This is a genomic window from Virgisporangium ochraceum (assembly GCF_016863655.1).
Lineage (GTDB): Bacteria > Actinomycetota > Actinomycetes > Mycobacteriales > Micromonosporaceae > Virgisporangium > Virgisporangium ochraceum.
In genome coordinates, this window is sequence record NZ_BOPH01000050.1 from 1 (window position 1) to 57,671 (window position 57,671).

The window sequence follows — 57,671 nt, forward strand, 5'->3', positions numbered from 1 at the left end:
GGCGGACCGGGGGCGGGCGCGGCGGGGGGCGGCGGCGGGGGACGGCCTAGCCGAGTTGGCCTTCCGCCGTGGGGAACACCGGCGCACGGGTCGGGACGGCCGGCTGTTCCCGCTCGGCCGCGCGCAGCAGGTCGGCCGCGTGGGCGGCGAACGCCGGGTGCGCGCCCTGGATCACCAGGAACAGCTGGCTGTCGGGCACCGACGCCCGGGCCAGCCGCGACGGCGACGTGCGGGCGAGCAGCACCCACGACGTCAGCAGCCCCACGCCCAGGGCGCCCGACACGACGTTCTGCACCGGCTTCTCGGGCAGCACGCCCTCGGCGGACAGGATCACCCCGGCGACCAGCAGGACGAACGGCACCACGGCGCAGGCGACGGCCACCGCCCGCAGGACCCGCCGCGTCTTCATGCAGCGGGGGCAGAACGGCCAGTCGCGGACCGTTCCGCTGGCCACCGGCCACAGGGACGTGGCCGGCTCGCCGTGCCGCACACACAGTTTCGGGGTGTAGTAGCCGGTCGCGAGCAGTGCCATCGGCAGCGTGACGACGTTCACCGCGCGACCGTAGTGCCCGCCGCCCGAGTCGCACAATCGGTCAGCGCAACGGGAACGTGCTCGGCGCGCGCGCCGCTCCCCGGAGCCACGCCCAGCCCGCGTCCCACAGCCCTTCGGCACCGGCCCGGAACGCGCCGAAGTGACCGAGCGCGCGGTGCCGGGTGCCGAGCGTGCGCACCTCGCTGCTCGCCCGCGGGTACAGGCTCGGCAGCCACGCGACCCCCTGCGCGGTGGCGAACGGGTCGTCGGGGACGCCCACCGCCAGCAGCTGACCGGCGAACCTCCGCTCCGGTGGCAGCGCCCCCGCCCCGTCCACGAAATCCCTGCGCCGGCCCCAGCGCGCCCACTCCTTCGCGACGCCGCCGGGCAGGGTCTCGCCGCCGAAGTAGCGGCCCGGCAGCACGCCGGTGAGCCCGGCCACGGCGGGCACGGCCGCGTGCCACTGCACGTAGCGCGCGGCGCGGGCCCGGCCGGTCCAGTGCCGCCAGTAGCCGCTCTGGCTGCCGACGGTGAGCACCGCCGACACGAGCTGGGCGTTGGGCGCCAGCGAGAGCAGCCAGCCGCCGGCGCTGTGACCGACCACGGCGACCGGCCGGTCGGGGTCGCGGTCGACGAGGTGGCCGATCGCCTCGTTGAGGTCGAGCCGGCCCCAGTCGCTCATGGTCGCGGCGTCGCGGCGCGGTCCGCCGGCGTGGCGCGACCCGCCGACGCCGCGGTAGTCGACGGTGAGCACGGTGGCGCCGCGCCCGGCGAGGTGGGTGGCGAAGCGTCGGTAGAAGCGTTGCGGCACGCCGGTGGCGCCGGCGACGGCCGGGCCGTCCTCCCTCCGCGGTTCGTACAGGGCCGCGGCCAGGGCGCGGCCGTCTGAAGCCATCAGGGTGACGTCCATGAGCGCGCCTCTCACTATGACAAGTGTCCGAGTCTCAGCGCGAGGATAGTATGACGGGTGTCCTAGTCTCTAGCCTGGAGTGACCCGTGCCACGCACCAACGACAGCCGGGCCCGCACCGTACGGGCGGCCGCCACCCTCATCAGCGAGCGCGGCGTCGCCGCAACCGGGCTGCGTGACGTGGTCGCGGCGGCCGGCACCCCGCGCGGCTCGCTCTCCCACCATTTCCCCGGCGGCAAGGACGAACTCGTCGTCGAGGCGGTGACCTGGAGCGCGCTGAAGCTGCGCGAGAAGCTCGACGCGCTCGCCTCCGCCGACCCGCCGGCCACGGTCGCCGAAGTGCTTCAGGCGACGGTCCGGTGGTGGGAGCGCGGGATGCGCGCCACCGACTTCAACGGCGGCTGCGTGGTGGCCGCCTCGGTGGTCGACGGCACCGGCGCCGACGTGCTGGCGGCGGCACAGGACGCGTTCGAGTCGTGGCTGGACCCGTTGACCCGCATCGCCTCCGCGGACGGCATGGCGCACCCCCGACAGTTCGCGGTCACGGTGATCGCGGCTGTCGAGGGTGCGCTTCTGTTGTGCCGGTCGGGCCGGACGCTGCAACCGCTGCACGACGTGGAGCGGTCTCTCACAGCGTTGGCCGCCGTTTCCTAGCTCGGTGCTTACCGGAGGGCGTCGGGCTCGGCGTACAGGAAGTCGTCCATCACGACGAGGTCGCGCTTCTTGTCGTCCTTGACGTTCTTGCCCAGCGCGGCGTTGCCGGTGGTGATGCGCACCTCGTAGACGTCGGCGTTGGTCTGCACGCCCACGAACGACAGGCCCTTGTCGGCCGTGGTGGCCTTCGGCGCGTAGGCGACGAACAGGCGCTTGCCGTGGCGGTCGAGCAGTTCCAGCTTCGTCACGTTCGATCGGTCGACGTCGGTGAACACGGCGCCGAAGCCCTTCACCGTCGCCGGCCTGTTCGTGCCGGGCACGAAGAACCGCACGCCCATCACGTTGGTGCCGACGGGCGTGAACAGCCGCTGCGGGCTGAACGTGGCGAAGATGTCGTCGTACTGCGGGTTGACCTCGGCGAACCGCGGCGGCGTGTTCGTCGGGTTGTCGTCGTCGGCGCTCACCGAGAACTTGTTGTTCTTCGAGACGAACACCGCACCGCGCGGCACCGTCGTGTTGAAGAAGTCCGGCGGCAGCAGGTTCGGCGCCGACTGGGCGTCGGGCGTGCCGTCCCAGTTGATCTCCCGACGACCGTCCTTCGCGGGCGGGTTGCTGGCGTTGTTCGGCTCACCGAGCAGTCCCTGGAACGCCTTGACCGTCGGGGTCAGCCCCGCGGCGTCACCAGCGGCGCCCTGGATCTGGGTGAACGAAAACGCGTTCGACGCCGCCGACGCGGGCGAGCCGAGCGGCAGGACGGTCGCCGAGACCGCGGCGGCAAGGGCCGTCACGGCGACGGCGGGCCGGCGGATGGCACGGAAAAAGGACATGGCAAAGCCTTTCTCTATCAAGGGAATCGGGCCGTTGTGCGCCCTGTAACCGAACTGAACGGAGCCGTCGCCTCACCGGTTCGGAGATATCAACTTGCTGACGCAAGCTTGTAAAGTGACGCCCGTGACTGAGGAGCGCGAGGAACTCAGCTGGGAAGCGTTCGGCGCCGCCGGCCGGCAGTTGGCCGAGCAGGTCGCCGCGAGCGGGTTCACGCCCGACGTCATCATGGCCATCGCGCGCGGCGGGCTGTTCATCGCCGGAACGCTCGGCTACGACCTCGACGTGAAGAACCTCCACGTGGTGAACGTCGAGTTCTACACGGGCATCGACGAGCGGCTCGACATGCCCGTGATGCTGCCGCCGGTGCCGGCGGCCGTCGACCTCGCCGGCGCGCGGGTGCTCATCGCCGACGACGTCGCCGACACCGGCGAGACGCTCAAGCTCGTGCGCGACTTCTGCCAGGAGCACGTCGCCGAGGCGCGGATCGCGGTCATCTACGAGAAGCCGCGCTCGATCGTCAAGTGCGACTACGTGTGGCGGCGCACCGACAAGTGGATCAACTTTCCGTGGTCGGCGCTGCCGCCGGTGTCTCGCCCCGCACCGGACGCTTAAACCCGCGGTAAGCCCTGGATAGCGTGACGAGGCTTACCTTGACCCTGCTCTAGCTGGGCATAGGCTGGAAAGCGATGTCCTCATCGCACCAACCCGAGAAACCACCGGTTCCGGGTCGGCTCCGTCTGTTGCTGATCCTCGGCGGCATCACCGCCATCGGTCCCGTGTCCATCGACGCCTACCTACCGGCGTTCCCGCAGATCGCCGACGACCTCCACGCGTCGGAGTCGGCCGTCCAGCTGACCCTGGCGACGTTCCTGGTCTTCATGGCGGTCGGGCAGCTCACGCTCGGCCCGCTCAGCGACAGCTGGGGACGGCGCCGCCCCGTGCTCATCGGGCTGTCCGTCTACGCCCTCGCGTCGCTCGCGTGTGCCGCGGCGCCGTCGGTGGAGACGCTCATGGCGCTGCGGGCGGTGCAGGGCCTCGCCGGCGCGGCCGGCGTGGTCATCGCCCGCGCGGTGGTCCGTGACCTGTTCAGCGGCAGCGACCTCACCCGGTTCTTCGCCCGGCTGACGCTCGTGTTCGGGCTCGGCCCGATCGTCGCGCCCACGCTCGGCAGCCTCCTGCTGGAGATCACCGGCTGGCGCGGCATCTTCGTGATGCTGTCCGGGATCGGCACGGCGGCCGCGATCGCCGCGTTCGCGTGGCTGCCCGAGACGCTTCCGGCCGAGCAGCGGCGCTCCAGCCGGGTCCCGCAGATGGCCCGCACCATGGGCGGCCTGCTGCGCGACCGCCGGTTCGTCGGCTACTCGCTGGCGATGGGCCTCGGGTTCGGCGGGATGTTCGCGTACATCAGCAGTTCGTCGTTCGTCCTCCAGGAGGTCTTCGACGTGCCGGCGCTGACGTACGGGGTGCTGTTCGGCGCCAACGCGCTCGGGTTCGTGCTCGTGGGTCAGCTCAGCGCGTTCCTGGCCGGCCGCGTCCCCGAAAAGGTGACACTCACCGCCGGTCTCGGCATCGCCGCGGTGGCCGGCGCGGCACTGGTGACGGCGAGCCTGGTCGGCGTCGGCGGGGTGGTGGCGGTGGCCGGTCCCCTGTTCGTGTTCGTCGCGAGCCTCGGGCTGGTGATGCCGAACGCCACCGCGCTCGCGTTGAGCGTCCACCCCGAGTCGGCCGGTTCCGGGTCGGCGCTGCTGGGGTTCCTGCAGGCGCCGATCGCCGCGGTGGTGGCGCCGCTGGTCGGCCTCGGACCGGCGAACAGCGCCGTGCCGATGGCACTCGCGGTGGCGGTGTTCGCGGCGGCGGCACTGTTCGCGATGGCGGCCCTGACACGGGGCGGCGCCCGCACCGCGTGACGGGTCGCCGGTCGGCTTCGCATGGACGACGCTCCATCCAGTGCGGGTTTCGTCGCCCGTGGCGCACTGGATAGAGCGTCGTTTATGCGCAGAACCGGTAGCGTGGCCGCGATGGAGGTCACCGTACGGCGGGGAACCGCCGAGGACGCGCCCGCCCTGGCCCGCCTGCGCTGGCAGTGGGAGGTCGACGAGCACGGGGCGACCCCCGACCTCGACGAGGCGACGTACCTCGAGAACTTCACCCGCTGGGCAGCGGCCCACCGGGCCACCCACGTGCCGTTCGTGGCCGAGGTCGACGGGGTGCCCGCCGGGATGGCGTGGCTGATGGTCAGCGACCGGGTGCCCGCGGCGACCAGGATGCACCGGCGCTTCGGCGACGTGCAGTCGGTCTACGTCGTGCCCGAGCACCGCAACGCCGGCATCGGCGCGAAGCTCATGGCCGCCGTCCTCCGGGAGGCGGGCGGGCTCGAGTTCGTCACCGTCCACTCCAGTGCGCGGGCGATCTCCATGTACCGGCGGGCCGGCTTCGGGCACAGCGCCCGCTGGCTGGAGGTCAGATCTCCCTGACCCGGCGGCGGCGCAGCTTGCGCCAGACCCAGCTCGACGGCACGTAGTCGCCGGTGACCACGTACGACAGCACCCCCTCGACGAGCAGGGTGGTGTCGAGCTCGCGGCGGGCCAGCGGGTCGCCGGCGAGCAGGATCTCGTCGCCCTCGGCGAGGATGTGGTCGTCGCCCGGGGTCAGCACCACGTCGTCATCGCGGCGGAGCAGCAGCACGGCGGCGGTCAGCGTCTGCGCCCGGTCGTCGGGGTCGCGCAACAGGTCGCCGAGCCGGGCGTTGCCGCTGTTCAGCCAGCGTCCGAGCGCGGGCGAGCCGCCCTCGAGCCGCACCGTCCACAGCGTCTGGAGGCTGCGGCCGCACCGGCGGTGCAGGCGGTCGATGACGCTCGACGCCCAGTCCTCGCCCTGTGCCGGCACCTCCTGCAGGAACCGCCACAGCAGCGGGGTGCTCAGCTTGACGTACACCTCCTGCGCCACCACCTCGGCGAGCACGAGCAGCGAGTCGGGTTCGAGGGCGGAGAACAGCGCGTGGTTCGCGGGCCGGTTCTGCCGGGCCGCGACGTACAGGTTGGGGTTGATCCGGCGCGCGGCGGCGATCAGGGACAGGTTCGTGGTGTCGTTGTCGGTGCCGGCCACGAACCCGACGGCGCTCTCCAGGTGGGCGCGCGCCATCACCTCCGGGTCGGAGCCGTCGCCGACCACCACGAGGTCGTTGCCGTTCGGACCGGCGACAGGGTCGATGACGGTGATCGTCAGGCCCTCGGCCCGCAGGTCCTCGGCGAGCTCCCGGCCGAACCGGCCGTAGCCGCACAGCACCCAGCGGCCCTGGGTGGGCGGCTGGCCGCGGCGCGGCAACTCGGCGCCCGGTCCGCGTTCCAGCCAGGTGAGCAGCTGGTGGGTGGCGGGCGCCCGGAGCGCGAGCCGGAGGTGGTCGCCGAACCGGTCGAACGGGTTGATCACGGTCGGGGTACCGAGGGCCTTCATGCGGTGCTCGATGGCGGGCGACACCGTGCGGGCGATCACCGGCAGGTCGGGCCGCAGCAGGGCCGCGGCCATCGTGATCGCGAGGTTCACCTCGTCGTCGTTGGTCATCGCGAGCACGGCCTCGCAGGAGGTGTGGCCGAGGCCGGCGATGCCGAGGTAGTCGGGGCTGCGCGCGTCGGCGGCCAGACCCGGCACGTCGAAGCGGTACGCCTCCAGGTCGAGCGCCTCCATGTTCTCCTCCGACGCGTCGACCACGACGAACCGGCGGCCGAGCGAGTCGAACGTCTGGCCCACCCGCCGGCCGGTCTGCCCGTAGCCGGCCAGCAGCAGGAACGGCTCCCGCATCCGCTTGACCTTGCGGGTGAAGTGCTGCAGCGACAGCGCCCGCCGGAACGTGCGGTCCTGGATGAGCGTGAGCAGCGAACCGAGCGCGTACGCCCAGCCGATCACGGAGAACAGGATGCTGATCGTGACCCACAGCCGCTGCGCCTCGGTGAACTCGTGCGGCAGCTCGCCGAACCCGATCGTGGTGGCGGTGTAGCTCATCACGTAGAACGAGTGGAAGAAGCTCATCCGGGTCGGGTTGCCGTCGCCGTCCTCGCCCGGCATCAGGGTGAGCCCCAACGTGCTCACCGCGAAGATGACGATGATCAGGATGAGCGGTATCCGCATCCGGCGCAGGACCAGGAACACCGTTCCCGAGGCCTGCATGGCGGAGTCGACCGGCACCCGCCACCGGGAGTGCTGGTGGTGGCTCTTGCTGGTCCCGAACATCAGTTTCCAGAAGACCGACACCGCGTTGGCCATGGTTACCGCCGCTGGAACGAAACGGTTTCGATGACGAGCAGGATGACCGAGACGACGTTCGCGAACAACGCGCCGCCGGACAGCGAGACGATGCCGGCGGTCGCCTCGCCGGTGAGCCCCTCGGAGGAGATGTGCTCGGCGTAGGCCCAGAAGATCGTGGCGGCGATCAGCTGGAGGTCGGCGACGAGGCTGGTGGCGAGGTGCACGGCACCGATCTGGGTGCGGTCACCGAACTTCAGCACGGTCGCGATCAGGTTGATCACGACGGCGGCGAACAGCTCGTACACGTTGTGGACGGTGGGGTCGGAGAGGTCTCCGATGAAGAACCCGAAGTTCAACGTGGCTGCGAGCAGCACGAAGAACCCGAAGATCACCTTCTCGAGATTCACGGATCACACCATAAGCGGCGCTAACCGGGCACGCCCGCCAGGTTGGCGGCTGCGAGCAGCGGCGGGAGTACGTCGCGGGCGTGATAGGGCCACTCGGACGGCTCGATGCCGTCGAGGAACCCGGCGTACATGACCGCGTTGCGCAGCTCGGCCAGCGGCCCGAGCAGGTCGACGGCGCGCTCGGGGTCGCAGCCGGGCACGGCGGCCCGCCACTCCGCGCTCCACGCCGACGTCGCCGCGTCGGCACCGTCGCCGGGCAGGCCCTCGCGGATGCGCAGCAGGTCGAACCCGGGGTGGGTGAGCACGGAGTCGCCCCAGTCGAGGATCACCGGCGCGGCGCCGGCCGCGACCCGCACGTTGCCCGCGTGGAAGTCACCGTGCGTCAACGTGGTCGGCACCCCGCAGGCCGCGATCGCGGCGACCCGGTCGTCGAGGCCGTCGATCAGCCGGTCGAGCGCCGCGAGGGCGTCCGCCGGCGGCTCACCCACCGCGCGGCGGGAGGCCTCGCCGCCGCGCCGGTCGATCACGTCGATGGCCGCCAGCTTCAGGTCCGCAAGATCCAGCGACGGGACCGCGTGAGCACGCAGCTCGTCGAGTGCTCCGAGGGCCGCCGCCTGGATCCGTACCAGGCTGCGAACCATGGGCAGCCGCTCGTCGGCGGGCGCGTCGTGCCGGTCGTCGCCGCTCACCCGGTCCATGATCACGCGGCCCGGCTCCGCGACCAGCGGAACCGGCGCGCGGCCCGGCACCGCACGGTGCAGCCAGGTGAGCACGGCCGGCTCGTGCGCGAAGAACGGCGGCACGACCTTGAGCCAGGTGGGGCCGGCGGCGGTCTCGAGGCGCCAGATGGCCGAGAGGTTCCAGGTGCGCTCCTGCACGACGCCCAGCACCGGACGCCCGGCCGCGGCCATCCGCTCCCGCGCCCAGGCCAGGATCTCCTCCGGCCCACCCGGCCGGGCCCAGGGCGCGCGCAGCGGGTGGTCGGCGAGCTCCGGAACGTCGTCGGCCGTGAGCGGGGCCGCGTCGTCCACCGGCTTGTCGGTGGACGCGAGATAGGTGACCCGGCCGCCGTGGGACGGGCCGGGCTCGGTGCGGATCAGACGCAGCACGGTGATCTCGGCCCCGTGCCGCTCGCGGACCGCGTCGACGATCTCGGTGGCCCCCGGCCACCAGGGAACCTCGACATGGAATGGGGGAAGCACACCGATCGGGTCCCCCGCGGGGTCGATCAGGACGACGGTGACGTTACGGCCCACGCCCGGCAGGGTAATGACGCCCCGACCCGGACGGAAACGGTTATCGAGCGGCGCGCACCGGACTTGTACCGCCAAACGTCGCTGAACCGTACCGGCCGGATCCTGCCGGCACTTGTACGCTTAGCTGGCCCGGGTCCGGCGGGACACCGGCCGGGCAGCGGTGGCGACCATGAGGCGAAGGGGCGGTCGGTTGACTGGGCGTACCGGCGCACCGCCACCCGCGGACAGGTCAGCTGGCACCGGAATCTCAGCGGGCACCGGAGTCTCAGCGGGCACCGAAATCTCAGCGGGCACCGAAATCCGAGCGGCCGATTTTCGAGAGGCGCTGCGGGCCGGCGGCGAGGTCGGTCACGACCTGCTCGACGTCGACTGGGCGGACACCCCGCTGGGTCCGCCGGAGACCTGGCAGCAGAGCCTGCGCACGATGGTGCGGGTGCTCCTCGGGTCACGGTTCTCGATGTGGATGGCCTGGGGTCCCGAGCTCACGTTCTTCTGCAACGACGCCTACCGCCGCGACACCCTCGGCAAGAAGTACCCGTGGGCGCTGGGCCGGCCGGCCCGGGAGGTGTGGGCCGAGATCTGGTCCGACATCGGCCCCCGCATCGGGTCGGTGCTCACCACCGGCGTCGCCACCTGGGACGAGTCGCTGCTGCTGTTCCTGGAGCGCAGCGGCTACGTGGAGGAGACGTACCACACGTTCTCGTACAGCCCGCTCGTCGACGACTCGGGCGTGGTCGCGGGCATGCTGTGCGTGGTCAGCGAGGACACCGACCGGGTGATCGCCGAACGGCGCATGAGCACCCTGCGTGACCTCGGCGCGGTGCCGACCATCGCGCGCACCGACGTCGAGGTGCTCGGTGCCGCCGCGATCCAGCTGAGCTCCGAGAAACGCTGCCTGCCGTTCACGCTCACGTACCTGTTCGACGGGTCCGGCACCGCCCGGCTGGTGGCCGCGACCGGGGTCCCCACCGGTCACCCGGCCGCGCCGCCGACGATCGACCCCGACGACCCCGACGCCGTCTGGCCGCTCGCCGAGGTGCGCGAGGGCGGCCAGACCATCATCGGCGGGCTGCCGGAGCGGTTCCCCGACCTGCCCACCGGCGCCTGGACCGAGCCGCCCGCACAGGCCCTGCTCGTGCCGCTGCCCGACCAGGGCGGCGGCGAGCCGTACGGGTTCCTGCTGGTCGGGCTCAACCGGTACCGGCCGCTCGACGGCCCGTACCGCGGCTTCATCGACCTCATCGCCGGTCAGCTGTCCGCCGCGGTCGCGAGCGCCCGCGCCTACGAGGCCGAGCGGCAGCGGGCCGAGTCGCTGGCCGAGCTCGACCGGGCGAAGACGGCGTTCTTCATGAACGTCAGCCACGAGTTCCGCACGCCGCTGACCCTGATGCTCGGGCCGGCCGAGGACGCCCTCGCCGACATCGCGCACCCGCTGCCGCCCGAGCAACGGGACCGGGTCGAGGTCATGCACCGCAACGCGCAGCGGCTGCTGAAGCTGGTGAACACGCTGCTCGACTTCTCCCGGCTGGAGTCGCAGGGCATCTCCGCCCGGTACGAACCGGTCGACCTGTCGCGGTACACGTCCGAGCTGACCAGCATGTTCCACCCGGCGATCGAGCGGGCCGGGCTGAGCCTCACCGTCGACTGCCCGATGCTGCCCCAGCCCGTCTACGTCGACCGCGAGATGTGGGCGAAGATCGTCCTCAACCTGCTGTCGAACGCGTTGAAGTTCACGTTCACCGGCGGCATCACGGTGCGCGTCCGGCTGCGTGACGACCGGGCGGAGCTGTCGGTGGCCGACACCGGCATCGGCATCGGGCCGGCCGACCAGGCGCGCCTGTTCGAGCGGTTCCAGCGGGTGTCCGGTGCCCGGTCACGCAGCCACGAGGGGTCCGGGATCGGGCTGGCGCTGGTCTCCGAGCTGGCCATGCTGCACGGCGGCGGCGCCACCGTCGAGAGCACGCCGGGCGCGGGCAGCACGTTCACGGTTCAGGTCCGTACCGGTACCGCCCACCTGCCGGCCGACCAGGTCGCGCGCGGCCCGGCCGGGTCGACCACCACGAGCGGCGAGCACGTCGAGGGGTTCCTCGCCGAGGCGATGCGGTGGATGGCCGACGATCCCGACACGTTCGAGGAGCCCGAGTCGCCGACGCGCACGGCCGGCGGCGCGCTGTCGCACCGCCCGCACGTGCTCGTGGTCGACGACAACGCCGACATGCGCGAGTACCTGGTGCGCCTGCTCTCGGAGGTGTACGAGGTGAGCACGGCGCCCGACGGGGCGGTCGCGCTCCACCTGGCCCGCCGCCGCCTGCCCGATCTCGTCCTCACCGACGTGATGATGCCGAACCTCGACGGGTTCGGGCTGCTCCGGGAGATGCGCGCCGATCCGGCGATGTCGCTCGTGCCGGTGGTGATGCTGTCGGCCCGGGCCGGTGACGAGGCCATGGTCGAGGGCCTGGAGGCCGGCGTCGACGACTACCTCATCAAGCCGTTCGCGGCCCGGGAGCTGCTGGCCCGGGTGCGGGCCAACCTCGAGCTCGACCGGGCCCGCCGGGCACGCTCCGAGCTCGAACGCAGCCAGCAGCTGCTCGACCAGGCCCAGCAGCTCGCCGGCGTCGGCAGCTGGGAGCTCGACCTCGAGTCCGGGTCGATCCTGGCCTCCGACGAGTTCGTCCGGCAGATGGGCATCAGCGCGGTCGACCTGCGGGAACAGGGCCTGCGAATGGCGCTCGACCGGCTGCATCCGGAGGACCTCCCGAAGGTCAATGCCGCGATCACCGCCACGGTCGAGACCGGGATCCCGCTCGACTACGAGGTGCGTATCCTGCAGTCCGGCGACGGCGAGCGCGTGTTCCACACGATCGGCGTGCTCGAGCGCGACTCCGACGGCCGGCCTGTCCGGCTGCGCGGCAGCAACCAGGACATCACCGAGCAGCGGCAGGCCGACGCGGCGGTCGCGGCGGCCGCGGCGGCGCAGGAGGCCGCGGTCCGCGAGCACCGCATCGCCGACGAGCTCCAGCGCAGCCTGCTCCCCGAGCCCACCTTCACGCCCGACCACCTCGAGGTCGCCACGTTCTACCGGGCCGGTGTCGAGGGGACGCAGGTCGGCGGCGACTGGTACGACGTCATCGAGCTGGGCGCCGACCGTACGGCGCTGGTGATGGGCGACGTCATGGGCCGCGGGGTGCGTGCGGCGGCGGTGATGGGCCAGCTGCGGGCGGCCGTGCGCGCCTACGCCCGGCTCGACCTCGCCCCCGCCGACGTGCTGGAGTTCCTCGACGGTGTCGTGCGTGACCTCGGCGACGACCAGATCGTCACCTGCGTCTACGCGGTGTACGACCCGGGCGACCGCACGCTCGTGTACGCCAACGCCGGCCACCTGCCGCCGCTGTTCGTCACCACCCCCGGTGAGCCGCCGCGCCGGCTCACCGGTGCGGCCGGTCCGCCGCTCGGCGCCGGCCCGGTGACCCTGCCCGAGGAGCGGGTCACCCTCTCCCCCGGCTCGCTGCTCACGCTGTACACCGACGGCCTGGTCGAGCACCGTGACCAGGGCATCGACGACGGCATCGACCTGCTGAGCGCGGAGCTGTCGGCGATCGGCGGCGCGCTGGCCGAGGTGCCCGACCGCCTGGTGTCGCGGCTGCTCCCGGGCGGCCCGGCCGACGACGTCGCGATCCTGCTCGCCCGCATCACCGACGAGGCCGAGCGCACCCGCTCCGTGCAGCGGCAGGTGCAGGCCGAGGCCAGCGCCGTGCCCGAGACCCGCGAGTTCGTCAACCGCACGCTCTCCGGCTGGGCGGTGCCGGCGTCGGTCACCGCCGATATCGTGCTGCTCACCAGCGAGCTCGTCGCGAACGCCGTGCTGCACGGCCGGCCGCCGATCGAGCTGCGGCTGCGGCGTACCGCCAACCACGTGATCGTCGAGGTCTTCGACGCCGCGCCGTTCCTGCCCCGCAAGCTGCGCCCGTCACCCGACGACGAACGCGGCCGCGGGCTGCAGCTGGTCGCCATGCTGGCCGACCGCTGGGGCACCCGGCCCACCCCCGGCGGCAAAGCGGTGTGGTGCATGTTCGCGACCTGACGGGTCCCGTCAGCACACGGTGCGCTGGCGGTCAGCGGCCGCGCTCACGCTGGTCCCATGCCATTGACCAGCCCTGCGACCAGCCCGACCACCCGTGCGGCCGCGACCACCGGCGACGCCATCGTGGCCGAGGGCCTACGTAAGCGGTACGGGAGGACCGACGCGCTCGACGGCTTCGACCTCACCGTGCCGGCCGGCACCGTGTACGGCCTGCTCGGGCCGAACGGCGCCGGCAAGACCACAGCGGTGCGCATCCTCACCACGCTGCTGCGCTTCGACGCCGGCACCGCCCGGGTGGCCGGGTTCGACGTGGTGCGCGAGCAGTCCGAGGTGCGTGCGCGCATCGGCCTGACCGGCCAGTACGCGGCCGTCGACGAGATCCTCAGCGGCCGGCAGAACCTCGTACTGTTCGGCCGGCTCTACCATCTCTCCCGCCGTGAGGCCCGGGCGCGCGCCGACGAGCTGCTCGACCGGTTCGGCCTCACCGACGCGGCGTCGAAGTCGGTGCAGCAGTACTCCGGCGGCATGCGGCGACGCCTCGACCTGGCGGCGAGCCTGATCCTGGCGCCGAGCGTGCTGTTCCTCGACGAGCCGACGACCGGGCTCGACCCCCGCAGCAGAAATGCGCTATGGGACGCGGTGCGCCAGCTCGTGGGGGGCGGCACCACGGTGCTGCTGACCACGCAGTACCTCGACGAGGCCGACCGCCTCGCCGACCGGGTGTCGGTGGTCGACCACGGGCGGGTCGTGGCGTCCGGGACGCCGGACGAGCTGAAGTCCGCGATCGGCGGCGACCGGGTGGAGGTGGTGGTGCGTTCCGCCTCGGATCTCCCCGCTGCCGCTCTCGTGCTCGAGCGGATCGGACGTGTCGACAGCGATGTCGACCTGCGCCTCCTGTCCGTTCCGGTGCGTGACCGGGTGTCGGCCCTGACCGCGGTGGTGCGCGCCCTGGACGACGCCGGTATCGCGGTGGAGGACGTGGTTCTCCGCCGCCCCACCCTCGACGAGGCCTTTCTGGAACTGACAGGACGGACCGCATCGTGAGCACGCTCCGCTGGACCTACCGCGACTCGCTGACCATGGCCGGGCGGAACATGTCGCACGTGGTACGGGCGCCCGAGGAGCTGATCCTCTACTTCTCCCTGCCGATCATGTTCGTGCTGGTGTTCGGGTACGTGTTCGGCAGCGGCATGGCCGCCGGCGCCGACGCCTACCGCGAGTTCCTGCTTCCCGGCGTGTTCGTGATGACCATGCTGTACGGCCTGGGTGCCACCGCCACCTCGGTCGCCAACGACGTCAACCGCGGGGTGGTCGACCGGTTCCGTTCGATGCCGGTGGCGCGCAGTGCCCTCGTGACCGGGCGCAGCATCGCCGACCTGCTACGCGCGGTGCTGGAGATGGCGACGCTGGTGGTGTGCGGCCTGCTCGTCGGCTGGCAGTGGAACAACGGGTGGGCCGACGCGCTGCTCGCGATCGGGCTGATCCTGCTGTTGCGGGTGGCGATCACGTGGATGGGCATCTTCCTGGGTCTGGTGGTGCCCAACCAGGACGCGGTCGGCCTGATCGTGTTTCCGGCGGCGTTCCCGCTGTCGGCGCTGTCGAACGTGTTCGTCTCGCCCGACCAGATGCCGCACTGGCTGGGCGTGGTGTCGTCGTGGAACCCGCTGTCGTCGACGGTGGCCGCGGCGCGGGAGCTGTTCGGCAACCCGGGGCTGGCTCCCCCGTCCACCGACCCGTCGTGGGTGGCGTCGCATCCGGTGCTGCTGGCGGTGTTGTGGCCGGCGGTGCTGATCGGGGTGTTCGCGCCGCTCGCGGTGCGTCGGTACAGGTCGCTCGGCCGCTGACCGGTGGCCTGACGCCGCGTCCTGCGCTGAGCGCGGGACGGTGGCCTGACGCCGGACGGTGGCCTGACGCCGAGCGGTGGTCTGACGCCGAGCGGTGGCCGCCGCCGGGGTGGCCGGTTGCAAGATGGGCGTGACCGGAGGTTCGGCTAACTCCCGACGTCCCGGGTCCGATGTCGGGATCATGGCGAACTCCGTGCCCATGCGGTGGTGGCGCTGGCTGGCGTCCTCGCTGCCGCGCGGTAACCGGTTGCCCGAGAACGACTGGGAGACCCGCCACCGCGCGATCGTGGCCATCCTCTGGCTGCATGCCGGTGGCATCCTCGGCTACGCGCTCTACCAGGCGGTGACGCCGGCGAACATGGTGTTCGCGACGGTGCCGGTCGCGCTGTTCACCGGTGTCGCGACCGCGTCGCGCCTGCCGCGCCGCGTGCGGGCGGCCCTCGCGACGCTGGCGGCGCTGTTCTCGTCGACCGCGCTGGTGCAGCTGTCGGGTGGGGTGATCGAGGCGCACTTCCACTTCTTCGTGATGGTCTTCGTGATCACGTTCTACCAGGACTGGACGGCGTTCCTGCTGGCCATCGCGTTCGTGGTGGTGGAGCACGCCGTCGTGGGGGTGGTGGCGCCGCACGCGGTCTACAACCACGCCGACGCGTGGGCCAACCCGGTGCAGTGGGCGGTGATCCACGCTCTGTTCCTGTCGGGTGCGGCGGCCGCGGCGGTGGTCAACTGGAGCCTGAACGAGCGGGCGCAGGCGGCGGAGCGTTCGATCGCCGACCGGCTGGCCTACGAGGCGAGCCACGACCCGCTGACCGGGAACCTGAACCGGCGGGAGTTCGACCGCCAGGTCACCATGCTGCTGGGTGACCCGCGCGCGCAGTCCGGCGAGCACGCGGTCTGCCTGATGGACCTCGACCAGTTCAAGATCGTGAACGACAGCTCCGGGCACGCCGCCGGCGACGAGGTGCTCCGCCAGGTCACCGGGCTGATCCGTGGCCGGCTCGGTGCGCAGGACCAGCTGGCCCGCATCGGCGGTGACGAGTTCGCCGTACTCCTGGTCGACCGCGGCCTGGCCGACGCGACGGCGTTCGCCGAGGACCTGCGCACGATCGTGTGCGAGCACCGGTTCGCCGTGGCCGGCCGGCTGTACAGCATCGGTCTGAGCGCGGGTGTGGTCGCCCTCGACCCGCTGAACGACCCGGACGGCATCGACGCTCTCGGCGCCGCCGACGCGGCCTGCTACGCGGCGAAGGAGGGTGGGCGCAACCGCGTGCACGTCGTGACCCCGAACGACGAGCAGTTCGCCCGCCAGCAGGGCCTGGCCCACTGGGCCGAGCGCCTGCAGGCCGCGATCTACCACGACAACCTGGTGCTCTACTACCAGCCGATCGAGCCCACCGACCCGAACCGCCGGGAGCGCTACGGCGAGTTGCTCGTCCGCATGCGCGACGACGATGGTTCGCTGATCTCTCCCGGTGTGTTCCTGCCCGCCGCCGAGCGGTACAACCTGGTCGGCACCGTCGACCGCTGGGTCGTCCAGGCGACCTGCGCGGCTCTGGCCGGCCGCTACGAGCCGGGCGTCGACGCGTCGGAGCACTTCTCGATCAACCTGTCGGGCGGCTCGCTCGGCGACGCCTCGATGCTGACCTTCATCCGGGACCAGCTCGACCGCAACGGCATTCCGCCGTCGGCGATCTGCTTCGAGGTCACCGAGACCGTCGCGATCAACGACCTGACCGCGGCGATCGCGTTCATCACCGAGCTGAGGACCCTCGGCTGCCGCTTCGCCCTCGACGACTTCGGCAGTGGCCTGTCGTCGTTCAGCTACCTCAAGCGCCTCCCGATCGACATCGTGAAGATCGACGGTTCGTTCGTGCGCGGCATCACGACCGACCCGGTCGACCGCGCCATGGTGGAGTCGGTCAACCGGATCAGCCAGGAGATGGGGCTGCGCACGGTGGCCGAGTTCGTCGAGAGCGAGGCAATCATGAACTGCCTGCGCGCGATCGGCGTCGACTACGGCCAGGGCTGGGCTATCGGTAGGCCGAAGCCGTTCGACGAGTGGCTGGCCCGCAACCCGTTCGCCGAGGGCTCACTCGAAGAGCTCCCCCTTCTCAGCCCGCTGCACCAGTGACTCCGGTGGGGTGAACCGCTCGCCGTACTTCCCGGCGAGCTCGTTCGCCCGGGCCACGAAGCCCTTCAGTCCGCCCTCGTACTGGTTGACGTACTGCAGCACGCCACCCGTCCAGCCGGGGAACCCGATACCGAGGATCGACCCGACGTTCGCGTCGGCGACGCTGGTGAGCACGCCCTCGTCGTAACACTTCACGGCCTCGAGAGCCTCGACGAACAGCATCCGCTCGATGAGGTCCCGCAGATCGATCTTCGACGGGTCGTCACCGTTGCCGAAGGCCTCGACGAGGCCGGGCCACAGCCGGGTGCGCTTGCCGTTCTCGTACTCGTAGAAGCCCGCGCCACCGGAGCGGCCGGGACGGCCGAACTCGTCGATCATCCGGTCGATGACCGCCTCGGCGGGGCTGGGCGTCCAGGTGCCGCCGGCGTTGACCACCGCCGCCTTGGTCTCGTTGCGGACCTTGCGCGGCAGGGTGAGGGTCAGCTCGTCCATCAGCTGGAGCACCGGTGCCGGGTAGCCGGCCTGGCTGCTGGCCTGCTCGATGGTGGCGGCCGGGATGCCCTCGGCGAGCATCGCGATGCCCTCGTTGGTGAATGTGCCGATGACCCGGCTGGTGAAGAAGCCCCGGCTGTCGTTGACCACGATCGGCGTCTTGCGCAGCTGCCGCACCACACCCAGCGCGCGGGTCACCGCCTCGTCGCTGGTGTTCGCGCCCTTGATGACCTCGACCAGCGGCATCTTGTCGACCGGCGAGAAGAAGTGCAGCCCGACGAAGTCGGCCTGGCGCTTGACGCCCTCGGCCAGCAGGGTGATCGGCAGCGTCGACGTATTGCTACACAGCAGCGCGTCGGGCGCCACCACGTCTTCGATCTCGGCGAACACCTTGTGCTTGAGCGACGGGTCCTCGAAGACCGCCTCGATGACCAGCTCCACGCCGGACAACGCGGCCGGATCGGACGCGGCCGTGATGCGTCCCAGAAGCTCCCGCTTACCCTCCTCGGTCTGCCTACCGCGACCGATCGCCTTGTCGAGCAGGCGCTCCGAGTAGGCCCTGCCCTTCTCCGCCGCCTCGACCGTGACGTCCTTGAGCACCACGCGCATACCGGCCTTCGCGCACACGTACGCGATCGCGGCACCCATCATTCCGGCGCCGAGAACGCCGACGCTGGTGACCGGCTGGACGCCCTTCGGGACCCGCGAGTTCGCGGCCTGGAGGTCGAAGAAGAACGCCTTGATCATGTTCTGCGAGATCTGACCGGTGGCCAGCTCGGCGAAGTACCGCCCCTCGATGCGCAGCGCCGACTCGAGGTCGACCTGCGCACCCTCCACCGCGGCGGCGAGGATGTTGCGCGGCGCGGGGTACGGCGCTCCCTTGAGCTGCTTGCGCAGGTTGGCAGGGAAGGCCGGAAGGTTCGCCGCGAGCTTCGGGTTCGACGGCGTGCCGCCGGGAATCTTGTAGCCCTTGGTGTCCCACGGCTGGACGGCGTCGGGGTTCTCCCTGATCCACGCCTTCGCGCGCTCGACGAGGTTGTCCGCGACGACCTCGTGCACCAGACCTTTCTCCAGTGCCGCGGCCGGCCGCAGCCGCTGGCCCTGCAGAAGCACGTTCAGCAGCGCGTCGACGATGCCGAGCAGCCGCACGGTGCGCACCACGCCACCGGCGCCGGGCAGCAGCCCGAGCGTCACCTCGGGGAACCCGATCTCGATCTTGGGGTCGTCGAGCACGATCCGGCGGTGACAGGCGAGTGCGATCTCCAGCCCGCCACCGAGCGCCGACCCGTTCAGCGCGGCGACCACCGGCCGGCCCAGGGTCTCCAGCCGGCGCAGCATCGCCTTGATGCGGGCGGTGCGCTCGAAGACCTCCGCGGGGTCGCTGCCGGGGCCGAGCGAGCCGAGCGAGTTGAGGTCGCCGCCGGCGAAGAACGTCTTCTTCGCGGAGGTGACGATCACGCCCGTGATGTCGTCGCGCTCGGCCTCGAGCCGGTCGAGCGTGGCGTGGAAGTCGCGGCCGAACGCCTCGCTCATCGTGTTGGCGGAGTGTGCGGGGTCATCGAGCGTGAGGGTGACGATGCCCGCGTCGTCGCGGTCGTAGCGGATCGTGTCCGTCACTGTGTCTTCTCCTTCAGATCCGCTCGATGACCGTGGCGATGCCCATGCCGCCGCCGATGCACAGGGTGGCGAGGCCGTACCGGAGCTGCCGTCGTTCGAGCTCGTCGACCAGGGTCCCGAGGATCATGCCGCCGGTGGCACCGAGCGGGTGACCCATCGCGATCGCGCCCCCGTTGACGTTGACGATGTCGAGCGCGAAGCCCATGTCGGCCGTGTAGTGGAGCACCACGGCGGCGAACGCCTCGTTGATCTCGACGAGGTCGATGTCCTCGGGCTCCAGCCCGGCCTTCGCCAACGCCTTGCGGGACGCCGGCGCCGGACCGGTGAGCATGATGGTCGGGTCGGCGCCGCTGACGGCGGTGGCCACGATGCGGGCACGCGGCGTCAGACCGGCTTCCACACCCGCCCGCTCGCTGCCGACGATGACCAGCGACGCCCCGTCGACGATTCCGGACGAGTTGCCCGCCGTGTGGACGTGGTTGATCCGCTCGACCCAGTGGTACTTCTGCAACGCGACCGCGTCGAAGCCGCCCAGGTCGCCGATCGTGGCGAACGAGGCCGGCAGCTTGCCGAGGCCCTCCAGCGTCGAGTCGGGCCGGATGTGCTCGTCCTTCTCCAGGACCGCGAGCCCGTTCCGGTCGCGCACCGGTACGACGCTGCGCCCGAAGTACCCGTTCGACCACGCCTTCGCGGCCCGGTTCTGGCTCTCCAGCGCGTAGGCGTCGACCAGTTCGCGGTCGTAGCCGTTGAGCGTGGCGATCAGGTCGGCGCCGACGCCCTGCGGCACGAAGCCGGTCTTCAGGTTGGTCTCGGGGTCCATCGCCCAGGCGCCACCGTCGGAGCCCATCGGCACCCGTGACATCGACTCGACGCCACCGGCGAACACCAGGTCCTCCCAGCCGGAGCGCACCTTCTGCGCGGCCACGTTCACCGCCTCCAGGCCCGACGCGCAGAACCGGTTGAGCTGCACGCCGGCCACCGTGTACGGCAGGCCGGCGGCGACCGCCGCGGTCTTCGCGATCACCGAACCCTGGTCGCCCAGCGGCGACACGACGCCCAGCACCACGTCGTCGACGCTGGCCGGGTCGAGGTCGGGGTAACGCCGGCGGATCTCGTCGATCAGACCGACGACCAGCGAGATCGGTTTGACCTCGTGCAACGAACCGGTCTGCTTGCCGCGGCCACGCGGGGTGCGCACGGCGTCGTAGATGAAAGCTTCAGTGGCCATGGCGGAAACCTCCCGAACCTACTCACGAGTTAACTTACAGCGGAAGCCCGCCGGACGGAGGAATGTGAGCCTTCCCACACAGTAAGCGAACGTTTACAGTGCCGGCATGGTTGAGCAGACCCCCACCGAGCTCGCCGACCGGTACGCCAAGTCCACCAATGGCCTGACCGTTCCGGCCCTCGTCCACCGCAACGCCACCGAGTTCCCGGCCCAACCGGCGCTCACCGCACTCGGCTCCGACGACCACATCACCTGGGGCGTCCTGCGCGACCGGGTCGCCGCCATCTCCCGCGGTCTCGCCAACCTCGGCCTCTCCGCCGGCGGCCGCATGCTGATCATGATGTCGGGCCGACCGGAGCACTGGCTGGTCGACCTCGCCGCCGCACACCTGGGCGCCGTACCGTCCACTGTGTACGCCACGCTGAGCACCGACCAGCTGCGCTACCTCGGCCAGCACAGCGCGGCGCGCATCGTGGTGCTGGAGGGCGCGGCGCAGTTCGAGAAGTGGCAGCCGATCCTCCACGAACTGCCGGAGCTGAAGCACATCGTGCTCGTCGACGACGCCGCCGTGTCGTTCGAGGGCATCGTCTCCCTGCGCGACCTCGAAGCCGTCGGCAACGCCGCGCACGAGGCCGACCCGTCGGTGTTCGAGCGGACGTGGCGTGCCGTCACACCCGACCAGCCGGTGACCATGCTGTACACCTCGGGCACCACCGGCGACCCGAAGGGCGTGGTCATCAGCCACCGCAACGTGATCTACCAGTCGGTGGCTCTGGAGAACGTCGTCGACATCCCCGACCACGCCCGCTCCCTCGCCTACCTCCCCCTGGCCCACATCGCCGAGCGGATGCTGGGCATCTACAACCCGATCTACCGCGCCGGCCACGTGACGATCTGCCCCGACCCCACCATGCTGCTGGGGGCCTTGAACCAGGTGCGCCCGGCCGGCTTCTTCGGCGTCCCGCGCATCTGGGAGAAGATGGTCGCCGGCATCCAGGCTCGCATCGCCGCGGCCGATCCGCAGGTCAAGGCCGCGTTCGAGGCCGCGAGCGCCGTTGCGATCCAGGTCTTCACACTGCGAGCGGACCGGCAGAGCGTGCCCCCCGACCTCGCCGCGAAACGCGCTGCCCTGGACGAGCAGGTGCTCCGTCCCATCCGCACGATGCTCGGCCTGGAGAACGCGCTGTGGGCCGGCAGCGGCGCGGCACCGATCCCGGTGGAGGTGCTGCTGTTCCTGGCCGGCATCGGCATCGACGTCATCGAGGTCTGGGGCATGACCGAGACGACCGGCACCGCGACCACCAACACCCCCGACGTCTTCCGCACGGGTTCGGTCGGCAAACCGGTGCCCGGCATGGAGGTGCGGCTGGCCGACGACGGCGAGATCCTGATCCGCGGCCCGCTGGTGTGCATGGGCTACCTGCGCGCCGACGGTGGTGTGGAACCGGCCGTCGACGCCGACGGCTGGCTCGCCACCGGCGACGTCGGAACGATCGACGAGGACGGGTTCCTCTTCATCACCGACCGCAAGAAGGAGCTCATCATCACGTCGGGCGGCAAGAACATCGCGCCCGCACGCATCGAGTCGCTGATGCGCGCGCATCCCCTGGTCGCCCAGGCTGTCGCGATCGGCGACCGCCGCCCGTACGTCACCGCGCTCGTGGTGCTCGACGAGGAGCTGGTGCGCGCCCGCTTCGGCGACGCGAACCTGGCGTCGCTGGTGAGCCACCCCGACGTGGTCGCCGAGGTGCAGAAGGCGGTCGACGAGGCCAACACGAAACTCTCGCGACCCGAGCAGATCAAGACGTTCACGATCCTGCCCACCGCCTGGACCGCCGAGTCGGGCGAACTGACGCCGAAGCTCTCCATGCGGCGCCGGGTCATCAACGAGCGCTACGAGCAGGTCATCGAGGAGATGTACGCCTGACGTACCGCTTCTGCCACGGTGTCTCGACGGCGTGACGGTCGTAGTGCTGACGCACGTAGGCGACCGCCTCGCCGGCGGGAACGCCGTCGAACACCGCCAGGACCGCCAGCGCGGTACCGGTGCGCCCCCGCCCGCCGTAGTCGGCGATCTCCACCCGCTCGCTTCCGAGGAGGTCGAGGAGGGCGGCGAGGGTCGTGCGCGCCCCCTCCCGGTCGGTGGGCAGCCAGAAGTCCGGCCACCTGAGCCAGTCGCTCTTCCACGCCACAGGCGGGGGTGGCTTGCCGAGCAGGTACAGGCCGTAGGTGGGCTCGGGTCCGGCCGGCAGGGGACGCCGCAGCCCGCGCCCCCGAACGAGCCGACCCGACGGCAGGCGCATGACCCCGGGCGCGGCTGGGTCCCATGGTTCCATCGGCCCACCATAGGTGAACCGGTGTCGGTGGCGTTCCGGTCGCTGGGCATGTCCGGGATCGTATCGGCAGACCATCCACAATGGATCCGTCTGGAGACGGTGTGGATTTCCCCAAGACATACGCCGGATCTCCCCACTGACACCACCGTACAAGCGTGCGAAAGTCACTCCCGACGAAGGGAGCGCGACGTGAACAGGAACAAGCCGAGGGCCAACCCGCCACCCACCGGTTCCCCGCCGAATCAACCGCCCGCGCGTGGCGGCCGACGGGTGCTCAAGTGCCGGTGCGGCGGCCTCTACATCGACCCCGACGCGCACCACGACGCGTTCGGGCACCGGCCGGAGCCGGTGGCGGCATGAGGACACGGCACCCTGCCGGCTGCGCCTGCGACCAGCCGTGGCACCACCAGCAACCGGCCGGCCAAGCGTCGTCGGCACGTCGCAGCGAGCGCGACCGCATGAACGCCGCACGCCAGGTGGGCAAGGTCTTCGGCAACCTCGCCCGCGAACGCCGCGCCGACGACGAGGCCGCCGTCCATGCCCGGGCCGCGCCGCCGTGAGCGCGCCCGGTGGGAGCGCGGCCGCCCGGGCGCTGCGGCCGGTTCATGGGCCGGTCAGGGGACGTGGAATGCCGTCCTCCGGTCTGCCTGCGTCAGCACCGGAAGGTGGTGTGGCGGGCGGTACCCCGTCTCCGCCTCGATCTTCGCGGCGCGGGCGGCGTAGGTCGCCGCCGCATCGGTGTCACCGGTCCGGTCGCTGACCACGGCCAGCACGTGCGACGCCTGGCACACCACGAGGCGTAGTCCCGCCCGGTCGGCCAGGTCGAGGGTCGCCTCGGCGCGCTCGCGGGCACTCGCCGTACGACCGTTGACCAGGTCCGACACCGCGAACGACAGCCGGGCCTCCGCCTCGTGGATGCGGCTGCCCGAGCCGATCGCCAGCCGCACCGCGCGGGCGTACCGCTCGCCGGCCCGCGCGGGTACACCACGCAGCCGGTGCACGTCGCCGATCGTGATGAGCGCACCGGCCTCGAACCAGGCGTCGTCGAGCAGGCGCGCCAGGTGCAGCACCCGTTCGGCGTGCTGCCGTGCGAGGTCGAGGTTGCCACCATCGAGGCGACCATCGCGGGAACGGGCGCTGGCGGGCTGGGCGGTGGCGGGAAGGGCGGTGGCGGGAAGGGCGGTGGCGGGAAGGGCGGTGGCGGGAAGGGCGGTGGCGGGAAGGGCGGTGGCGGGAAGGGCGCTGTCGAGGCGGATGCGGGCGAGGGCGTCCTGGGCGAACGCCTCGTGGCGGCGGATGCCCGATCGGCGGGCGAGGGCCAGCCCTTGCGACACGTCGGCCAACGCGCCCGGGTAGTCGCCGAGCATGCGGCGGGTCTCGCCCCGGTTGATCAGCAGGAAGGTGCGTGGAGCACCGTCGATCTCGAGTCCGGCGGTCGCGCTGTGCAGGGAGGTTCCGAGCTGGCCCGAGTGCATCTGCACGACGCAGCACAGGTTCAACGCGTTGCCGAGCAGCTCGGTGCGGCCGAGCTCGCGGATCAGCGCGACGCCCCGGTCGAGCGCGTCCGACGCCGCGCGCAGGTCGCCGGTCAGGAAGTGGTTGAACCCGATGGTGCACAGGGTGTCGGCGCGGGCGGCGGCCGCGTCCTCGTGCTCGTACCGCTCGAGGGCGGCGGTGAGGTGCCGCAGGGCGACCCGTGGTCCGCTACGCCGCTGACGGGCCGCGCCCAGACTGCGGTGCATCGCCGCCTCGGCCAGCCGGTAGCCGGCTGCCTCGGCTGCCCGCAGGCCTGCGGTGGCCGTCACCTCCCACTCGCGGAGGTGCTGGCCACGCTGGAGGTACGGGGTCAACGTGTCGGCCAGGCGGTACGCGAACGGTCCGGTCGCGCGGGCCGCTGCCGCCACCAGGTTGGCCCGCTCGGCGTCGAGCCAGGCGCGGGCCTGGGTGGCGGTGCGGAACCGGTCGCCTCCGGGTGTCGGCGGGCGGGGCAACGGCACGGGGTTGGGTCCGTCGAGGCGCATGGCGGCTTCGGCGGTGCCGAGGTACCAGGTGCAGAGGCGGTCCCAGGCGGAGGCGGCGTCGGGCTCGGCGGCACCACGCTCGGCGGCGTACAGCCGGAGCAGGTCGTGGAACGCGTAGCGGTCGGCGTGCCGCTGGAGCAGGTTCGCGGAGACGAGGCCGTCGAGCTGGCGCTCGGCGAGCTCGAGGTCGCATCCACCGCCGCCCGGGGCACGCCCGGCCCGGCCGAAGGCCCGATCGCAGGCCCCGTCGAAGGACCCCTCGAAGGACCCCTCGAAGGACCCGTCGCGCTGGGCGCCGTCGCAGGGAGGTGAGGCAGCGTCGTGGAGAGGTGAGGCGCCGTCGCACGGAGGTGAGGCGCCGTCGCACGGAGGTGAGGCGCCGTCGTGGGGATCGGAGGCGCCTTCGGGGCACAGGAGAGCTGCGGCCGCCGGCACCGTGATGTCCGGGCCCGGTACCAGGCCCAGCAGGGCGAACAACCGCCGGAGGTCGGGGCCCAGGGCTCCATATGCCTGGTCGAACGCGGAGCGCACCGTCGAGCCTACGGAGCCGTCGACCGCCAGCCGGGACAGGCGGTTGCCGGAGCGGAGGCCGTCGATCCAGCGGTGGGCGGGGGTGCCCGGGCGGGCGACCAGGGCGGCCGCTGACACGCGCAGTGCCAGGGGCAGCTGTCCGCACAGGCGGGCCAGCTCGGCCACCAGGGCCAACTCGACCTGGCGGCGGCCGGCGCGTAGGACGCGGGTCAGCAGGGTGCGGGCGTCGACGGTGGGGAGGACGTCGAGGGTGAGCTCGTGCGCGGGGTAGCGGGCGGCCAGGGCCGCCAGGGAACAGCGGGCGGTCGCCAGCACGGCGCAGCCCGACGTGCCGGGGAGGAGGGGTTCCAGTTGTTCGGCGCTGGCGGCGTCGTCGAGGACGAGGAGGACCTGGCGGTCGGCCAGGCGGCTGCGGAAGGCGGCGGCCCGGGCGTCGAGGCGTTCGGGGATGTCGGCGGCGCCGGACGTCCGTAGGAGGTCGGCGAGGACGTCCGACGGGTCGCGGGGGCTGGTGGCGCCGCCGAGGCGCACGTACCACTGGCCGTCGGGGAAGCGCCAGCGCAGCCGGTGGGCGGCACGCACGACCAGCGCGGTCTTGCCGACGCCGGGTGGGCCGGCGACGGTGACGACGGGCATGCCGCCGATGCCGAGGAGGTCGTCGATGCGGGCGAGGCCCGGGCCACGGCCGACGAAGTCGGCCACGTCCAGGGGGAGCTGGCACTCGACAGTCCAGGTGAAACGGGTGGCCGGCGTGGCCGGGGAAGGGAGGGCGAGCACCGGGTCGCCGGTGAGCACGGCGCGGTGCAGGCGCTGCAGCTCGTCGCTCGGGTCGAGGCCCAGGTCGGAGGCCAGCTTGCGGGACAGGTCCGCGTAGGCGTGCAGGGCGTCGGCCTGCCGCGACGAGCGGTAGAGCGCCAGCATGAGGTACCCCCACAGGCGCTCCCGCAGGGGGTGGCGGCCGGTCAGGTCGGTCAGTTCGGAGACCAGGTCGGCGTGCTGACCGAGTGCGAGCCGCACGTCGATGAGGCTCTCCTGGGCGGCGAGCCGCTCCTCGGCCAGCCGGGGTACCTCGTCACGCACGAGGGTCTCGGCGGTCATCCCGGCCAGCGGCTCGCCCCGCCACAGGCCCAGGGCCTCGTCGAGCAGCCGGAGGCGGCGTACCGGGTCCTCGGCCGGGTGGGCCTGCGTCACCAGGGCGCGGAAGCGCAGCAGGTCCAGCTGCCACTGGTCCACCTCGATGAGATAGCCGCTCTCGCGCGTGCGCACGGCGTGGCCCTCGCCACCGAGCGCCAGCCGGAGCCGGGCGACGTTGGTCTGCACGGTGCGGCGCGGGTTGCCCGGCGGTCGCTCGCCCCACAGGCGCTCGACCAGCTCGTCGACCGACACCACGCGGTTGGGCTGGAGCAGCAGCGTGGCCAGCAGCGTGCGCGCCCGGGGCGTGCCGAGCTCGACGACCTGTCCGCGGTCGCGGGCCTCCAGCGGGCCGAGCACACGAAACTCCATCGTGAGAGGAGACCAGCGAGGACCATCACGGGTTGCCAGTCGCAGAGAATTTCGAGCGCGCGACCGGGGCGGCCGCGCATAGTCTGCCGGGCGATGACAGCACTCCTCCGGGCCAACCCCGCCTTTCGCCTCCTGTGGACCGCGCGCACCGCGAGCTACATCGGCGACTCGCTGGGTCTCGTGGCGTTGCTGATCTACCTCGAGGTCACCACCGGGCAGGCGCTGGCGGTCGCCACGTTGCTGATCGTCGTCGACTTCGTGCCCGGGCTGCTCGGACCGTTCACCGGCGCGGTCGGTGACCGGTTCGACCTCCGGCGGGTGCTCGTCGCCTGCGACGTGGCGCAGGGGCTGCTGACGCTCGCCGTCGCGGTGCTGCTGCCGCCGCTGCCGGTGCTGCTGCTCCTCGTCGGGCTGCGCGGGGTCGCCGCCCAGGTGTTCCAGCCGGCGTCGCGCAGTGCCGTGCCCGCGCTGGTCCCGGACAAGGACCTCGAAACGGCCAACTCGGCGCTGGGCGCCGGCACGTTCGGGCTGGAGGCGCTCGGACCGCTGCTCGCCGCGGCGCTGCTGCCCGTGCTCGACACGCGCGGGCTGCTGTTCCTCGACGCGGCCACGTTCGGCCTCTCGGCCGTGCTGCTCGCGCTCCTCCCGCCGCTGCCGCGCGAGCCCACGGAGAAGACCTTCGGAGCCGGGACCCGCGAGGGCGTCGCGTACATCTGGCGCACCCCGGTCGTCCGGGCGATCGGGCTCGGGTTCGTCGCCGTGGTCGCGTTCAGCGGAGTGGACGACGTGGCGCTGGTGTTCCTCGGCCGCGACGCGCTCGGAGCGGGCGACGCCGGAACCGCCCTGCTCTACGCGGGCATCGGCATCGGGCTGGCCGTCGGATACGTCCTGCTGGCCCGGTACGGGGCGAAGGTCGGCAGCCTCACCCTCATCGTCGCCGGCTTCGCCATCAGCAGCGCCGGCAATCTGCTCACCGGGCTGGCGTGGGCGGTGGGTGCCGCGCTCGCGCTGCAGACCGTGCGGGGACTGGGCGTCGCGGCGCTCGACGTCGGCGTCAACACGCACGTGCAGCGGGTGGTGCCACCCGACCTGCTGGGCCGGGTGTTCGGCAACCTGTACGGAGCTGTGGGCGTCGCCGCCGGAGTGTCCTATGTGCTCGGTGGGGTGCTGCTCGAACTGACCGGCGCCCGCACGACGTTCGTCGTCGCCGGCGCCGGCGGCCTGATCGCCACCGCGGCGACAGCGTTCGCGCTCGGAGCGCGGACGAAGCCGTCACGAACGCGACCGTAGCCATTGCGGGTCGAGGTCGGCCGGCGGCTCCGGTGCGCCCAGATCGCCCGGCTCGTACCCGGTCGGATAGCCGGGATACGTCCGGTTGCGGGCCTCCTGCGCCAACCGTGACACCTTCCGCGGCCGGACCACGCCCACCGTGCGTCCCCAGCCCAGGAGCCTGGCCCGCGCCTTCAGCGAGAAGCCGCCGACGGCCGTGACCCACCGCGGCGCCGGGCGGAAACCGAACGCGTTCAGCATCATCGGGTCCAGCATGCTGCGCACCCCCAACCGGGCGAGCGGACGCAGGAACCGCGGGAACCACGAGGCGAACAACCCGACCGTGTACTCCCCCACCCGCCGGTTCGTCTCCGAGAACCGGAAATGCGAAGACTCGTACGCGGACTTGAAGGAACGGAACTCGACGAACGTCGACGGGATGTCGCGGATGCCCATCCGCCTGCCGACCTCGCGGTAGTAGTGGAAGGCGGCCAGCTTCTCGGCCTCGGTGAGCGGGCGCCAGCCGTACCGGTCGAGCCAGTCGACCGGGTCGTAGACGAACGTCGACAACACGTAGAGCATGTCGTCGTTGGAGATCGCGTACCGGCCGTGCATCCGGTTGACGACGCGCAGCGCCTCCTTGCCGCGCGGCGAGTCGTACCCGTGCGCGGCGATCTCGGCCATCAGCAGCGCGGTGTCGTCGTAGCGGCGCTGCGGCCGGTCGCGGAACTCGCGCGTCGCGTCGAGAAGGGCCGAGATCGACGGGACGCAGTACGTGCGGAAAAGGGCGAACTCCAGTGCCCGCGTGTAGTCCCACGGGAACTCGTGGCCCGCCGAGATGCGGTAGATCTCCTCGTGGTCCTTCACCGGATCGAGCGCCGAGATCCGGTCGACCCACACGTTCATGGCTACACCCCCAGCGACCGCCCGATGACCTCTTTCATGATCTCCGTGGTGCCCCCGTAGATGGTCGCGATCCGCGAGTCGAGGTACGCCTTCGCGACCGGGTACTCCAGCATGTAGCCGTAACCGCCGTGCAGCTGCAGGCAGCGGTCGACGACCCGCTTCTGCAGCTCGGTGCACCACCACTTGGCCATCGCGGCGGTCTCGGCGGTCAGCTCGGGCTCGGCGACGCACCGGTCGACGAACGTGCGCCCCAGCTCCAGCTCGGTCGCCATCTCGGCGAGCACGAACCGGTTGTGCTGGAACGACCCGATCGGCCGGCCGAACGCCTGCCGCTCCTTGCAGTAGGCCAGCGTCAGCTCGAACACCTTCTCGGCCGCCGCCAGCGCCGCGCACGCGATCGACAGCCGCTCGGCGGGCAGGTTGCGCATCAGGTAGAGGAACCCGGCGCCCTCCTCGCCCAGCAGGTTCGCCACCGGCACGCGCACGTCGGCGAAGAACAGCTCGGCGGTGTCCTGCGCCTTCTGACCGATCTTCTCGAGGTTGCGGCCGCGGTCGAACCCCTCCATGCCGCGCTCGACCACGAGCAGGCTGATGCCGCGGTGGCCGGCCTCCGGGTCGGTGCGCGCGACCACGATCACGAGGTCGGCCAGGATCCCGTTGCTGATGAACGTCTTTTGTCCATTGAGGACATAGTGGTCGCCGTCGCGGACGGCGGTGGTGCGGATGCCCTGCAGGTCGCTGCCGGCGCCGGGCTCGGTCATCGCGATCGCGGTGATGATCTCGCCGCTGCAGAAGCCGGGCAGCCAGCGGCGCTTCTGCTCCTCGTTGGTGAGGTCGGTGAGGTACGGGCCGATGATGTCGTTGTGCAGCCCGAACGCCGGTCCGCTCGCACCGGCCCGGGCGGCCTCCTCGGTGAAGACGGCCGAGTAGCGCCGGTCCTTCACGCCCCCGCCGCCGTACTCCTCGTCGACGAAGAACCCGAGGAGGCCGGCCCTACCCGCGGCGAGCCACACCTCGCGGTCGACCACACCGGCGGCCTCCCACCGTTCGTGGTGCGGCACGACCTCCTTGGCGAGGAACGTCCGCGCGAGCTCCCGGAACGCCTCGTGCTCCGGCTCGAAGATGGTCCTACGCACCCGATGCCTCCTCAATGGCGCCGCCGGTGATCCACGGTTCGATGTCGTCGATGCCCCAGTCGACAAGCGCCGACCTGCTGTGCTCGCCCGGCAGCGGCGGTGGCAACCGGCGAATGGGCGTATCAGCGCCGCCTACGAAGCGGGGCGCGGGCGCGGGCTGCACGACGCCGTCGCGCTCCTCGTACGTGCCGCGGGCCACCAGGTGCGGGTCGTGCGGTGCCTCGGCGACCGACAGCACCGGTGCCACGCAGGCATCCGTGCCGCCGAACACCTTCGTCCACTCCTCGCGGGTCCGCGACGCGAAGACCGCGGCGATCCGCTCCCGCATCTCGGGCCAGCGGTGCAGCTCGTACTGCGTGGGGAAGTCGGGCCCGTCGAGGCCGAGCAGGCGCACCAGTTCGGCGAAGAACTGCGGTTCCAGCGCGCCGACAGCCATGTGACCGCCGTCGGCCGTCTCGTACACGTCGTAGAACGGCGCGCCGGTGTCGAGCAGGTTGGCGCCGCGGGTGGGCGTCCACCGGCCGCCGGCCATGAGGCTGTAAACCATCGTGGTGAGGTGTGCGGCGCCGTCGACGATCGCGGCGTCGACCACCTGTCCGCGTCCCGTCGAGGCGACCTCGTGCAGTGCGGCCAGGATCCCGACGACCAGATACAGCGAACCGCCGCCGAAGTCGCCGACCAGGTTGATCGGCACCTGCGGCGGACCGCCGGCCCGGCCGATCGGGTGCAGCGCGCCGGCGACGCCGATGTAGTCGATGTCGTGGCCGGCCGAGTGCGCCAGCGGACCCTCCTGGCCCCAGCCGGTCATGCGCCCGTAGACCAGCTTCGGGTTGCGGGCCCACACGTGCTCCGGGCCGACACCGAGCCGCTCGGCGACGCCGGGCCGCCAGCCCTCGATGAGCACGTCGGCCCGCTCGGCGAGGGCGAGCACCACCTCGGCGCCCCGCGGGTGCTTCAGGTCGACGGCCACCGACCGCTTGCCGCGGTTGAGCAGGTTGAGACGCGGGTCGCCGGTGATCGGCGACACCGGGCCGGGCCGGTCGACCCGGACGACGTCGGCGCCCAGGTCGGCCAGGTGCATCGCCGCGAACGGACCCGGACCGATGCCGGCCAGTTCCACCACGCGAAGTCCGGCCAACGGCGCCATGCCCACCTCCGTAGATTTGATATTTGATACCGTAGCTCCCGCCGGGAGGAGGGGCAATGAGACCGCAGCTATCCGACGAGGTGGCGGGGCACCTGCGCTCGCAGATCATGTCCGGTCGGCTCCGCCCGGGTGAGCGCATCCGTCTGGAGGAGGTCGCCGAGCAGGTCGACGTCAGCATCACCCCGGTGCGCGAGGCCCTCCTCACGCTGCGCGGCGAGGGCATGGTCGAGCTGGAGCCGCGCCGCGGCTACGTGGTGGCGCCCATGTCCCGGCAGGACATCCTCGACGTGTTCACCCTGCAGGGCGACATCGCCGGCGAGCTGGCGGCCCGGGTCGCCGCGAAGGTCACGGCCGACGAGCTCGCCGAGCTGTCCACACTGGACCGCAAGCTCGGCACCGCCACCCGGGCCCGCCGCGTCACCGACATCGAGCGCCTGGAGTTCGAGTTCCACCGGGCCGTCAACCGCGTCGCCGACGCGCGGAAGCTCTCCTGGTTCCTGTACACGGCCACCCGCTACACGCCGGCGCGGTTCCTGTCCTCCGACCCCGGCTGGCGGTCGGCGATGCGCACCGACCACGAGGCGCTGCTCGCCGCGCTGCGCGCGGGCGACCCGCCGGCCGCCCGCGCCGTCATGAGCCGCCACTTCACCGACGGCGCCGACCGGCTGGTGAAGCACCTCGACGATCTCGGCCTCTGGAGCTAGATCCCCGCCAGAAAGGCCAGCACGCGACGGTGGGCGTCGGCCCGTGCCGCCGCGGTGGCCGCCGGCGTGCCGCCGTACTCGAACGTCACCGCCGGCCCCGGCCCGGTCGACTCCGTGGTCGGCCCGTACGGCGGCGCCGCAACCAGATGACCGGCATCCGGATAGACGATGTGTTCGAACGGGCGGCCGTGCGCCGCGAGCCGGTCGGCCGCGATCCGGTGGTAGGCCGGCCCGTACCCGCCATCGTCCTCTGTGGACAGGAGCAGCACCGGCCCACCGATGCGCTCGACCGGGATCGTCGCGGCGTCGAGGACGTCGAGTGCCAGTCCCGGTTCGAACGCGTCGCGCAGGCGCACCGGCAGCCCGTCGGCGACGGCCTTCTCCAGCGCCGGCGTGACCACGTTCGGCACGTACGGCAGCGGCTCGCCGCCACGCGTCCAGTTGGGCACCGGCGTGTTCATGATGTCGAGGAACGACCCCGTGAACACGCTCTGGTCGATGCCCTGCGTCATCACGCCGCTGCCGACGATGCTCACCACGCCCGCGATCTCCGGGTACTCCGCGCCGGCCACGAGCGCCGCCTCGCCGCCCTTCGACCCGCCGGCGAACACCACCCGCCCGGGGTCGACCGCCGGCGCCCCGCGCAGATACGCCAGCGCCCGCCCGAAATACTCCACCGGGATGTTCGTCATCGTCGATGGCCGGCCCGGCGCACCGTAGACCGCCAACGCGAACGCCGCGTAGCCGTGGGCGGCGAACAGCGCGGCGTCCTCCTCGTGGAGGCCGCCCTCGGAGCCCGCGAGGAGCACCACCGTCGTCAGACCCGTCGCGCCGGCCGGGTGGTACAGCACGCCGTACAGGTCGCCGTCCGTCACCTCCGTACGCTCCAGGCCGGCCGGGATCCGTTGCCGCACAACGGTTGCGGAGGCATCGCCGGCGGTCAACGTCAGCTCGACCGGCCCGCCGCCGCCCGCGGCGCCCACCCGCCGCATCGACCACACCGGCCCCATCGGGTCGACGCCCTCGTACGAGCCGTCGGTCGGAGCGTCGCGGCCCACGTCGACGGTGCCGGCGTCGTCGGCGGTGAAAACCATATGTGACGCCCAACCCGGCTGCTCGGCGCGAAGACGGACACGTTCGCCCGGCGGGAAGCCGGTGAGCCGGATCCGCAACTCGGTGTCGAGAGCGGGTTGGTCGGGGGTGATGTCGATCCGCATGCCTCGACCGTACGATGAAAGCCCGACCGCGCTATGTCGGTCTTTCGCGTGGGGGTGGAACGGTGCCGAGACTGGTGGGTCCGGGCAACAAGGCCGGCTTCGTGCAGCTGCACCAGGCCCTGCCGCTGATCGAACGCCAGCACGCGCTCATCGAGGAGCTGCGCGCCCGCGCACCGCGGTACGTGCCCGGACGCGACCTCGCGCTGCGCACCGGAACCACCGTGCGTACGGTCGAGCGCGACATCGCCCGGCTCGTCGAGGCCGGCGTTCCCGTCCGGGTCCGGCGCGGACGCGGTGGCGGCTACCGCATCGACGCGCGGCGCGAGCTGCCACCGCTCACGTTCACCCCGGGCGAGGCGTCGGCGATCCTCGCATCGCTGGTGGCCGTGGGGCCCTACATCTCCGCGTCGGCGCAGTCGGCGCTGGGCAAGCTGCTCGACGCGCTCACGGTCCCTTCCTGAACCGCGACCCGTCACGGAACAGCTCCTCGATCCGGGGCGGGATCACGTTGTCCACGTAGGACAGTTCCCAGTCGCGGTTCCACGACCCGCTGGTACCGAACCGCCACCGCCCGTCGAGACCCGGCCGGCCGTCGCCGCGCGACACCGTGAACTCGACCCGGCCCTCCGGGTTCTGCCCCGCGGTGCCGGTCTCGACCTGGTTCCACCACCCCACGAGCTTGTCCTCTTCGAGCTCGGCGTACACCCGGCCGTCCTTGAACGTGTAGACCATGCGGAACACGCCGTCGTCGGTCTTGATGTAGCAGTCGCCGTACACGGAGCTGGTCCAGTGCCCGGCGAGGCTGTCGAGGATCCGCCGCTGGTCGGCGGTGAGCGCGGACGCGCCCGCCGGCCGGTCGAGGTAGCGGTAGACGCCGTAGCCCGCCCCGCCCAGCAGAACCAGGAGCACCGCCGCGCCGACGAGCAACCGCGCCGGCCAGTTCACCCCGCCCGCCGGCGCCGCGGCCGCCGGAGCCGCCGGGGTCGTTCGGTCCGTCCGGGTCGGCCGGGTCGGTCGGGGCGCCGCGGCCGCCTGCGACCGATCCGGTGGCCGCGGCTGTGCCCGCGTCCGTTCCGCCGGGTCCGGAACCGACAGCAACGCGCCCTCGGCGACCGTCAGCTCCGGCTGGTCGGCCATGTGCGGCGCCATTCCCGTGGCCCGGTGCAGCATCGTGCCCGCCAACGGGATCCGGCTGCCGCCGCCGACCATGAGCACCGCCGCGACCTCGGTGCCCGCGAACCGCATCGCCGACAGCGTGGTGTGCACCGTCCGCGCCAGCAACGGCTGCACCACCGCCTCGAACTCGTCGCGGGTCACGTGGGCGTCGAGGCCGATCGACGCGTTGCGCAGGGCCACCGTCGACGTGGTCGACAGCATCTCCTTGGCGACGCGCACCTCGTCCCGCAGCGCCTGCCGCGCCTGGAGGTCGACCGGCTCCGGGTGGCCGCCGTGGTCGCGCACGTGCGTCGCGAGGGCCTCGTCGAGGTCGATGCCGCCCACGTCGTCGAGGCCGTCGAACGCGGCGGCCTCGTAGCCGGACGCGCCGCGCACGACCACGCCGACGTCGAACGTCCCGGCGCCGAGGTCGTACACCACGACCGACCGGCCGACCGGGATCGCGTCCTCGTACCGGGACGCGGCCGCCACCGGCTCCGGCACCATCGCGGGCTCGGTGATCCCGGCGCGGCGGGCGGCTTCGGCGAGCACGGCCCGCCGGGGCGCGGCCCACCCGGCCGGGTAGGTCACCGCGGTGCGCGGCACCGGTCCCGACGTGATCTTCACCGCGGCCGCGACGACGCGCTCCAGCACCGCGGCGAACATGTCGACGACCGCGACTTCGCGACCGCCGAGGAGCACCGCGTACTCGTCGACCCGGCGCTTCGGGTTCGGCTCCAGCCGCGCCGGGTCGAACCGCCCGTGGTGGAGTGCGTCCCGCCCCGTCTCCAGTCGCCCCAACCCCGGCGCGAACACCGCCGACGGCAGCAGCGGCGAGCCGTCGAACAGGAGCGGTTGCATGCGGCCGGTCGGCCATCGCAGCACGGCGACCGTGCTCGATGTCCCGAAGTCGATCCCCAACGCGTAATGGCCCGTAGCCATGCAGTGAGCTTAAGGGCCGCGGCAAGTGGGCCGTTCGGCTGCGACGGAGCGGCCGATCGAGTGATACCGATGGAGCTACGGGATCAGTTCGGTGCGCAGCTCGTGGCTGCCGTCGGGGAGCGGCGCCTCGTAGTAGAGGCGGTATCCACCGCCCGGCAGCGGCAGGACGTCGAGGTACCGGACGGCCGCCACCGGTTCACCCTCGCTGCGCAGCGTGCCGTTTTCTGCTCTTGCGATTCCGGTGCGCTCGTCGAAGTTCTCCTCGGCGGTGGCCCGGCCGTCGTAGGCGGCCCGCCCGTCGGGCAGCACCGCGGTGACCCGGGCGCCACGGGCGTCCCACTGCCCCTCGCGACCGGCGAGCACGGTGCCGTGCCAGGTCCAGGCGAGACCGTCGTCGCTCGTGGCGTAGGCGGTGGTCATCCGGTCCTCGGCGTCGACGATGTCGAGCGGGTGGCAGCAGATCCAGGCGTGCCACGTGTCGTCGACGATCCGGACGACGGGGTCCTTCACGCCGAGGTCGGCGGAGCCGGAAAAGACCGTGCTCCTCTCCGCGGTCTCGAGGCTCGCGAGGTCGTCGGCGTCGAGGGCGTCGATCCACCAGTGCTTGGAGTTCGGCGTGGCGCAGCACACGTAGATGCGCCAGCCGCCGTCGGGCCGGCGCACCAACGCCGGCCGTTCCAGGGACTCCGCACCGAAACGATCCTTGTCCAGCGTTGCCACGGTGTGGAAGCGCACGCCGTCCACTGAAGAAGCCACGACCACGGCGGCGCCGCGCTGTTCGACGCGCCGTACGCGGTAGGCGAGAGCGATTCCTCCGTCGTGGAGGGCCGCGCTCGGGGCGCCGACCCACTGGCCGAAGCCCTGCCCGGGGGCGGGAACGACGACGGACGGGGTGGCGGAACCGGGAACGGGGAAGGTGGTCATACGTGATCTTATCCGTTGTCCACAGATTCCTCAGCGGGGCAGCGATCTTCGACGGGACGGCGGCACGCTGTTCGCCATGCTGTCGGTGCCGTTCCTCGGATCCGTGGCGGTGACGGCCGGTCTCGTGACGCCGGCACGCCTGCGCGGGCCACGCTTCCGGCGGTTGTTCCGCGGCGTGTACGTGGAACGGGCCACGGTCGTGGACCACTACACGCTGTGCCGCGCGGCCACCCTGCTGCTGCCGCCGGGCGCGGCGTTGAGCCACCGGTCGGCGGCGATGCTGCACAACGCGTTCGTGCTGGCCCGCGACCAGCCCGTGGAGGTCACCGCCGAGGCCGGGGTGCGTTCGCAGCCCGGGCTGCACGTCGTGCGCTCCCCGTTGGGGGCGGGCGACGTGGTGAGACGCGGCGGGCTGCCGGTCACGAGCCCGCTGCGGACGGCGTTCGACCTGGCGCGTCGCCGGGACCCGGTGACCGCGGTCGTCGGTGTGGACGCCCTGCTGAAGGTGCGGGCGGTGCACCCGGCCGCGCTCGCCGACTACATCGAGGAGCACGCCGGCTGGCAGGGCACCAACGCCGCCCGGCGGGCGGTCGCGCTGGCCCGGCCGTACGTGGAGTCGCCGATGGAGACCCGGCTGCGGCTGATACCGGTGCTCGGCGGGCTGCCCGAACCGGTGGTGCAGTACGAGGTCTACGACGGGGTCGGACACCTGGTGGCCCGGCTCGACCTCGCATATCCGGAGCACCGGCTGGGACTCGAGTACGACGGCGACCACCACCGGGAACGGGACACGTTCCGGCGCGACGCCGTCCGTCTCAACCGCTTGAACCTGCTGGGCTGGACCGTGCTCCGCTTCACGGCGGACGACGTGCTACGCAATCCGGACAGAACGCTCGCGCACATCCGGGCAGCCCTCGCATGATCGAAAGTGTTGGCGACTTTCTGCTGTCCGCGGTGGCCGGAGACAGCAGAAAGTCGCCACCACTGTGGATCATGACTTGAAGAAGAGGCGCCTCGCGTTGCCGGCCAGGAAGAGGGCGCGGGCCTCGTCGTCCAGGCCGAGCTTGTCCAGGTGTTCGAGGCAGCGGGCGGGGCTGAGCATCGGCCAGTTCGAGCCGAACAGGACCCGCCCCCTCCCCCGTCCGCGCATGAAGTCGACCAGCTCCGGCGGGAGACGGTGCAGCGCGTAGGCGGAGGTGTCGACGTGGAAGTTCGGGTACTTGGCCGCCAGCGCCAGCACCTCGTGCATCCATGGGTACCCGACGTGGCCGCCGACCACCACGAGGTCGGGGAAGTCGAGCAGCACCTCGTCGAGGTACGGGATCGGCCGTCCCGGTTCCGAGGGGAACAGCGGTCCGGTATGACCGATCTGCGTGCACAGCGGCACGCCGAGCTCGACGCATGCCACGTAGATCGGGTAGTACCGGCGGTCGTTCGGCGGCAGCTTCCACAGCCACGGAACGATCCTCACCCCGACGAACCCGAGCTCCGTTACTGCGTGGCGGATCTGGCGTGTGGCGGCGACCGGGTCGGTCAGGTCGACGGCCGCGAGGCCCGCGAAGCGGTCCGGATGCGCGTTCACCACCTCGGCGACCTCGTCGTTGGAGATGAGCGACCCGTTCGGCGCGTGCCAGGCCGAGAGCAACGCGGTCGTCACGCCGGCCTGGTCCATGGCGCCCAGGGTGGCCTCGACCGGAAGGGCGCGACCGACGGTGGGACCGGCGTTCTGCGTCCAGCGCAGCAGCGGCGCCAGCCATGGGACCTGGGTGAACCGCTCGGTCGGATGCTGTGCCCAGACGTCGACGATGTCGTCCATGAGAACCTCACTTCACTAGTGAAGCGAGACTAGAAAGCGGCGGGACCCCCGTCAAGCTCTGCAAGGATTGCGTGATGAGCGACGCCGAACCGGACCAGCGGGTGTTCCTCCTGCTCCAGCAGGCCGCACACCGGCTGCGGCTGTGGGCCGACCGGCGCAGCGTCGACCTCGCCGGAGTGACCACCGCGCAGACCGGCGCCCTGTTCGCGCTGCACGACGCGCCGAGGTCCACGCAACGGGAGCTGGCCGCGGCGCTCGGGCAGCGGGAGTCCGCCGTCACGGCGATGGTGCGCCGGCTGCTCGACGCCGGGCTCGTCGAGCGTCACCCCAGCCCCGACGACCACCGCGCCCACCAACTGGCCCTCACCGATTACGGGGTGGAAACCCTCGAAACCGTCAGGCCGTTGGTGGCCGAGTTCAACGCGATGCTGCGGCGGGTGCTCGGCGCCGACGGACCGCGCGCGCTCGCGGACGCCCTGCGGACCCTGCGCGACGCCGACGAGTTCCGATGACCCTGGTCGACGTCCTCCTGCGGGCGGCCGACGAGGCACCGGACCAGGTGGTCGTGCACGTCCACGCCGACGGCACCGAGACCACGGTGACGCACCGCCAGCTGCGCGACGACGCGCTGCGGGTCGCCGCCGGCCTGTCGGCCGTTCCGCGGGGCATGCCCGTGATCCTCCGGTTGGACCGGAGCGCGGACTTCCAGGCGGCGTTCTGGGGCGCGGTGTGCGCCGGCCTCGTGCCGGTTCCGCTGGCTCCCGGCGCCACCCACGTGGCGGCGGCACTCGACCATCCACCCGTGGTCACGGCGGCCGACCTGCCCGCGTTGCGGCGCAACGGTTCCACCGGCGTGCGCCGGCGGGCGGCGGACGACCTCGCGTTCCTGCAGTACTCCTCGGGCAGCACCGGCGACCCGCGCGGCGTCGAGGTGACGCACGCCAACATCGTGGCGAACCTGTCGCAGTCCGTCGCGGCGGGTGGCTTCCGGTCATCCGACGTGATCGTCACCTGGTTGCCGTACCACCACGACATGGGGCTGATCGGCAGCCATCTCGTGCCGCTGTCCGTCCACATGAGACAGGTCGTGCTCAGCCCGGTGACGTTCGCGAAGCGGCCCGTCCGCTGGCTGGAGACCGCGACCCGGCACCGCGCCACGGTACTGCCCGCGGTGAACTTCGCGCTGGCGCTGGTCGTGCGGCGGGTACCGGACTGGGACGCGTTCGACCTGAGCCCGGTGCGGTTGTGCGCGGTCGGCGCGGAGCCGATCGCACCGGCCGTGTGGCGGTCGTTCCTGGAGAAGGCGGCGGCCGCCGGGCTGAATCCGGCCGCGGTGCAGCCGGTGTACGGGTTGGCGGAGGCGACCCTCGGCGTCTGCGCGCCGCCGTTGGGAGAGGCGGCGGTACCGGTGGTGCTCGACCGCGCGGCGCTGGCGGAAGGCCGGGCCGAGCCCGCTTCCTCCGGTGTGGGGGCCGAGTTCATGGACGTCGGCCACCCGGTGCCGGGATGCACCGTGCGGATCGTCGACGACGCGCGCGCCGCCCTGCCCGACGACCGCGTCGGCCACATCGAGGTGCGCGGACCGAACGTGGCCCGCGGCTACCACCGCGACCCGGACGCCACGGCACGGTCCTTCGTGGACGGTTGGCTGCGCACCGGCGACCTCGGGTTCCTCCGGCGTGGACGGTTGTGCGTCACCGGCCGGGCCAAGGACGTGGTGTTCGTCAACGGAGCGACGCTCCACGCGTCGGACCTGGAGGCGGTGGCCGCCGCCACCCCCGGCATGCCGGCGGGCACGTGTGCGGTCGTGGGGACACCCGACCCGGCCACCGGCGCCGACCGCGTCGTGGTGTTCGTGCCGCGCCACAGCCCGGTGGCGCGCGTCGCGGGCCGGATCGCCGCGGCGACCGGGCACTCCGACGTCCACGTCGTGCCGCTCGCCACGCTGCCGCGCACGACGAGCGGCAAGGTGCGCCGCGCACTCCTGCGCGCCCGGTTCGAGGCGGGCGAGTTCCCCGCGAAGCCCGACGCGGAGAGCACGGTCCGCCGCGCCTGGGGCAGGGCCCTGCGCCGGGACCCGGCGACCCTCGACGCGCACGACCGGTTCCTCGAGATCGGCGGCACGTCGCTCACGGCGATGCAGGTGCTGGCCGACCTCGAGGACGCGTACGGCGTCGAGCTCGACCCGCTCGTGCTCCGCGACCACGCGACGATCGCCCAGCTGGCCGGATACCTGGACGGCCACCGGCCGACCCCCGCGCGACCCACGACCGGCGCCGCGCCGGCAACGGGAACCGTGGCCGTCATCGGGATGGCGTGCCGGTTCCCCGGAGCCGACACGCCCGAGCGCTTCTGGGACGCGCTGCTGGCCGGGTACGACGCCGTCGCCGACTCGACCCGCTGGGCCGGGTCCGGGTCGTTCCTCGACGATCCGGCGGCCTTCGACGCCGCGTTCTTCGGCCTCGACGCCGACGAGGCCGGGCACACCGATCCGCAGACCCGCATCCTCCTCGAAGTGGCGCACGAGGCGCTGGAACGGGCCGGCTACGCCGGTCACCGCCGCCGCGGGGTACGGGTCGGTGTGTTCGCCGCGGCCGGCGAGAGCGGGTACGCCGACCTGCAGCGGCGGGCGGGCGTCTCCCCGCGGGCCGGGCTGATCGGCGGGCTGCGCACCCTCGTGGCCGCCCGCGTCGCCCACGCGCTCGACCTCGACGGGCCGGCGCTCGTCGTCGACACCGCGTGCTCGTCGGCGCTCGTCGCCCTGCACCTGGCCCGGCTGAGCATCGCCGCCGGCGAATGCGACCTCGCCGTCGTCGGCGGGGTCAACCTGAACCTCACCTCCGACGCCCACCGCGCGCTCGACGACGCGCGGGCCGTCTCGAAGACGGGGCGCTGCCGCGTGTTCAGCGCCGACGCCGACGGGATCGTGCCGGGCGAGGGCGCGGCGGCCCTGGTGCTCGCCGGTGCCGAGGCCGCCCGCCGGCGCGGAGATCCGGTGCTGGCGCTGGTACGCGGCAGCGCGGTCAACAACGACGGCCGCTCGCTCAGCGTCCTGACCCCGAACCCGCCGCGGCAGCAGGAGGTGATCGCCCGCGCGTACCGGGAGTCGGGGGTGGACCCGGCCCGGGTGTCCTATGTGGAGGCCCACGGCACCGGCACGGTACTGGGCGACCCGATCGAGGTCCGGTCGCTGGCGCGGGCCCTGCCGCCCCGTCGCGACGGCCGGCCGCGGTGGCTGGGCTCGGTCAAGGCCAACCTCGGGCACCTGCTGAACGCGGCCGGCATGCCGGCGCTGGTCAAGGTCGTGCTGGCGCTGGGGCACCGGCGGCTTCCCCCGTCGCCGCACCACGACCCGGTCTCGACGCGGCTCGGCCTCGCCGGCGCGGGCCTCGCCGTGGTCGCCGGGCCCGTGGAGTGGACGGCCGACGGCCCGCTCGTCGCGGGCGTGAACGGGTTCGGCTTCGGCGGCACGAACGCCCACGTGATCCTGGAGGAACCGCCCACGGCACCGGTCTCCGCGCGGCGGCCGGGTCCCCACCTGCTGACCCTGTCGGCCGGCAGCCCGCGCGCGCTCGACGAGGCGGTGGCCGCCCTACGCGCCCACGCCACCGCCCGGCCGGACCTCGGTGCCGGCGACCTGTGCGCCAGCGCCGGCTCCGCGCGGGACCACGGCCGCCACCGCGTCTCGGTCGTGGTCGACGGCGACTCGGCCGCGGACGTGGCGGCCGCCCTGGCGACCGCGACACCGGTGACGGCGGCCGGTTCCGCGCGGCTCGCGTTCGTCCTGCCCCCGACCGGGGGCGTCGGTGCGGCGCTGGCCCGTCGTCTCATGGCCGCCGGCATCCGCCCCGACACGGTGGTACGGGCCGGATCCGCCGTCGACGGGTCCGCGGTCGTCGTCGCGTTCGCCGGTGCGGCGCCGGGCGCCGCGGTGCCTGGCGACGGGCCGCGCGCCGCGGTGCCGGGCGCCCACGTGGTTCCCGCCGACGCCGACGGGCGGGCACTGCTCGCGCTCGCCGGCCGGCTGTGGGAGGTCGGCGTACCGCTGGACCGCACCGCGCTCGACGCCGGATCCACGCGCGTACCGGTGCCGACCTACCCGTTCCAGCGGCAGCGGTACTGGGTCGACCCGCCGCCGGCGCTGCACCGGCTCGACTGGCGGCCCGCCCCGCTGGCGGCCGGCGAGCCGCGACCCGTTCTGGTGCACCGGGTCGGCCCGTCCTCCACTGTGGACAGCGTCGGCAGCCTCGATGCCGAGGTCCGCGCGGCGGTCGCGGCCGTCCGCGGGCTGCTGGACCGGCGGACCGGCGCGGTCCTCGTGGTGACCGAGGACGTGTACGCCACCGGCGCACCCGGCGAGACGGTGCGACCGGCGCAGGCCGTGGCCGTCGGGCTGGCGCTGGCGCTGCCCGCGGAGGTACCCGGGCTCGGGGTGCGGGTCGTCGATCTGTCCACGGTGGACGGCGCCGACCGGCACGCCGCAGCGCTGGAGCGGGAGAGCACCGCGCCACCGGCGCCGGGCGCGGCCGAGGTCGTCGCGTGGCGCGGCGGTGAACGCCTGACCCGCGTGGCCGTACCGGTCGACGGTGCCGGTACCGGGCCGGTCGGCGGCGCCTATCTCGTCACGGGTGGCACGGGCGGCCTGGGCACCGCCCTGGCCCGGGACCTCGCCGCGAGCGGTCGGCCGACGGTCGTCCTCGTCGCCCGTGGCGCCACCCCGCCCGCGGACCTGCTCGCCGAGCTCCGGTCGCTCGGAGCCCGGGCCCACTACATCCCGTGCGATGTCGGCGATCCCGCTTCGGTCGAGGCGCTCGCCGCGGCCGTCGACGCGCTCGCGCCCACGCTGGACGCCGTGTTCCACGCGGCCGGCGTGCTCCGTCCGGGCAGCCTCGCCGCGCAGTCGGACGACGACCTCGCCGCGGTGCTGGCGCCCAAGGTGCGGGGAACCCACCTGCTCGCGGACGCCCTGCGCCCGCGCCGGTTCGTCTCGGTGTCGAGCGTCGTGACGCGCCGGCCCGGTCTCACGGGTGCCCTCGCCGGGTACGCCGCGGCCAACCACTTCCTGGCCGCCTCCGGCGCCGGCCGGGACGGTGCGGTGACGGTCCACCTGCCGCTGGTCGCCGACACCGGCATGGCCACGCCGGCGCTGACGGCGGCCCTCGCCGCGAAGGGCGTGCCCGTCGTCGACCGGGCCACCGCGGTGCGGGCGCTGCGGGCGGCCCTGACCGTCGACGGCGCGCACGAGCTGACGACCGTCGCCGAGGAACCGCCGCCGGAGCCCGGACCGCCACCCCCGGCCGGCCTGAAGGAGCTGCTGGAGCACCACGTCGGGCGGGAGCTGCGCACCGACGAGTCGCTGCTGCGACAGGGCATCGACTCTCTCACGGCGGTGGACCTCGTGAAGAAGCTGGAGCAGCGGCTCAACCGGGACCTGCCCACCACGCTGCTGTTCGAGTACGACACCATCGACGCGCTGGCCGGGTTCCTCGGCGAGGGCACGGCCCTCACGCCCGTGCAGCGCGCCTTCCACACGGCCGCCCGCATGTACCCGGACGTGCCCGCGTACGGCTACGTCCGGCAGACGCTCGACGGTCCGCTGGACGCCGCGCGGGTCGGCCGCGCGTTCGCGGTGCTGGCCGCGCGCCACCCGATGCTGCGGATGCGGCTCGTCGGCCCCGGGCCGCGGCAGGTGATCGCGCCACCGGCCACAGTGGACGTCGCACCGCCGTGGTTCAGCGAGGTGAGCCTGCGCACGACGCCGGAACAGCTCGACGAGGACCTGTGCAACCGGCCGATCGACCTCTTCCACGAGGCGCCGCTGCGCGCCGTGCTCGCCCGCGAGTCGTCCGGTCTCTCGCATCTCGTGATCGTCGGCCACCACGCCGCCGTCGACGGGTACAGCCTCCACCTGCTGTGCCAGGAGCTGTGGTCGATCTACCGCGACGGCGCCGGCCCGGTGGCGCAGACCCCGTTCTCCGGGCTGCCGGTGACCCCGGCCTCCACAGTGGACACCGCGTACTGGCGGCGCGCGCTCGCCACCTACCCCGCCGGCCTCGCGCTGCCCTACGACGGAGACCCGTCCGCGGCACCGGCGCCGCCGCTGGTCACCCACCGGGTCGCGACCGACGCGGCGGCGCTGCGGGAAGCCGCCGCCGACGCCGGTGTCTCGCTGTTCCACCTCGTGCTCGCGTCGTACCTGCGGTGCCTCGCCACGTGGACGGGGCAGGAGCGGGTCGCGGTGACCGTCGCCCGGGCGGGCCGGGATGCCCGGGTGCCCGGGATCGGCGCGCTCATCGGTCCGCTCGCCGACGTGCTGCCGGTGGCGGTCGAGGTCGGCCCGGCCGACGACGTGCGCGCGGTGGCGGCCCGGGTGCGCGCGGCCTGGCTGGAGTCGGAGCGGCACGCATCGGTGTCCGGTGTGGACATCGGCCGCCTCGCGCCGGCCGGGGGCGCCGGGCTGCGGACGGCCGGGTTCAGCTTCGCCCGCTTCCCGGTGACCGTCGACACCGCCGGCCTGCCACCGGTGACCGCCACCGCGGCGGGCACCGGCTCGGCCGCCACCCGGCTGAGCCTGCTCGCGTGGGAGCTCGACGGGTCGCTGCACCTGTCGTGGACGTTCCCGCTCGCGTTGTTCCGCCGGGAGACCGTGGCGCGGCTCGCGACGGAGCACCTGGCCACGCTGACGGCCGCCGCGGGAGAGCACCCGGCCACGCTGACGGCCGCCGCGGGAGAGCGCCGGGCCGGGATCGTGCGCCGCGTCCTCGACCGCTGCGCCACCACGCCGGACGCCGTCGCCGTCGACCCGATGACGGGTCCGCCGCTCACCTACCGGGACCTCGACCGGGAATCCGGCCGCCTGGCCGCCGCGCTCGCGGCCCGCTCGGCCGGCGCGCGGGTCGGTCTGCTGACCCGGCCCGGCGTCGACACGGTCGTCGGCGTGCTGGGCGTGCTGCGGTCCGGCGCCGCGTACGTCCCGGTGGACGCCACCCACCCGCCCGGCCGCCTGCGCGACCAGCTCGACCGGGCCGGGGTCCGCCTGGTCGTGTGTCACGCGGCCACCGCCGACGCGGCGGCCGCGATCGGCCTGGAGCGGTTGGACCTGTCGGAGACCGGGGCGGCGACGTCCACTGTGGACGCCGAACCGGGTGACCTCGCGTACGTCATGTTCACCTCGGGGTCGACCGGCCGCCCCAAGGCTGTTCCGGTGACCCACACCGCGCTCGCCACCTACCTCGACTGGGCCGTCGACACGTTCGGGTACGGGCCGGACGACCGGATGCTGCAGGTCGCACCGAGCTGTTTCGACGCCTCGGTGCGGCAGATCCTCGCGCCGCTGCTCGCCGGCGCGACGGTGGTTCCGGTCGACCGCGACCTGCTGCGCGACCCGGACGCGCTGCTCCGCCTCCTGGAACGCGGCCGGATCACGGTGTGGAGCTCGGTGCCGTCGCTGTGGGAACGGCTGCTCGCCGCCGCCGAACGACGGGCCGACCGGCCGGACCTGTCCGCACTGCGGTGGGTGCACGTCGGCGGCGAGCCGCTGGCGGTCGGCGCGGTGCGGCGCTGGTTCGACCTGTTCGGCGCGGGTGCACCGGTGACCAACCTGTACGGCCCGACCGAGACCACGATCAACGCGACGTACCACGTCGTCGCGCGGCGGCCGGCGGACGACGACCGCTCGGTCCCGATCGGACGGCCCGCCGCCGGTGCGCTCCTGCGGGTCGTGGACGACGACGGCCGCCCCGCCGACGAGGGCGAGCTGCTCATCGGCGGACCCGGCGTCAGCCCCGGCTACCTCGACGATCCCGAGCGCACGGCGGCCGCGTTCCGGTGGCGCGACGGCCGGCGCTGGTACGTCAGCGGCGACGTGGTGCGGCGCCGCCCCGACGGCGTGCTGGAGTTCATCGGTCGCCGCGACGACCAGGTGAAGGTCCGCGGGCACCGGGTCGAACCCGGCGAGACCGAGGCGGTGCTGCGCGGTCACCCCGACGTCGAGCACGCGGCCGTCCTTCCCGACGGCACCCGGCTGGTCGCGTACGCGCAACCGCGGGCGGGAACCGATCCGGACCTGCGCGCGTACCTGCGCGAGCGGCTGCCCGAGTACCTGGTGCCGGCGCGGATCCACGTGCTCTCCGCGATGCCGATGACCTCCGCCGGCAAGGTCGACCGGGGTCGGCTCGTGGGCACCGACGACGCGGACGCGACCGGCGGGCCACCGCGGGGCGTCACCGAGAAGGCGGTCGCGGCGGCGTGGTCGCGGCTGCTCGGCGCGGACCTGGTGGGACGCGAGGACGACTTCTTCACCCTCGGCGGCGACTCGATCCTCGCCCTGGACCTGTTCGCCCACCTGGCCGACGAGTTCCCCGGGCTCCCCCGCCCCACGGCGATCTACCGGCACCGCACCGTGCGGGCGCTGGCCGCCGCCATCGACGCGGCCCGCGGCGGACCGGAGCCCGAACCACGGGTTCCGGACCGGGCCGACACCCCGTTCCCGCTCACCGCGTCCCAGCGGGGTTTCCTGCTCGCCGAGGCGCTCGACCCGGCCGGCAACCACGGCTGGCTGGCGCGCATCCGGCTGCGGGGGCCGCTCGACCGGGACCGGTTCCAGCGCGCCGTCGACGCGCTCGTCGAGCGGCACGGGATGCTGCGCACGGTGTTCCCGGCCGGGGCGCGGCCGCCCGTGCAGCAGGAGCTGCCGCCCGCGCTGCGGCTGCCCGTCGGGTTCCACACGTCCGATGTGGACGGTGTGGTCGCCGCGGAGCGGGTGCGCCGGTTCGAGCCGTGGGCCTGGCCGCTCATCCGGCTGCGGCTGGTGCGGGTCGGGCCGGAGGAGCACGTGCTCGTGGTCCACGCGCACCATCTCATCGGTGACGGCTACAGCGCCGCGCTGCTCGGCCGGGAGCTGCTCGACCGGTACCGCGACCCGGACCACCGGCCGCCCCCGCCGCGGAGCACGTTCCGGGACTTCGTCGCGGTCGCCGGCACCGGGCCGACGCTGCGTCCACGCGCGGTGCGGGCACCCGGCGGCGGCGCGGTGCGGGAGCACACCGGCGTCGCCGAGTCCCGTGTGGACGGTCGCACCGTCGCCGGGCTGCGACGGCTCGCCGCCGCGCATGGCGCCAGCGTCCACGGCGCCGTGCTCACCGCGTACGTGCGGGCGCTACGGCGGCACACCGGGCGCGCCGACCCCGCTGTCGGCGTCGCCACGACCGGGCGGGACCACCCGCTCCCCGACCTCACGAGGCTGTTCGGCCCGTGTGTCACCGCCGTCGTCGTGCGGCCGGTGCCGGCCACGGGCTTCGTCGCCGACCTGCGGGCGGTGGCCGCGGCGCTGGAGACGGCGCACGACAGCACGGCCGGCGGTGAGGTCGACGCCTTCCTCACGTACCTGGACTTCACCTCGCTCACCCGCCCGACCGGACCGGGCGAGCTGACCGCGGAGTGGGAGCCCGGCACCGAACTGGACCCGCCGGCCGCCGGCGCGGAGGTCGTACTCGCCGCCCGGCCCACGGACGACGGCCTGCTGTTCACCGTCCGCGCCGCGCTGCCACCGGACCGGGCGCGGGCTCTCGCCGACGCGGTCAGGGACGAGCTCACGGACGCGATCAGGCACGAGCTCACGGACGCGGTCAAGGGCCGCGCACGACGGAGAAGCTGGGCCGGGACGCTCGACGCCGCCCTGATCGGTTACCTGCCCTCGCCGGCGCACCTGGCCGCGATGGCCGGCCTGCCCACGAACGCCGTTCCGCGCGACCGGGTCCGGGCCGCCCTCTTCCCGGGCGGCGCGCCCCGCCTCCTCGAGGTCGCCGAGACCGCCCTCGGCCGCTCCGGATACGTCTGTCTGCCCCGGTTCGCCGACGAACTGTCCACCGTGGACGGCCTGGCGGCCGAGGTCACCCGGGCGGTCGGGGAGGCGCACCGGTTCGGGGCACGCGGCGTCTCGCTGGCGGGGATGCTGCCGTCGCTCACCGGGTACGGGTTCGCGCTCGGGGACGACGACACGGTCACCACCGGGCACGCCGCCACGGCCGTGGCGGTCGCGGGCACCGTGGCCGCCGCGCTCAGCGCCACCGGCCGGGCGCCGGGCACGATCGCGTTCCTGGGCGTCGGCTCGATCGGACGCGCCGCGTTGAACCTCGTGCTGGCGCGGCTTCCCGAGCGGCCCGACCGGGTGCTGCTGTGCGACCTCCCCGCCACGGTGCCCGTCCTCCAGGAGCTACGCCGCACGCTGATGGACGCCGGCCACCGCGTGTCGATCGGCGACTGGTCCGACGCCGACCTGATCGTCGCGGCCACCAGCGCGTCGACGGCTCCGCTGCGGGCGGAGGACCTGCGGCCCGGCACGATCGTCGTCGACGACTCGTTCCCGCCGGCCATCGACCCCGTCGCCGCGCTCGACCGCATGCGCCTGAAGCGCGACGTGCTCGTGGTCGGCGGCGGGCTGCTCGCCGTCGGAGCCGTCGACCGCGTCACCGCGCCGGACCTGCCGCCGGACGTGATCGAGCGGTACGCCGCGCAGCCGCGGGTGCCCGGAACGCTGGCGTCGTGCCAGGTGGAGTCGCTGGCCCGGGCCGCCGATCCGGGGCTGCCGCGGGTCCGTGGCCTCGTGGAGCCCGAGGTCGCCGCCGCCTACGCGTCGGCGCTCGATCGGCTGGGCGTCGGCACCGCGCCGCCGCACCTGATGCACCACGTGATCGACCCGGCGACCCTGCGGCTGCCGTAGCCGACGGAGACCGGTCAGAGCTGCGCGTCGAGAACGGGCGCGGTGCCGGCGAGGATGCGGAGCAGGTCGTCGCGGAAGCGGCTGATCGCCGCCGCCATCGCGGCGGCGGCCGCGTCGGGGTCGCGGGCGCGCAACGCGGTGAGCAGGGTCAGGTGCTCCTCGCGGATGCGGGGCGCACCACCCGGCACGCCGGCCGCGAACGCTGCCGCGATCGCCCGCTCGCTCTCGTCGAGCAGGCGCTCCACCAGCGCCTCCTGGCGGCTGTTCCCGGCGGCGGCCGCGACCGCCACGTGGATGTCGCGGTTGACCGCGAGGAAGTCCTCCACAGTGGACCCGCCTTCATCCGACAGCCGGCCGACGCGGGCGACGAGCCCGTCGACGACCCCGGCGTCGAGGACCGTCGCCGCGACGCGGGCACCGGCCGGCTCGACCAGCACGCGCAGGTCGTAGATCTCCCGGACGTCGCGCAATGTCAACGGCGCGATCACGTGCCCGCGGCGCGGCTCCGCCAGCACCAGCCCCTCGGCCCGCAGCCGCGCCAGGGCCGCCCGTACGGCCGCCTTCGACAGCCCGAAGCGGTCGCTCAGGTGGGTCTCCGACACCGGCGCCGACGGCGGCAGCTCCAGCCGGACGATCGCCCGGCGCAGGCGGAGGTAGGCGGCGTTGCCCGACGACGTTGCCGGTACGGCGACAGTGCTCACGCCGTCCCATTGTATTGACATGTCACGGCAGCAATGTTGACATGTCAGGGTGACCACCGACAAGCTGATCCGGTACGGCGGCGAGTTCGCCTCCGAGCTCATCGAACGCGCCGAGGGCAGTTGGCTGACCACCGAGGGCGGCCGGCGCATCCTCGACTTCACGAGCGGGCAGATGTGCGCGACGCTCGGGCACGGCCACCCCGAGATCCTCAAGGCGATCGGCGACGCGAGCGGCCGGGTCGTGCACCTGTTCAGCGGCTTCCTGTCGCGTGACGTCACCGAACTGGCCCGCGAGCTGATGGCCACGCTGCCGGAGCCGTTGGCGCGCGCCATGTTCCTGTCGACCGGCGGCGAGGCGAACGAGGCCGCACTGCGTCTGGCGAAACTGCACACCGGCGGCTACGAGGTGCTGGCGTTCGCCGGCTCGTGGCACGGGATGACCGCCGGCGCGTCGTCGAGCACGTACAGCGCGGGACGGCGCGGCTACGGTCCCGGCATGCCCGGCGCGATGGCGCTGCCGGCGCCGAACACCTACCGGTGCCCGATCCGGCACTGCCGCGACACGTGTGACTTCACCTGCCTGGACACCGGGATGGCGCTCGTCGACACGATGTCGACCGGCGCTCCGGCGGCCGTGATCGCCGAGCCGATCCTCAGCGCCGGCGGCATCGTGCCGCTGCCGCCGGGCTACCTCGCGCGGCTGCGCGAGCACTGCGACGAGCGCGGCATGGTGATGATTCTCGACGAGGCGCAGACCGGCATCGGCCGCGTCGGCTCGATGTACGCGTTCGAACAGCACGACGTCGTACCCGACATCCTCACGCTCAGCAAGACGCTGGGTGGCGGATTACCTTTGTCCGCAACGGTGACCACGAAAGAAATCGAGGAGGACGCCGCCGCGAAGGGCTTCCTCCACTTCACCTCGCACGTGAGCGACCCGCTGCCGGCCGCCGTGGGACGGGCCGTGCTCCGCACGGTGCTCGCCGACGACCTTCCCGGACGCGCCCTGAAACTCGGCGAACGGCTGCGCGCCGGGCTCCTGGAACTGCAGCGCAAGCACGAGCCGATCGGTGACGTCCGCGGGCAGGGACTGCTGCTCGGAGTGGATCTGGTGGCCGACCGCGACACCCGCGCGGCCGCGCCGGAGTACTCGGTAGCGGTCACCAACCGGGCCCTGGAACTGGGCGTGAACATCAATATCGTCAAGTTCCCCGGCTTCGGCAGCGTACTGCGGATCGCCCCGCCGCTCACCGCGACCACCGACGAGATCGACCTCGGACTGGAGATGCTCGACAGAGCGCTGACCCTCGCACTGAGCGACGTTCGCGTTTGAGCAACGGCGAAAACGCCTCTACGGTGCTACGGATCCGTAGCCTCGAAGGGGAAATCGCCTGTGAGACACCGGTTCCGTCAGCACATCGTGCTCCCGTTGGTCGCGACCGGCGTGCTCGGTTTCGCCAACTTTCCGCCAGCGTTCGACGCCGTCACCGGTTGGCTGCACGAGCGAAAAATCAACAGCGCCGACTACAAGCAGGCGCACGGCCACTGGCAGATCGTCGAGCTGCCGCAGCGGCAGCGGATCAACGCGATCCACGCCGCGGTGCTGCCGACCGGCAGGCTGCTGCTGATCGCCGGGTCCGGCAACAAGCGCGACCAGTTCGAGGCGGGCACGTTCCGCACCGTGGTGTTCGATCCGGAATCCGGTGCCACGACAGCGGTACCGACACCCACCGACCTGTTCTGCGCCGGGCACGCGTTCCTGCCCGACGGCAAGCTCCTCGTCGCCGGCGGCACGCTGCGGTACGAGGTGCTCCAGCCCGACGTGACGCGGGCGGGCGGCACGATGGTGGTCCGCAACGAGTCACCCGATCGGGCGGCATCGCTGCGCAAGGGAACGACGTTCATCGCACCCGACGGACGCCGCTACCTCACCAACGACGACATCACCGTCGAGCCGGCCCGCAAGACCGGCGAGGGCCTCGCCACGAAGGTCACCGCGAGCGAGACCCGGGTGTGGGTCGACGCCGCGGGCCTGGGAGCGGGCTTCGTCAACAACGGCCCGGCGCAGTACCGGGTCGACGGTGCCACCGGCGGTGACGTCTACGGGGTCGCCGAGAAGATCACCATGGACAAGCAGGACTACCAGGGCCGCAAGGAGACCTACGAGTTCAACCCGTACACCGAGCGGTACGAGCGGGTCGCCGACATGCACGAGAAGCGCTGGTACCCCACGCTCACCGCATTGCCCGACGGCAAGGTGCTCTCGGTGTCGGGGCTCGACGGCGGCGGCCAGGTCGTCAACGGCGCCCAGAACGAGATCTACGACCCCGCCACCAAGCGGTGGACGCTGCGCCCCGACCTCGACCGGTACTTCGCGACGTACCCGGCGCTGTTCCAGACGGCGGTGCCGGGTCGGTTGTTCTACTCCGGGTCCAACGCCGGCTTCGGCCCGGAGGACCGCGGCCGCGAACCCGGGTTCTGGAACCTGACCGACAACTCGTTCCGCCCCGTGGGCGGCCTGCGCGACGCCGACCAGATGGAGACCTCGACGTCGGCCTGGGCCGGACCGGTGCAGAACCAGACCGTGATGGTGGTCGGTGGCGGCGGCATCGGCGAGTCGGCCCGCTCGACGAAGCGGATCGACCTGATCAACCTGTCGGACCCGGACCCCCGCTACCGCCCCGGCCCGGACCTTCCCGAGGGCACCCGCTACGCCCACGCGGTGACCCTGCCCGACGACACCACGCTCATCACCAACGGCTCCAACGACTACCGCGGCCGCGGAATGAGCGACAACCACACCGCCCGCCTCTACCACCCGGCGACGAACACCCTGTCGGTGGTGGCCGACCCGCGGGTCGGCCGCAACTACCACAGCTCCGCCCTGCTCCTGCCCGACGGCAGGGTGCTGACGATCGGCTCCGATCCCCTCTACAGGGACAAGAAGAACTCGATCTCGGGCGAGTTCGAGCAGCGGATCGAGATCTTCACGCCGCCCTACCTGTTCCAGGGTTCCCGACCGATGATCGAGGACGCCCCCGCCGCGGTGGCGCACGGCGCGACCTTCGAGGCCATGGTGAGCCGTCCGGTGAAGACCGCCCGCCTGATCCGGCCGGGCTCGGCCACCCACATGCTCAACACCGACCAACGCTCGATCGCGGTGGACGTGGCCCCCACGAGCACCGGCGGCGTCACCCTGACGGTGCCGGCCGAGAAGGCCCTCGTTCCGCCGGGCCCGTACCTGCTCTTCGTGGTCGACGAGGCGGGCGTCCCCTCGGTGGGCCGCTGGCTACGGGTGCAGTAGAACCGCGGTGGGACAGGGCCGGTCGGCCCTGTCCCACGCCGGCATCAGGACCTACGGGCCAGATCCAGCGCGTACTCCGGCCACCACGCACCGGCGCCGGGCTCCCCGGAACGGCAGGCACCGTCCGACTCGCCGGGTCGTTTGATCCAGAGCAGTGCCGCCGCCCGCGGGTGCCCGGTGTCCACAGTGGGCGGTTGGCCGAGCTTGCGCCCCGGCGGGTTGCACCAGCTCGGCCCGCCGTTCACCTCGGCACCCGGAGCCGGGCCCGCGCCGTTGCGGCTCGTGTCGACGACGAACCGCTTCCCACCCATCGCCGACGACAGGCGGTCGCCGTAGGCGAGGTTGTCCGCGGTCGGGATGAAGTTGGAGACGTTCAGGGAGAAGCCGTCGGCCGCGTCGCCACCGGCGCGACGCAGCGCGCCGGCGAGCCTGCCCACGTCGGCGACCCACGCGGGATGGCCGGCGTCGAGGTAGACCAGGGCGTTCGGGGACGACTTCAGCGTGGTGACCGCGTCGCGCAGCAGCGCGTAGCGCTCGTCGGCCAGGTCTCCGCAGCCGTCGACGGTGTGCGGCACGGCGTCGGGCTCCACGACGACGACCGCGGGTCGGCCCTTCAGACCGGCCGCCACGGTGCGGATCCACGCCTTGTACGCCGCGGGTGACGCCGCTCCGCCGGCGCTGTAGCTGCCGCAGTCCCGGCCGGGGATGTTGTACGCGACGAGCACCGGCACCTGCCCGGCTGCCGCCGCGCGCGTCATGAGCGCGTCGACCTCCCGGGTCGCGTTGGTACCGGCGGTCAGCCAGTGGGCCACCGCCCGGTCACCGATCTTGCGGATCTGCTGGGCGTCGGTGGCGCGGCTCTCGGCGATCCACCGCGCGGCCTGCTGGGTGGCCGGGTTCGCCGGGTCGACGTAGAACTTCTTTCCCGCCAACGGGTTCGGTGGAAGGGGTGGCGGCGGCGACGGCAGCCCTTCCTGCTGTGCGTTGCCGCCCACACCACCCGGCAGCGCCGGTGCTCCGGTGCCGGTGACGGACGGCGGCTCGTCGGATTCGCATCCGGCCAACCCGGGAACCGACAACGCAAGGGCCGCAACGGTCGCAAGCCGAAGAAATCTCGTCATGAATCCATTCCGGTTCTCGACAAGCGGAAACCATAACCCAGCCACCCGAACGGGTGGACTAAATCTGCGCATACATCACCTACCGGTGCGAACAGCCCCGACGCGAGTTAGCTTCACCGGGACCCGGAAATACCGTCCGCGCAGTGGAACCGAACATCCCTGTCTACGGCCGATCGTGGGCAAGGCTGGAGACATACAGCAAGCTCGCCGGTCCACTGCAGACGCCGGACGCCGACTATCGGGTCAGCTACCGGAACATGCGTGGCCGGCGGTACCTCGGTGCGGCGTTCATCGCGGTGGCGAACGTGTGCGTCGAGATCGTGTTCTTCGCGTGGCTGCTGCAACCGGAGCACTTCGCCGACACCAACCCCGGTCCGGTCGAGAAGGTGGCGTTCGTCGCCAACATCTTCGTGATCGTGTCGATCGCGGTCGTCGAGGTGCTGCGGCTGCTCAACGTCGTGTCGTTGTCGTTGGCGTCGATCACCGCACGGGACCCGGTGCCGGTGACGCCCGACCCGACGGTCAGGGTCGCGTTCCTCACGACCATCGTTCCCAGCAAGGAACCGGTCGACGTCGTGCGTGAGACCCTCCGCGCCGCCAAGCGGATCCGCCACCGTGGTGTGTTCGACATCTGGCTCCTCGACGAGGGCGACGACGACGCGGTCAAGGCCATGTGCGACGAGCTGTCGATCCGGCACTTCACCCGCAAGGGCGTGGAGAAGTACAACACCGCGAAGGGACCGTTCCGCGCGAAGACCAAGCACGGCAACTACAACGCCTGGGTCGACACGCACGGCGCGGACTACGACGTGTTTCTCTCGGTCGACCCCGACCACGTGCCGTTGGCCAACTTCGCCGAACGGATCCTCGGCTACTTCCGCGACCCCGACGTGGCGTACGCCGTCGGACCGCAGTGCTACAAGAACGGCGAGGCGTTCGTGACCCGCGCCGCCGAGTCGCAGCAGTTCCCGTTCCACAGCGTGATCCAGCGGGCCGCGAACCGGTACGGCGCGCCGATGCTCGTCGGCACCAACAACGCTGTCCGCATCGACGCGCTGCGGACCATCGGCGGGCTCGCCGACTCCATCACCGAGGACATGGCCACCGGGTTGGCGTTCCACACGAAGCGCAACCCGGCCACCGGCAACAGGTGGAAGTCGGTGTACACCCCCGACGTGCTGTCCGCCGGTGAGGGACCGTCGAGCTGGAGCGACTACTTCAGCCAGCAGCGACGGTGGGCGCGGGGCACATTCGAGATCCTGCTGACCACGTACTGGCGGAAGTTCTTCAAGCTGTCGCCGGGCGGCATGCTGCACTACACGCTCATCACGACGTTCTACCCGTCGATGGCCATCGGCTGGATCCTCGGCATCGTCAACGCCGTGCTGTTCCTGGCGCTGGGCGTGAGCGGCATGACGATCAGCCCGCAGGTCTGGTTCGCGCTGTACACCGACGCCACCGCGTTCTCGCTGTGGCTCTACATCGACAACCGGCGGTACAACGTGAGCCCGTACGAGCCGCCGGGGTCACGCGGGCTCAAGGGCATGCTGATGTCGGTGCTCGCCGCGCCGCTCTACGCCGTGCAGCTGCTCAGCACGCTCGGCCGGCGGCCGGCGAAGTTCGTGGTGACGCCGAAGGGGTCGAGCAGCAGCAGCGACGGCCTCCGCACGTTCCGCAACCCGATCGGGTGGGCGGTGCTGCTCGTCGGCGCCATCGTGGTGTCGTTCGTGCGCGGGTACGCGAGCCCGGCGGCGCTGCTGTGGCCGGTGACCGGTCTCCTCATCTGCCTGCTGCCACTGGTGCTCTGGCGCATGGAGGCGGTCCTCAACCGCGCGGAGGCGGCCGAGGCGTTCGTGCCGCGTCAGGCCGGGACGCCGGAGCACGCCGGCGACATCACGATGGAGATGCCGAAGGCGCTGCTGCGCGAGCACCTGGCGGCCCGCGTCGGCGGCAACCCGCACGACGACGTCGGCGCGACGCTGATCATGCCGCGCGTCGACCTGCCGGCGCAGCGGTCCGGAAACGGGGCGACCGTGCGGGGACGCAGCGCCGTCTCGCCGGCGAACCGCGTGCCGGCGCAGGGACGCGGCCCCGACGGGTCGGGGGACGGTGTGCCCGCGCAGGACCGGAGCCCCGTCGACTCGGGGAACACGTGATCGCGGGGGGCTCCCCTGTGGAGCCCCCCGCGACCGGTTACCTGTGCCGACCTGTACGTCCAGCGGGGCCAGCCGTCGTGCCAGGAGGGCCGGACCGGCGACGCCGCTTCCGCGGTGCGCTCCTGGTCCGGCGGCGCGACGCTGACGGCGCCAGCCAGATCGGATGTGGCTGCCTCACCGGTGACGCCGCGGTTCCCCGTCGTCGTCGGCACACCCGCGGTGGCCGTCGGGAACCAATGTCGTGCGGCGTGTGCCGGCGTGACCCCCACTCTGTCGACGCCCCGTCAGCTCCACCGTCCGGTGTGGACATCGGTGCGGTGGCCGGGTGTGCGTCGGTGGTCACGGGCGGCGTGGTCGCCGGTGGGCGTGGGCTGCGCCGGTGCGGTCTTCACGCGTCGGGCGCCGCCTCGGTGTGGATCCTCCATTCGTGTTCCCGGTCATACTGCCGGCCGGGTCGGCGGGTGAGGTGCGTCAGGTGTTTCCGGGCTCGGTACGTCCAGGCGGTCCGCGCTCTCGCGCGGCGCGCCGGCTCGGACGGGCCCTGCGGCCGGTCCTCGCACTTCCGTTGCGCGCCATGTACCGAGTGTCCTTGCGATGGGACGCTCAGTACAAGGGGTGGCAACCGACCTGCACCCGGGGAGCTACTCGCCGATCACCCCGTCGATGCGCTCCCGCAGCAGGTCAGCGTGGCCCAGGTGCCGGGCGTACTCCTTGATGAGGTAGTGGTAGCTCCAGCGCACCGTGAACGGGCGCTCCGTGCCGAACCCGTCGTCGAGGCCGAGCTTGCCGAGCACCTCCCGCGACCATCCACAGTGGACGGCGAACGTGTCGAGGTCGTCGAACGCGGCCCCGGCGGACACGTCGTCGAAGTCGCCGTCGGGGCTGTCGTCGGTGCAGTAGAGGAGCCCGATGTCCGGCTCGGCCAGCTTGTGGACGTACATCCGCTCCATCTCCACCAGGTGCCGCACCAGCCCGATCATCGACATGGGCGACGGCGGGCACGACTTCTCCGCCAGCTGCGCACCGTCGAGACCGGCGCACTTGTGCAGGATGCTCGCCCGGTAGTACTCGAGCCAGGCGTCCAACGACGCGCGCTCGTCGGCGACGCGGGGCGGGTCGATCCGGTCGACATCGGGAGCCGTCATTCCGACACGCTACCGCCGTACGCGTTGAGGTAGAGCGCCAGGAACCGGTCCATCGCCTCCCGCACCCCGTCCTGGTCGCCGGTGGCGAGCAGGTCGAGCAGCAGTCCCCGCGTCACCGCGACACTCAACCGGGCCGTCGCACGCGCGTCCCCCGGCGGAACGCCGTTACGGACATTGAGGTCCGCGATCGGCGCGACCCACGACTCCACGACCCCCTCGAGCATCGCGGCCGTGTGCGGCCGCGACCGCAGCGCCTGGCTGTAGACCTCGAAGAAGAGCTTCTCGTACGGCCACATCGCCGGATCGGAGAGCCGTTCCCACAACCGCTGGCCCATCTCCACCGGCGGCAGCGACCCGTCGAGGTCGGCGAGGAACGCCCGCTGCCGGGCCTCGACCTCACGCACGACCGCGACGAGCAGCCCCTCCTTCGAGCCGAAGTGGTACACGAGCATGCGGTGGCTGGTGCCGAGCGCGGCGGCGAGCTGACGCAGGCTGACGTCGGCGATGCCGTGGTGTGCCGCGTATTCGACAGCCGCGTCCAGCAACGCGTCCCTTGCCTCACCCATGTACCACATGGTACATGTACCACATGGTACAGAAGATTGACAGGTCGGCGCGTTCGGCCGCCGACGCCACCACGGTGTACTCGCTGCTGGCCGACGGCACGACCTGGCCCGCCTGGTCGCCGCTCGACTC

42 protein-coding genes (1 of these 42 running past the window's edge) are annotated in these 57,671 nt (G+C 72.6%); 21 read left to right on the forward strand and 21 right to left on the reverse strand.

The genetic code is table 11. The annotated features are described in order from the left end of the window. Positions 1-46: 46 nt before the first annotated feature. Together Voc01_RS18795 and Voc01_RS18800 are read right to left on the reverse strand one after the other, a co-directional pair. Entirely contained in the window at positions 47-553 is a 507-nt protein-coding gene (locus Voc01_RS18795) for a hypothetical protein (RefSeq protein ID WP_203928767.1), read from the reverse strand. Between the two features lie 40 nt (positions 554-593). Further along, positions 594-1,457 (reverse strand): alpha/beta hydrolase family protein, encoded by an 864-nt coding sequence (locus tag Voc01_RS18800; RefSeq protein ID WP_203928768.1) that lies wholly within the window; start codon positions 1,455-1,457, stop codon positions 594-596. A 71-nt stretch (positions 1,458-1,528) separates the two neighbouring features. Here Voc01_RS18800 and Voc01_RS18805 point away from each other — a divergent pair, with 71 nt between their 5' ends. After that, positions 1,529-2,095, forward strand: a complete 567-nt coding sequence (locus Voc01_RS18805) for a TetR/AcrR family transcriptional regulator (RefSeq protein WP_203928769.1) — start codon at positions 1,529-1,531, stop codon at positions 2,093-2,095. A gap of 8 nt (positions 2,096-2,103) precedes the next feature. On the opposite strand, the gene Voc01_RS18810 is transcribed toward Voc01_RS18805, so the two are convergent. Further along, a complete protein-coding gene (locus Voc01_RS18810; RefSeq protein WP_203928770.1) occupies positions 2,104-2,922 on the reverse strand; it encodes a hypothetical protein in 819 nt (272 codons plus the stop codon). A gap of 124 nt (positions 2,923-3,046) precedes the next feature. On the opposite strand from Voc01_RS18810, the gene Voc01_RS18815 reads away from it, so the two are divergent. The 3 genes from Voc01_RS18815 (at position 3,047) to Voc01_RS18825 (ending at position 5,397) form a co-directional block, all read left to right on the forward strand. Then, positions 3,047-3,535, forward strand: a complete 489-nt coding sequence (locus Voc01_RS18815; protein ID WP_203928771.1) for a phosphoribosyltransferase — start codon at positions 3,047-3,049, stop codon at positions 3,533-3,535. 74 nt (positions 3,536-3,609) lie between these two features. Further along, positions 3,610-4,830, forward strand: coding sequence for a multidrug effflux MFS transporter (locus tag Voc01_RS18820; protein ID WP_203928772.1), 1,221 nt, complete (start codon positions 3,610-3,612; stop codon positions 4,828-4,830). Between the two features lie 111 nt (positions 4,831-4,941). Next, complete coding sequence (locus tag Voc01_RS18825) at positions 4,942-5,397, forward strand: GNAT family N-acetyltransferase (RefSeq protein WP_203928773.1); 456 nt, start codon at positions 4,942-4,944, stop codon at positions 5,395-5,397. On the opposite strand, the gene Voc01_RS18830 is transcribed toward Voc01_RS18825, so the two are convergent. The 3 genes from Voc01_RS18830 to Voc01_RS18840 are packed head-to-tail and all read right to left on the reverse strand — an operon-like array spanning position 5,384 to position 8,828. Further along, positions 5,384-7,183: an NAD-binding protein gene (locus tag Voc01_RS18830; protein ID WP_203928774.1), complete on the reverse strand. Its 1,800-nt coding sequence runs from the start codon at positions 7,181-7,183 to the stop codon at positions 5,384-5,386. The genes Voc01_RS18825 and Voc01_RS18830 overlap by 14 nt on opposite strands. 2 nt (positions 7,184-7,185) lie before the next feature. Continuing rightward, the gene (locus Voc01_RS18835; RefSeq protein WP_203928775.1) at positions 7,186-7,572 is read right to left on the reverse strand and encodes a DUF6394 family protein; all 387 of its coding nucleotides are present in this window, start codon (positions 7,570-7,572) and stop codon (positions 7,186-7,188) included. Between the two features lie 20 nt (positions 7,573-7,592). Then, positions 7,593-8,828, reverse strand: coding sequence for a phosphotransferase family protein (locus Voc01_RS18840; RefSeq protein ID WP_203928776.1), 1,236 nt, complete (start codon positions 8,826-8,828; stop codon positions 7,593-7,595). A gap of 190 nt (positions 8,829-9,018) precedes the next feature. Here Voc01_RS18840 and Voc01_RS18845 point away from each other — a divergent pair, with 190 nt between their 5' ends. The 4 genes from Voc01_RS18845 (at position 9,019) to Voc01_RS18860 (ending at position 16,884) form a co-directional block, all read left to right on the forward strand. Continuing rightward, positions 9,019-12,909 carry a SpoIIE family protein phosphatase gene (locus Voc01_RS18845; RefSeq protein WP_239160307.1) on the forward strand — a complete coding sequence of 1,297 codons (3,891 nt, stop codon included), beginning with the start codon at positions 9,019-9,021 and terminating at the stop codon, positions 12,907-12,909. A gap of 57 nt (positions 12,910-12,966) precedes the next feature. Continuing rightward, positions 12,967-13,953 carry an ATP-binding cassette domain-containing protein gene (locus tag Voc01_RS18850; protein ID WP_203928778.1) on the forward strand — a complete coding sequence of 329 codons (987 nt, stop codon included), beginning with the start codon at positions 12,967-12,969 and terminating at the stop codon, positions 13,951-13,953. Further along, entirely contained in the window at positions 13,950-14,753 is an 804-nt protein-coding gene (locus tag Voc01_RS18855; RefSeq protein ID WP_239160308.1) for an ABC transporter permease, read from the forward strand. The genes Voc01_RS18850 and Voc01_RS18855 overlap by 4 nt, the downstream gene beginning before the upstream one ends. A 181-nt stretch (positions 14,754-14,934) precedes the next feature. After that, positions 14,935-16,884: a putative bifunctional diguanylate cyclase/phosphodiesterase gene (locus tag Voc01_RS18860; protein WP_203928779.1), complete on the forward strand. Its 1,950-nt coding sequence runs from the start codon at positions 14,935-14,937 to the stop codon at positions 16,882-16,884. On the opposite strand, the gene Voc01_RS18865 is transcribed toward Voc01_RS18860, so the two are convergent. Next, positions 16,843-18,993, reverse strand: a complete 2,151-nt coding sequence (locus tag Voc01_RS18865; RefSeq protein ID WP_203928780.1) for a 3-hydroxyacyl-CoA dehydrogenase NAD-binding domain-containing protein — start codon at positions 18,991-18,993, stop codon at positions 16,843-16,845. The genes Voc01_RS18860 and Voc01_RS18865 overlap by 42 nt on opposite strands. A 13-nt stretch (positions 18,994-19,006) precedes the next feature. Then, positions 19,007-20,221, reverse strand: a complete 1,215-nt coding sequence (locus tag Voc01_RS18870) for an acetyl-CoA C-acetyltransferase (RefSeq protein WP_203928781.1) — start codon at positions 20,219-20,221, stop codon at positions 19,007-19,009. A gap of 106 nt (positions 20,222-20,327) precedes the next feature. Here Voc01_RS18870 and Voc01_RS18875 point away from each other — a divergent pair, with 106 nt between their 5' ends. Continuing rightward, complete coding sequence (locus tag Voc01_RS18875; RefSeq protein ID WP_203928782.1) at positions 20,328-22,148, forward strand: AMP-dependent synthetase/ligase; 1,821 nt, start codon at positions 20,328-20,330, stop codon at positions 22,146-22,148. Here Voc01_RS18875 and Voc01_RS18880 read toward each other — a convergent pair. Next, complete coding sequence (locus Voc01_RS18880; protein WP_203928783.1) at positions 22,126-22,557, reverse strand: protein-tyrosine phosphatase family protein; 432 nt, start codon at positions 22,555-22,557, stop codon at positions 22,126-22,128. The two genes, Voc01_RS18875 and Voc01_RS18880, sit on opposite strands and share 23 nt — an antisense overlap. 189 nt (positions 22,558-22,746) lie before the next feature. Here Voc01_RS18880 and Voc01_RS18885 point away from each other — a divergent pair, with 189 nt between their 5' ends. Together Voc01_RS18885 and Voc01_RS18890 are read left to right on the forward strand one after the other, a co-directional pair. After that, positions 22,747-22,917 (forward strand): hypothetical protein, encoded by a 171-nt coding sequence (locus Voc01_RS18885; protein WP_203928784.1) that lies wholly within the window; start codon positions 22,747-22,749, stop codon positions 22,915-22,917. Continuing rightward, positions 22,914-23,117: a hypothetical protein gene (locus tag Voc01_RS18890; protein ID WP_203928785.1), complete on the forward strand. Its 204-nt coding sequence runs from the start codon at positions 22,914-22,916 to the stop codon at positions 23,115-23,117. The genes Voc01_RS18885 and Voc01_RS18890 overlap by 4 nt, the downstream gene beginning before the upstream one ends. A gap of 54 nt (positions 23,118-23,171) precedes the next feature. Here the strand turns inward: Voc01_RS18890 and Voc01_RS18895 are convergent, their stop codons facing one another. Next, positions 23,172-26,612, reverse strand: coding sequence for an AfsR/SARP family transcriptional regulator (locus Voc01_RS18895; RefSeq protein WP_203928786.1), 3,441 nt, complete (start codon positions 26,610-26,612; stop codon positions 23,172-23,174). A gap of 93 nt (positions 26,613-26,705) precedes the next feature. On the opposite strand from Voc01_RS18895, the gene Voc01_RS18900 reads away from it, so the two are divergent. After that, positions 26,706-27,902, forward strand: coding sequence for an MFS transporter (locus Voc01_RS18900; protein WP_203928787.1), 1,197 nt, complete (start codon positions 26,706-26,708; stop codon positions 27,900-27,902). Here Voc01_RS18900 and Voc01_RS18905 read toward each other — a convergent pair. From Voc01_RS18905 to Voc01_RS18915, 3 genes are read right to left on the reverse strand one after another with little or no spacing between them, the layout of a single operon-like run. After that, entirely contained in the window at positions 27,885-28,787 is a 903-nt protein-coding gene (locus tag Voc01_RS18905) for an oxygenase MpaB family protein (protein WP_203928788.1), read from the reverse strand. The two genes, Voc01_RS18900 and Voc01_RS18905, sit on opposite strands and share 18 nt — an antisense overlap. A gap of 2 nt (positions 28,788-28,789) precedes the next feature. After that, positions 28,790-29,923, reverse strand: a complete 1,134-nt coding sequence (locus Voc01_RS18910) for an acyl-CoA dehydrogenase family protein (RefSeq protein ID WP_203928789.1) — start codon at positions 29,921-29,923, stop codon at positions 28,790-28,792. Beyond that, positions 29,916-31,070, reverse strand: coding sequence for a CaiB/BaiF CoA transferase family protein (locus Voc01_RS18915; RefSeq protein WP_203928790.1), 1,155 nt, complete (start codon positions 31,068-31,070; stop codon positions 29,916-29,918). The genes Voc01_RS18910 and Voc01_RS18915 overlap by 8 nt, the downstream gene beginning before the upstream one ends. 56 nt (positions 31,071-31,126) lie before the next feature. Here Voc01_RS18915 and Voc01_RS18920 point away from each other — a divergent pair, with 56 nt between their 5' ends. Then, positions 31,127-31,774, forward strand: a complete 648-nt coding sequence (locus Voc01_RS18920; protein WP_203928791.1) for a GntR family transcriptional regulator — start codon at positions 31,127-31,129, stop codon at positions 31,772-31,774. On the opposite strand, the gene Voc01_RS18925 is transcribed toward Voc01_RS18920, so the two are convergent. Beyond that, a complete protein-coding gene (locus Voc01_RS18925) occupies positions 31,771-32,991 on the reverse strand; it encodes an acyl-CoA thioesterase/bile acid-CoA:amino acid N-acyltransferase family protein (RefSeq protein WP_203928792.1) in 1,221 nt (406 codons plus the stop codon). The two genes, Voc01_RS18920 and Voc01_RS18925, sit on opposite strands and share 4 nt — an antisense overlap. Positions 32,992-33,053: 62 nt before the next feature. On the opposite strand from Voc01_RS18925, the gene Voc01_RS18930 reads away from it, so the two are divergent. Next, positions 33,054-33,452 carry an HTH domain-containing protein gene (locus Voc01_RS18930; protein ID WP_203928793.1) on the forward strand — a complete coding sequence of 133 codons (399 nt, stop codon included), beginning with the start codon at positions 33,054-33,056 and terminating at the stop codon, positions 33,450-33,452. Here the strand turns inward: Voc01_RS18930 and Voc01_RS18935 are convergent. Continuing rightward, complete coding sequence (locus Voc01_RS18935; protein ID WP_203928794.1) at positions 33,436-35,088, reverse strand: Hsp70 family protein; 1,653 nt, start codon at positions 35,086-35,088, stop codon at positions 33,436-33,438. The genes Voc01_RS18930 and Voc01_RS18935 overlap by 17 nt on opposite strands. 75 nt (positions 35,089-35,163) lie before the next feature. Then, positions 35,164-36,012 (reverse strand): hypothetical protein, encoded by an 849-nt coding sequence (locus tag Voc01_RS18940; RefSeq protein WP_203928795.1) that lies wholly within the window; start codon positions 36,010-36,012, stop codon positions 35,164-35,166. Positions 36,013-36,088: 76 nt separating this feature from the next. On the opposite strand from Voc01_RS18940, the gene Voc01_RS18945 reads away from it, so the two are divergent. Beyond that, positions 36,089-36,934 (forward strand): DUF559 domain-containing protein, encoded by an 846-nt coding sequence (locus Voc01_RS18945; protein ID WP_203928796.1) that lies wholly within the window; start codon positions 36,089-36,091, stop codon positions 36,932-36,934. 69 nt (positions 36,935-37,003) lie between these two features. On the opposite strand, the gene Voc01_RS18950 is transcribed toward Voc01_RS18945, so the two are convergent. Next, positions 37,004-37,828 (reverse strand): amidohydrolase family protein, encoded by an 825-nt coding sequence (locus Voc01_RS18950; RefSeq protein WP_203928797.1) that lies wholly within the window; start codon positions 37,826-37,828, stop codon positions 37,004-37,006. 74 nt (positions 37,829-37,902) lie between these two features. Between Voc01_RS18950 and Voc01_RS18955 the strand changes: the two genes are divergently transcribed. Both Voc01_RS18955 and Voc01_RS18960 read left to right on the forward strand, forming a co-directional pair. Continuing rightward, positions 37,903-38,340 (forward strand): MarR family winged helix-turn-helix transcriptional regulator, encoded by a 438-nt coding sequence (locus Voc01_RS18955; protein WP_203928798.1) that lies wholly within the window; start codon positions 37,903-37,905, stop codon positions 38,338-38,340. Then, on the forward strand, positions 38,337-48,548 hold the full coding sequence (locus Voc01_RS18960; RefSeq protein WP_203928799.1) for a non-ribosomal peptide synthetase: 10,212 nt from the start codon (positions 38,337-38,339) through the stop codon (positions 48,546-48,548). The genes Voc01_RS18955 and Voc01_RS18960 overlap by 4 nt, the downstream gene beginning before the upstream one ends. A gap of 14 nt (positions 48,549-48,562) precedes the next feature. Here Voc01_RS18960 and Voc01_RS18965 read toward each other — a convergent pair whose 3' ends face one another. Then, complete coding sequence (locus Voc01_RS18965; protein ID WP_203928800.1) at positions 48,563-49,249, reverse strand: GntR family transcriptional regulator; 687 nt, start codon at positions 49,247-49,249, stop codon at positions 48,563-48,565. Between the two features lie 49 nt (positions 49,250-49,298). Here Voc01_RS18965 and Voc01_RS18970 point away from each other — a divergent pair, with 49 nt between their 5' ends. After that, positions 49,299-50,582: an aspartate aminotransferase family protein gene (locus Voc01_RS18970; protein ID WP_203928801.1), complete on the forward strand. Its 1,284-nt coding sequence runs from the start codon at positions 49,299-49,301 to the stop codon at positions 50,580-50,582. Positions 50,583-50,642: 60 nt separating this feature from the next. Beyond that, positions 50,643-52,553 carry a radical copper oxidase GlxA gene (gene glxA, locus Voc01_RS18975; protein ID WP_203928802.1) on the forward strand — a complete coding sequence of 637 codons (1,911 nt, stop codon included), beginning with the start codon at positions 50,643-50,645 and terminating at the stop codon, positions 52,551-52,553. A 44-nt stretch (positions 52,554-52,597) separates the two neighbouring features. On the opposite strand, the gene Voc01_RS18980 is transcribed toward glxA, so the two are convergent. Further along, positions 52,598-53,674, reverse strand: a complete 1,077-nt coding sequence (locus Voc01_RS18980; RefSeq protein ID WP_203928803.1) for a glycoside hydrolase family 6 protein — start codon at positions 53,672-53,674, stop codon at positions 52,598-52,600. 143 nt (positions 53,675-53,817) lie between these two features. Between Voc01_RS18980 and Voc01_RS18985 the strand changes: the two genes are divergently transcribed. After that, positions 53,818-55,830 (forward strand): glycosyltransferase family 2 protein, encoded by a 2,013-nt coding sequence (locus Voc01_RS18985; RefSeq protein WP_239160309.1) that lies wholly within the window; start codon positions 53,818-53,820, stop codon positions 55,828-55,830. A 641-nt stretch (positions 55,831-56,471) separates the two neighbouring features. On the opposite strand, the gene Voc01_RS18990 is transcribed toward Voc01_RS18985, so the two are convergent. Both Voc01_RS18990 and Voc01_RS18995 read right to left on the reverse strand, forming a co-directional pair. Then, a complete protein-coding gene (locus Voc01_RS18990; protein WP_203928804.1) occupies positions 56,472-56,975 on the reverse strand; it encodes a mycothiol transferase in 504 nt (167 codons plus the stop codon). After that, positions 56,972-57,541, reverse strand: a complete 570-nt coding sequence (locus Voc01_RS18995) for a TetR/AcrR family transcriptional regulator (RefSeq protein WP_203928805.1) — start codon at positions 57,539-57,541, stop codon at positions 56,972-56,974. The genes Voc01_RS18990 and Voc01_RS18995 overlap by 4 nt, the downstream gene beginning before the upstream one ends. A gap of 23 nt (positions 57,542-57,564) precedes the next feature. On the opposite strand from Voc01_RS18995, the gene Voc01_RS19000 reads away from it, so the two are divergent. Next, on the forward strand, positions 57,565-57,671 hold the 5' end (the start) of the coding sequence (locus tag Voc01_RS19000; RefSeq protein ID WP_203928806.1) for an SRPBCC family protein. 328 nt of this gene lie beyond the right edge of the window; 107 of the gene's 435 nt are visible here — the first part of the coding sequence; its start codon is at positions 57,565-57,567; its stop codon lies beyond the right edge, outside the window.

Excerpts from the sequence above, each read along its gene's own strand:
- Voc01_RS18850 (WP_203928778.1), top strand. The coding sequence starts at position 12,967 with ATGCCATTGACCAGCCCTGCGACCAGCCCGACCACCCGTGCGGCCGCG.
- Voc01_RS18895 (WP_203928786.1), bottom strand. The coding sequence starts at position 26,612 with ATGGAGTTTCGTGTGCTCGGCCCGCTGGAGGCCCGCGACCGCGGACAG.
- Voc01_RS18945 (WP_203928796.1), top strand. The coding sequence starts at position 36,089 with ATGCTGTCGGTGCCGTTCCTCGGATCCGTGGCGGTGACGGCCGGTCTC.
- Voc01_RS18880 (WP_203928783.1), bottom strand. The coding sequence starts at position 22,557 with ATGGAACCATGGGACCCAGCCGCGCCCGGGGTCATGCGCCTGCCGTCG.
- Voc01_RS18995 (WP_203928805.1), bottom strand. The coding sequence starts at position 57,541 with ATGGGTGAGGCAAGGGACGCGTTGCTGGACGCGGCTGTCGAATACGCG.
- Voc01_RS18875 (WP_203928782.1), top strand. The coding sequence starts at position 20,328 with ATGGTTGAGCAGACCCCCACCGAGCTCGCCGACCGGTACGCCAAGTCC.
- Voc01_RS18810 (WP_203928770.1), bottom strand. The coding sequence starts at position 2,922 with ATGTCCTTTTTCCGTGCCATCCGCCGGCCCGCCGTCGCCGTGACGGCC.
- Voc01_RS18980 (WP_203928803.1), bottom strand. The coding sequence starts at position 53,674 with ATGACGAGATTTCTTCGGCTTGCGACCGTTGCGGCCCTTGCGTTGTCG.
- Voc01_RS18955 (WP_203928798.1), top strand. The coding sequence starts at position 37,903 with ATGAGCGACGCCGAACCGGACCAGCGGGTGTTCCTCCTGCTCCAGCAG.
- Voc01_RS18915 (WP_203928790.1), bottom strand. The coding sequence starts at position 31,070 with ATGGCGCCGTTGGCCGGACTTCGCGTGGTGGAACTGGCCGGCATCGGT.
- Voc01_RS18905 (WP_203928788.1), bottom strand. The coding sequence starts at position 28,787 with ATGAACGTGTGGGTCGACCGGATCTCGGCGCTCGATCCGGTGAAGGAC.
- Voc01_RS18940 (WP_203928795.1), bottom strand. The coding sequence starts at position 36,012 with ATGACCACCTTCCCCGTTCCCGGTTCCGCCACCCCGTCCGTCGTCGTT.
- Voc01_RS18825 (WP_203928773.1), top strand. The coding sequence starts at position 4,942 with ATGGAGGTCACCGTACGGCGGGGAACCGCCGAGGACGCGCCCGCCCTG.
- Voc01_RS18870 (WP_203928781.1), bottom strand. The coding sequence starts at position 20,221 with ATGGCCACTGAAGCTTTCATCTACGACGCCGTGCGCACCCCGCGTGGC.
- Voc01_RS18935 (WP_203928794.1), bottom strand. The coding sequence starts at position 35,088 with ATGGCTACGGGCCATTACGCGTTGGGGATCGACTTCGGGACATCGAGC.
- Voc01_RS18925 (WP_203928792.1), bottom strand. The coding sequence starts at position 32,991 with ATGCGGATCGACATCACCCCCGACCAACCCGCTCTCGACACCGAGTTG.
- Voc01_RS18820 (WP_203928772.1), top strand. The coding sequence starts at position 3,610 with ATGTCCTCATCGCACCAACCCGAGAAACCACCGGTTCCGGGTCGGCTC.
- Voc01_RS18920 (WP_203928791.1), top strand. The coding sequence starts at position 31,127 with ATGAGACCGCAGCTATCCGACGAGGTGGCGGGGCACCTGCGCTCGCAG.
- Voc01_RS18830 (WP_203928774.1), bottom strand. The coding sequence starts at position 7,183 with ATGGCCAACGCGGTGTCGGTCTTCTGGAAACTGATGTTCGGGACCAGC.
- Voc01_RS18960 (WP_203928799.1), top strand. The coding sequence starts at position 38,337 with ATGACCCTGGTCGACGTCCTCCTGCGGGCGGCCGACGAGGCACCGGAC.
- Voc01_RS18860 (WP_203928779.1), top strand. The coding sequence starts at position 14,935 with ATGGCGAACTCCGTGCCCATGCGGTGGTGGCGCTGGCTGGCGTCCTCG.
- Voc01_RS18890 (WP_203928785.1), top strand. The coding sequence starts at position 22,914 with ATGAGGACACGGCACCCTGCCGGCTGCGCCTGCGACCAGCCGTGGCAC.
- Voc01_RS18990 (WP_203928804.1), bottom strand. The coding sequence starts at position 56,975 with ATGACGGCTCCCGATGTCGACCGGATCGACCCGCCCCGCGTCGCCGAC.
- Voc01_RS18950 (WP_203928797.1), bottom strand. The coding sequence starts at position 37,828 with ATGGACGACATCGTCGACGTCTGGGCACAGCATCCGACCGAGCGGTTC.
- Voc01_RS18900 (WP_203928787.1), top strand. The coding sequence starts at position 26,706 with ATGACAGCACTCCTCCGGGCCAACCCCGCCTTTCGCCTCCTGTGGACC.